Source organism: Demequina lignilytica, assembly GCF_030418305.1.
GTDB lineage: Bacteria > Actinomycetota > Actinomycetes > Actinomycetales > Demequinaceae > Demequina > Demequina lignilytica.
The window spans coordinates 111771-168609 of record NZ_JAUHPX010000004.1; the positions used below are offsets into that span (position 1 = coordinate 111771).

53 protein-coding genes and 2 tRNA genes (2 of these 55 only partly in view) are annotated in these 56839 nt (G+C 73.0%); 15 read left to right on the forward strand and 40 right to left on the reverse strand.

Features of this window, described 5'->3' with window-relative positions; all coding sequences use genetic code 11:
- Window positions 1-488, reverse strand: partial view of an HAD family hydrolase gene (locus QQX10_RS07770; RefSeq protein WP_301118818.1) — the 5' portion only. It extends 265 nt beyond the left edge of the window; only the first 488 of its 753 coding nucleotides appear in the window; its start codon is at window positions 486-488; its stop codon lies beyond the left edge, outside the window.
- Between the two features lie 162 nt (window positions 489-650).
- Between QQX10_RS07770 and QQX10_RS07775 the strand changes: the two genes are divergently transcribed.
- Complete coding sequence (locus QQX10_RS07775) at window positions 651-1271, forward strand: hypothetical protein (protein ID WP_301118817.1); 621 nt, start codon at window positions 651-653, stop codon at window positions 1269-1271.
- A 22-nt stretch (window positions 1272-1293) separates the two neighbouring features.
- Here QQX10_RS07775 and pth read toward each other — a convergent pair whose 3' ends face one another.
- Window positions 1294-1866, reverse strand: a complete 573-nt coding sequence (gene pth, locus QQX10_RS07780; protein WP_301118816.1) for an aminoacyl-tRNA hydrolase — start codon at window positions 1864-1866, stop codon at window positions 1294-1296.
- A gap of 88 nt (window positions 1867-1954) precedes the next feature.
- Window positions 1955-2563, reverse strand: a complete 609-nt coding sequence (locus QQX10_RS07785; RefSeq protein WP_301118815.1) for a 50S ribosomal protein L25/general stress protein Ctc — start codon at window positions 2561-2563, stop codon at window positions 1955-1957.
- 206 nt (window positions 2564-2769) lie between these two features.
- Between QQX10_RS07785 and QQX10_RS07790 the strand changes: the two genes are divergently transcribed.
- Together QQX10_RS07790 and QQX10_RS07795 are read left to right on the forward strand one after the other, a co-directional pair.
- Window positions 2770-3570: a DUF1206 domain-containing protein gene (locus tag QQX10_RS07790; protein ID WP_301118814.1), complete on the forward strand. Its 801-nt coding sequence runs from the start codon at window positions 2770-2772 to the stop codon at window positions 3568-3570.
- A complete protein-coding gene (locus tag QQX10_RS07795) occupies window positions 3567-4265 on the forward strand; it encodes a phosphatase PAP2 family protein (protein ID WP_301118813.1) in 699 nt (232 codons plus the stop codon). Before QQX10_RS07790 ends, QQX10_RS07795 begins: the two co-directional genes overlap by 4 nt.
- A gap of 71 nt (window positions 4266-4336) precedes the next feature.
- On the opposite strand, the gene QQX10_RS07800 is transcribed toward QQX10_RS07795, so the two are convergent.
- From QQX10_RS07800 to QQX10_RS07810, 3 genes are all read right to left on the reverse strand, one after another.
- Window positions 4337-5317, reverse strand: a complete 981-nt coding sequence (locus tag QQX10_RS07800) for a ribose-phosphate diphosphokinase (RefSeq protein ID WP_301118812.1) — start codon at window positions 5315-5317, stop codon at window positions 4337-4339.
- The gene (glmU, locus tag QQX10_RS07805) at window positions 5314-6888 is read right to left on the reverse strand and encodes a bifunctional UDP-N-acetylglucosamine diphosphorylase/glucosamine-1-phosphate N-acetyltransferase GlmU (protein WP_301118811.1); all 1575 of its coding nucleotides are present in this window, start codon (window positions 6886-6888) and stop codon (window positions 5314-5316) included. Before glmU ends, QQX10_RS07800 begins: the two co-directional genes overlap by 4 nt.
- Window positions 6889-6993: 105 nt before the next feature.
- A tRNA-Gln gene (locus QQX10_RS07810) sits at window positions 6994-7065 on the reverse strand.
- Window positions 7066-7161: 96 nt separating this feature from the next.
- On the opposite strand from QQX10_RS07810, the gene QQX10_RS07815 reads away from it, so the two are divergent.
- The gene (locus QQX10_RS07815) at window positions 7162-7758 is read left to right on the forward strand and encodes a TetR/AcrR family transcriptional regulator (protein WP_301118930.1); all 597 of its coding nucleotides are present in this window, start codon (window positions 7162-7164) and stop codon (window positions 7756-7758) included.
- 132 nt (window positions 7759-7890) lie between these two features.
- Window positions 7891-8289, forward strand: coding sequence for a large conductance mechanosensitive channel protein MscL (gene mscL, locus QQX10_RS07820; protein WP_436968567.1), 399 nt, complete (start codon window positions 7891-7893; stop codon window positions 8287-8289).
- Between the two features lie 42 nt (window positions 8290-8331).
- Here the strand turns inward: mscL and QQX10_RS07825 are convergent, their stop codons facing one another.
- The 7 genes from QQX10_RS07825 to rsmI form a co-directional block, all read right to left on the reverse strand.
- The gene (locus tag QQX10_RS07825; RefSeq protein WP_301118809.1) at window positions 8332-9264 is read right to left on the reverse strand and encodes a 4-(cytidine 5'-diphospho)-2-C-methyl-D-erythritol kinase; all 933 of its coding nucleotides are present in this window, start codon (window positions 9262-9264) and stop codon (window positions 8332-8334) included.
- A 26-nt stretch (window positions 9265-9290) separates the two neighbouring features.
- The gene (rsmA, locus tag QQX10_RS07830) at window positions 9291-10142 is read right to left on the reverse strand and encodes a 16S rRNA (adenine(1518)-N(6)/adenine(1519)-N(6))-dimethyltransferase RsmA (protein ID WP_301118808.1); all 852 of its coding nucleotides are present in this window, start codon (window positions 10140-10142) and stop codon (window positions 9291-9293) included.
- Between the two features lie 4 nt (window positions 10143-10146).
- A complete protein-coding gene (locus QQX10_RS07835; RefSeq protein WP_301118807.1) occupies window positions 10147-10953 on the reverse strand; it encodes a G5 domain-containing protein in 807 nt (268 codons plus the stop codon).
- Between the two features lie 132 nt (window positions 10954-11085).
- Window positions 11086-11934 (reverse strand): TatD family hydrolase, encoded by an 849-nt coding sequence (locus tag QQX10_RS07840; protein ID WP_301118806.1) that lies wholly within the window; start codon window positions 11932-11934, stop codon window positions 11086-11088.
- 3 nt (window positions 11935-11937) lie between these two features.
- The gene (gene metG / locus QQX10_RS07845) at window positions 11938-13728 is read right to left on the reverse strand and encodes a methionine--tRNA ligase (RefSeq protein ID WP_301118805.1); all 1791 of its coding nucleotides are present in this window, start codon (window positions 13726-13728) and stop codon (window positions 11938-11940) included.
- A 49-nt stretch (window positions 13729-13777) separates the two neighbouring features.
- Window positions 13778-14629, reverse strand: a complete 852-nt coding sequence (locus QQX10_RS07850; protein WP_301118804.1) for a M15 family metallopeptidase — start codon at window positions 14627-14629, stop codon at window positions 13778-13780.
- Window positions 14626-15465, reverse strand: a complete 840-nt coding sequence (rsmI, locus tag QQX10_RS07855; protein WP_301118803.1) for a 16S rRNA (cytidine(1402)-2'-O)-methyltransferase — start codon at window positions 15463-15465, stop codon at window positions 14626-14628. The genes QQX10_RS07850 and rsmI overlap by 4 nt, the downstream gene beginning before the upstream one ends.
- A gap of 65 nt (window positions 15466-15530) precedes the next feature.
- Here rsmI and QQX10_RS07860 point away from each other — a divergent pair, with 65 nt between their 5' ends.
- Window positions 15531-17048 (forward strand): dolichyl-phosphate-mannose--protein mannosyltransferase, encoded by a 1518-nt coding sequence (locus QQX10_RS07860; protein WP_301118802.1) that lies wholly within the window; start codon window positions 15531-15533, stop codon window positions 17046-17048.
- Between the two features lie 19 nt (window positions 17049-17067).
- On the opposite strand, the gene QQX10_RS07865 is transcribed toward QQX10_RS07860, so the two are convergent.
- Entirely contained in the window at window positions 17068-17505 is a 438-nt protein-coding gene (locus QQX10_RS07865) for an Lrp/AsnC family transcriptional regulator (RefSeq protein ID WP_301118801.1), read from the reverse strand.
- A 247-nt stretch (window positions 17506-17752) separates the two neighbouring features.
- Here QQX10_RS07865 and QQX10_RS07870 point away from each other — a divergent pair, with 247 nt between their 5' ends.
- Window positions 17753-18361 carry an HdeD family acid-resistance protein gene (locus QQX10_RS07870; RefSeq protein WP_301118800.1) on the forward strand — a complete coding sequence of 203 codons (609 nt, stop codon included), beginning with the start codon at window positions 17753-17755 and terminating at the stop codon, window positions 18359-18361.
- 11 nt (window positions 18362-18372) lie between these two features.
- A complete protein-coding gene (locus tag QQX10_RS07875) occupies window positions 18373-19563 on the forward strand; it encodes an AI-2E family transporter (RefSeq protein ID WP_301118799.1) in 1191 nt (396 codons plus the stop codon).
- Between the two features lie 117 nt (window positions 19564-19680).
- On the opposite strand, the gene QQX10_RS07880 is transcribed toward QQX10_RS07875, so the two are convergent.
- The 4 genes from QQX10_RS07880 to QQX10_RS07895 all read right to left on the reverse strand — a co-directional run bounded on the left by QQX10_RS07880 (window position 19681) and on the right by QQX10_RS07895 (window position 23077).
- Window positions 19681-20469, reverse strand: coding sequence for a transglutaminase-like domain-containing protein (locus QQX10_RS07880; protein WP_301118798.1), 789 nt, complete (start codon window positions 20467-20469; stop codon window positions 19681-19683).
- A gap of 90 nt (window positions 20470-20559) precedes the next feature.
- Window positions 20560-21495 (reverse strand): FKBP-type peptidyl-prolyl cis-trans isomerase, encoded by a 936-nt coding sequence (locus tag QQX10_RS07885; RefSeq protein WP_301118797.1) that lies wholly within the window; start codon window positions 21493-21495, stop codon window positions 20560-20562.
- A 181-nt stretch (window positions 21496-21676) separates the two neighbouring features.
- Window positions 21677-22411, reverse strand: a complete 735-nt coding sequence (locus tag QQX10_RS07890) for an SDR family NAD(P)-dependent oxidoreductase (protein WP_301118796.1) — start codon at window positions 22409-22411, stop codon at window positions 21677-21679.
- A 21-nt stretch (window positions 22412-22432) separates the two neighbouring features.
- Complete coding sequence (locus QQX10_RS07895) at window positions 22433-23077, reverse strand: TetR/AcrR family transcriptional regulator (RefSeq protein ID WP_301118795.1); 645 nt, start codon at window positions 23075-23077, stop codon at window positions 22433-22435.
- 73 nt (window positions 23078-23150) lie between these two features.
- Between QQX10_RS07895 and QQX10_RS07900 the strand changes: the two genes are divergently transcribed.
- Window positions 23151-24179: an agmatine deiminase family protein gene (locus QQX10_RS07900; RefSeq protein WP_301118794.1), complete on the forward strand. Its 1029-nt coding sequence runs from the start codon at window positions 23151-23153 to the stop codon at window positions 24177-24179.
- Window positions 24176-25888 (forward strand): amidase, encoded by a 1713-nt coding sequence (locus QQX10_RS07905; RefSeq protein WP_301118793.1) that lies wholly within the window; start codon window positions 24176-24178, stop codon window positions 25886-25888. The genes QQX10_RS07900 and QQX10_RS07905 overlap by 4 nt, the downstream gene beginning before the upstream one ends.
- A gap of 13 nt (window positions 25889-25901) precedes the next feature.
- Here QQX10_RS07905 and QQX10_RS07910 read toward each other — a convergent pair whose 3' ends face one another.
- The 4 genes from QQX10_RS07910 to QQX10_RS07925 form a co-directional block, all read right to left on the reverse strand.
- Window positions 25902-26228, reverse strand: coding sequence for a type II toxin-antitoxin system PemK/MazF family toxin (locus tag QQX10_RS07910; protein WP_301118792.1), 327 nt, complete (start codon window positions 26226-26228; stop codon window positions 25902-25904).
- Window positions 26221-26454 (reverse strand): YlcI/YnfO family protein, encoded by a 234-nt coding sequence (locus tag QQX10_RS07915; RefSeq protein ID WP_301118791.1) that lies wholly within the window; start codon window positions 26452-26454, stop codon window positions 26221-26223. The genes QQX10_RS07910 and QQX10_RS07915 overlap by 8 nt, the downstream gene beginning before the upstream one ends.
- Window positions 26455-26602: 148 nt before the next feature.
- Window positions 26603-26675, reverse strand: a tRNA-Ala gene (locus QQX10_RS07920).
- Between the two features lie 64 nt (window positions 26676-26739).
- Entirely contained in the window at window positions 26740-28200 is a 1461-nt protein-coding gene (locus QQX10_RS07925) for a glycoside hydrolase family 43 protein (RefSeq protein WP_301118790.1), read from the reverse strand.
- A gap of 268 nt (window positions 28201-28468) precedes the next feature.
- Here QQX10_RS07925 and QQX10_RS07930 point away from each other — a divergent pair, with 268 nt between their 5' ends.
- Both QQX10_RS07930 and QQX10_RS07935 read left to right on the forward strand, forming a co-directional pair.
- Complete coding sequence (locus QQX10_RS07930) at window positions 28469-30679, forward strand: glycoside hydrolase domain-containing protein (protein WP_301118789.1); 2211 nt, start codon at window positions 28469-28471, stop codon at window positions 30677-30679.
- A gap of 10 nt (window positions 30680-30689) precedes the next feature.
- A complete protein-coding gene (locus tag QQX10_RS07935; protein WP_301118788.1) occupies window positions 30690-32000 on the forward strand; it encodes a glycosyltransferase in 1311 nt (436 codons plus the stop codon).
- A 100-nt stretch (window positions 32001-32100) separates the two neighbouring features.
- Here the strand turns inward: QQX10_RS07935 and QQX10_RS07940 are convergent, their stop codons facing one another.
- The 3 genes from QQX10_RS07940 to QQX10_RS07950 are packed head-to-tail and all read right to left on the reverse strand — an operon-like array spanning window position 32101 to window position 34945.
- Window positions 32101-33081 (reverse strand): hypothetical protein, encoded by a 981-nt coding sequence (locus tag QQX10_RS07940; protein WP_301118787.1) that lies wholly within the window; start codon window positions 33079-33081, stop codon window positions 32101-32103.
- 51 nt (window positions 33082-33132) lie between these two features.
- Window positions 33133-33708, reverse strand: coding sequence for a GNAT family N-acetyltransferase (locus tag QQX10_RS07945; protein ID WP_301118786.1), 576 nt, complete (start codon window positions 33706-33708; stop codon window positions 33133-33135).
- Window position 33709: 1 nt separating this feature from the next.
- Complete coding sequence (locus QQX10_RS07950) at window positions 33710-34945, reverse strand: molybdopterin molybdotransferase MoeA (RefSeq protein ID WP_301118785.1); 1236 nt, start codon at window positions 34943-34945, stop codon at window positions 33710-33712.
- 93 nt (window positions 34946-35038) lie between these two features.
- Between QQX10_RS07950 and QQX10_RS07955 the strand changes: the two genes are divergently transcribed.
- Window positions 35039-35668: a 5-formyltetrahydrofolate cyclo-ligase gene (locus QQX10_RS07955; RefSeq protein ID WP_301118784.1), complete on the forward strand. Its 630-nt coding sequence runs from the start codon at window positions 35039-35041 to the stop codon at window positions 35666-35668.
- 9 nt (window positions 35669-35677) lie between these two features.
- Complete coding sequence (locus QQX10_RS07960) at window positions 35678-35884, forward strand: FmdB family zinc ribbon protein (RefSeq protein ID WP_301118783.1); 207 nt, start codon at window positions 35678-35680, stop codon at window positions 35882-35884.
- Between the two features lie 15 nt (window positions 35885-35899).
- On the opposite strand, the gene QQX10_RS07965 is transcribed toward QQX10_RS07960, so the two are convergent.
- The 12 genes from QQX10_RS07965 to QQX10_RS08020 form a co-directional block, all read right to left on the reverse strand.
- On the reverse strand, window positions 35900-40135 hold the full coding sequence (locus tag QQX10_RS07965; RefSeq protein ID WP_301118782.1) for a PDDEXK-like endonuclease domain-containing protein: 4236 nt from the start codon (window positions 40133-40135) through the stop codon (window positions 35900-35902).
- Between the two features lie 216 nt (window positions 40136-40351).
- Window positions 40352-41653, reverse strand: a complete 1302-nt coding sequence (locus QQX10_RS07970; protein WP_301118781.1) for an MFS transporter — start codon at window positions 41651-41653, stop codon at window positions 40352-40354.
- A 237-nt stretch (window positions 41654-41890) separates the two neighbouring features.
- Entirely contained in the window at window positions 41891-43177 is a 1287-nt protein-coding gene (locus QQX10_RS07975; RefSeq protein WP_301118780.1) for an MFS transporter, read from the reverse strand.
- Window positions 43178-43283: 106 nt separating this feature from the next.
- Complete coding sequence (locus QQX10_RS07980) at window positions 43284-45209, reverse strand: oxidoreductase (protein ID WP_301118779.1); 1926 nt, start codon at window positions 45207-45209, stop codon at window positions 43284-43286.
- A gap of 225 nt (window positions 45210-45434) precedes the next feature.
- The gene (locus QQX10_RS07985; protein WP_301118778.1) at window positions 45435-46448 is read right to left on the reverse strand and encodes an amidohydrolase family protein; all 1014 of its coding nucleotides are present in this window, start codon (window positions 46446-46448) and stop codon (window positions 45435-45437) included.
- Entirely contained in the window at window positions 46445-47353 is a 909-nt protein-coding gene (locus tag QQX10_RS07990) for an NAD(P)-dependent oxidoreductase (protein WP_301118777.1), read from the reverse strand. The genes QQX10_RS07985 and QQX10_RS07990 overlap by 4 nt, the downstream gene beginning before the upstream one ends.
- On the reverse strand, window positions 47350-48369 hold the full coding sequence (locus tag QQX10_RS07995) for a VOC family protein (RefSeq protein ID WP_301118776.1): 1020 nt from the start codon (window positions 48367-48369) through the stop codon (window positions 47350-47352). Before QQX10_RS07995 ends, QQX10_RS07990 begins: the two co-directional genes overlap by 4 nt.
- Window positions 48370-48414: 45 nt before the next feature.
- On the reverse strand, window positions 48415-49119 hold the full coding sequence (locus QQX10_RS08000) for a 4-carboxy-4-hydroxy-2-oxoadipate aldolase/oxaloacetate decarboxylase (RefSeq protein ID WP_301118775.1): 705 nt from the start codon (window positions 49117-49119) through the stop codon (window positions 48415-48417).
- Between the two features lies 1 nt (window position 49120).
- On the reverse strand, window positions 49121-49996 hold the full coding sequence (locus QQX10_RS08005; protein WP_436968568.1) for an ABC transporter ATP-binding protein: 876 nt from the start codon (window positions 49994-49996) through the stop codon (window positions 49121-49123).
- Window positions 49997-50776, reverse strand: a complete 780-nt coding sequence (locus QQX10_RS08010) for an ABC transporter permease (RefSeq protein WP_301118774.1) — start codon at window positions 50774-50776, stop codon at window positions 49997-49999.
- Entirely contained in the window at window positions 50773-51618 is an 846-nt protein-coding gene (locus tag QQX10_RS08015) for an ABC transporter permease (protein WP_301118773.1), read from the reverse strand. The genes QQX10_RS08010 and QQX10_RS08015 overlap by 4 nt, the downstream gene beginning before the upstream one ends.
- 74 nt (window positions 51619-51692) lie before the next feature.
- The gene (locus tag QQX10_RS08020; RefSeq protein ID WP_301118772.1) at window positions 51693-52712 is read right to left on the reverse strand and encodes an ABC transporter substrate-binding protein; all 1020 of its coding nucleotides are present in this window, start codon (window positions 52710-52712) and stop codon (window positions 51693-51695) included.
- Between the two features lie 237 nt (window positions 52713-52949).
- Here QQX10_RS08020 and QQX10_RS08025 point away from each other — a divergent pair, with 237 nt between their 5' ends.
- Complete coding sequence (locus QQX10_RS08025; RefSeq protein WP_301118771.1) at window positions 52950-53549, forward strand: hypothetical protein; 600 nt, start codon at window positions 52950-52952, stop codon at window positions 53547-53549.
- Here QQX10_RS08025 and QQX10_RS08030 read toward each other — a convergent pair.
- From QQX10_RS08030 to QQX10_RS08040, 3 genes are all read right to left on the reverse strand, one after another.
- Window positions 53536-54183: a GntR family transcriptional regulator gene (locus tag QQX10_RS08030; protein ID WP_301118770.1), complete on the reverse strand. Its 648-nt coding sequence runs from the start codon at window positions 54181-54183 to the stop codon at window positions 53536-53538. The genes QQX10_RS08025 and QQX10_RS08030 overlap by 14 nt on opposite strands.
- A gap of 142 nt (window positions 54184-54325) precedes the next feature.
- Window positions 54326-55621, reverse strand: coding sequence for an ROK family transcriptional regulator (locus tag QQX10_RS08035; RefSeq protein ID WP_301118769.1), 1296 nt, complete (start codon window positions 55619-55621; stop codon window positions 54326-54328).
- 5 nt (window positions 55622-55626) lie between these two features.
- A protein-coding gene (locus QQX10_RS08040) for a heavy metal translocating P-type ATPase (RefSeq protein WP_301118768.1) crosses the window boundary here: on the reverse strand, window positions 55627-56839 show its 3' portion. Its footprint extends 1082 nt past the window's final position; only the last 1213 of its 2295 coding nucleotides appear in the window; the start codon falls outside the window, past its right edge; the stop codon is at window positions 55627-55629.

Below are 56839 nucleotides of genomic sequence, written 5' to 3' on the forward strand. Positions count from 1 at the left end.
TCGAAGCGGTGCGCCAGCCCCGCGGCGGCCAGCACCGCCGGCGCGTTGCGGGAGCTCGACACCACGGCCATGGCGCAGCCGATCGACTCGAGGTGGTCGAGCAGCGCGACGGAGCCGGGGTACGGGTCCACGCCCTCCTCCTCGAGGATCCGCGAGAACTCCGCGTTCTTGGTGTTGCCGATGCCGCAGACCGTCTCGGTGCCAGGCGCGTCGTCCGGCGTGCCGTCGGGGAGCGTGACGCCGCGGGACGCGAGGCACGCCCGCACGCCGTCGTAGCGCGGCTTGCCGTCCACGTACCGGAAGTAGTCGTCGTCCGTGTAGGCCGGGGTGATGCCATGCGACTCGAAGTAGTCCGTGAACATCCGTCGCCACGCATCCATGTGGACGTCCGCGGTCGGGGTGAGCACCCCGTCGAGGTCGAACAGCGCCGCACCGAACGATGCGCCGGGGACCTGGGGCAGGGTCCACGGGGTGGGCAGGGACGTCACAGGGGTCTCCCTCCGAGCGGGTTCTCAATGGAACGCGCGCACCCCCAGTCGAATCGGCGGCGCGCGCGGCACGTCCCCTCGATACTAGCCAGCGCCACGGTGGGTGTGTCGAGGCCGGATGACGGTCGACCGCGGTCGCACCGCTGGTCCTATGGTGGGGACATGGACACCGCGCTGCTCGAGCCGATGGGGGCCGAGGACCTGAGGGACGAGGCGATCCTCGAGCGCCGCCACCTCGACGGCGCGATCATGGAGGACGTCGAGGCGCGCGACATGTCGCTCCACGAGTGCCTGATCTCCGACTGCACGGCGGGCACGGTGCGCCTCCCGGGGCTGCGGACCACCGGGACCCGCATGATCGGATCCTCCGCCACGGCGTTCGAGATCGGGGGATGCTCCGTCTTCTCCGGGCGATTCGAGGGGGTGCGGATCGGCGTGGTCCGGGCGGACGGCTCGGACATCTCGGTCTTCCGCATCGAGTCGTCGCGCATCGACGTCCTGTCGATCCGCGAGTCGCGGATCCGCCGCGTGGACATCGTCGACTCGCGGATCGGGCTGCTCGATCTCACGGGGACCCGCGTGCGCGAGGTGGTCGTCGAGGGCGGCTCGATCGACGAGCTGATCCCGTCCCGCGGTCGCATCGACGGCTTCGACCTGTCGCACACCCGGATCGGACGGGTCCTGGACCCGGTGGGCCTGGGCGGCGCCACTCTCACGCGCCAGCAGGCCCTGGAGCTGGGGCCGGACCTCGCGGAGCACCTGGGCGCCACGCTCGTCGACTAGCGACGACGGCGACGAAGGCGCCTCAGCCCTTGGTGTGGAACCTCATCTGCGCCGCCTCGAGCCCGGAGGCGAGGATCGCCTCCACGGCGTCCGCCGCATCGTCCACCAGGAACGGCAGCTCCTTGCGCTCGACCGAGGAGAACGGCTTGAGCACGAACGCGGCGGCCTCCATGCGACCCGGCGGGCGGCCGATCCCGACGCGCACCCGCACGTAGTCGGGGGTGCCGAGCGCCTTGGTGACGTCCTTGAGGCCGTTGTGGCCGCCGGAGCCGCCGCCGCGCTTGATCTTCACGGTGCCGAACGGGATGTCGAGCTCGTCGTGGACCACGACCACGTCGGTGGGGGCGACCGAGTGGTACTTCGCCAGCGACGAGGTGGGGCCGCCGGAGACGTTCATGTAGGACATCGGCACGCCGATCACGACCGCCTCGCCCGCGAGGCGGACCGTCGCGGTGCGGGTATGGGTCTTCTTCGACACGGAGAGGGACGATGCGCCGCGGCGCGCGAGCTCCTCGACCACCATCTGGCCGACGTTGTGGCGCGTCTCGGCGTACTCGGGCCCGGGGTTGCCCAGGCCGATCACCAGGCTGGTCACGTGCGCGTCCTCTCCATGGGTCGAGCGGTGAGACGACGACGCCCGGCCCGCCCACAGTCGGGCGAGCCGGGCGAACATCGGTGAGAACCTACTCCGCGTCGGCCTCGGCGGGAGCCTCGGCGGCGGCGGCCTCGGCCTCCTCCTCCTCGGCGCCGGCGCCACGGGGCACCGAGATGACGACGACGGCGGCGTCGGCGTCGGTCACGAGCTCCGAGCCCTTGGGGAGCTCGATGTCGCGGGCGTACACGCGGGCGCCCTCCTCGAGGCCCTCGATGGAGACCTCGAGCGACTCGGGCAGGTGGGTCGCCTCGGCGAGGATCTGCACGGTGGCGTGCTCGACCACGTGGATGGTGCCGGCGAAGGACTCGCCGACGACGTGCACGGGCACGTCCACGGTGATCTTCTCGCCCTTCTTCACGAGCAGCAGGTCGACGTGCTCGATGATGCGGCGGACCGGCTCGACCTGGACGTCCTTCGCGATCGCCGTCTCGGAGCTGCCGTCGAGCTCGATCGTGAGGAGGGCGTTCGAGTGCTTGAGCGCCATCATCGTGTCGTGGCCGGGGAGCAGGATGTGCACCGGGTCCGAGCCGTGGCCGTAGATCACGGCGGGGATCTTGTGGGCGGCGCGGGCGCGACGGGCGGCACCCTTGCCGAACTCGGTGCGCTTCTCGGCGGCGAGCGTGAGCTTGTCGGACATTGCGTACTCCTCTTGCGTCAGATGGGGGGCCAGGGCAAGGCAGGGCGACTCGCATCTGCCGCGTCGATCACGCCAAGACGTCGAAGTCCCAGCCTCGCCGAGGAACCGGACAACTATACCTGTCGCGCGGCCCCGAGCGCCACTCCGCCGGCACCGCGGCGAGGCGGCGCGGAATATCTTCCGGCGCGGCCGCAGTTGGATCTGGCATGGATACCGCATCGGCGAGCAGCGCCCGCGCCGGAACCTCGGGCGACATCTGGGAGACCGCGGCACGGGCAGGCTTCTTCGTGTCGGGGCTCCTCCACCTCATCCTCGGCTACGTGATCGTGCGCATCGGGCTCGGCTCGGGCGGCGAGGCCGACTCCTCCTCCGCGCTGTCGCGCCTCCGCGACGCGCCGGCGGGCCCCGTCATCCTCTGGGGCTCGGCCCTCGCGTTCGTCGCCCTCGCGCTCTGGCAGCTGTTCGACGCGCTCCGCGGCCACGACGAGGCGATGGACCGGGCGAAGGCCGGCGGCAAGTTCCTGCTCTACGCCTCCCTGGCCGTCTCCGCGGCGTCGATCGCGATGGGCGGCGGCGACTCGAACGGGGACCAGCAGGCGAGCGGCATCGCCGCCACGCTCATGGGCGCGCCGGGCGGCCCCGTCATCGTGGGCGCGATCGGCCTCGGCATCCTCGGCGGTGGCGTCTACCACGTGGTCAAGGGCGCGCGGAAGAAGTTCCTCGACGACCTCAAGCCGATGCCCGGCAAGGAGCTCGGCACGGGCGTGAAGACCGTCGGCACGGTCGGCTACATCGCCAAGGGCATCGCGCTCGGCGCGGTCGGCGTGCTGTTCGTGATCGCGGCCATGACGGCCGACCCCGACCAGGCCAAGGGGATCGACGGCGGCATCGAGGCGCTGCTCGGCATGCCGGGCGGCCCGGTGATCGTGATCCTCATCGGCGTCGGCTTCGCGGCGTACGGCCTGTACTCGTTCGCCCGTGCGCGCTACGCGAGGATGCACTCGTGATCGCCGGACCGCGGGCGACCGCGCCCGCGCCCTCCGAGGTCGGCGCGGCCGCCCTCCGGCGCGTCCTGCTGCCCGCCGCGATCCTCTGGGTCACGATCGTGGGCGTCGGCTTCCTGCTGGTCGACGTCGTGCAGATCGACGAGCACGCGATCAGCCAGGCCTTCGTCGAGCTCCGCACCCCCGCGCTCGACTCGATCTCCGCCGTGGTCTCGGAGATGGCGAACACCCAGGTCATCATGGCGACCACCGTGGTGGTGGTCGCGATCGTGTGGTGGCAGTCGCGACAGTGGTGGTTCGCGGTGGTCCCCGCCACCGCGCTCGGGGTCGAGGCGGCCGTGTTCCTCACGAGCTCGCTGGTCGTGGGGCGCGAGCGGCCCGACGTCGACCAGCTGGACCACGCCCCGCCCACCTCGAGCTTCCCGAGCGGCCACACCGGCGCGTCGACCGCCGTCTACGTGTCCTTCGCCCTGATGGCGACCCGGATCAGGATCGGCGCGGTGCGCGTCACCGTGATCGTCGTGTGCGCGCTGTTCCCCGTCGCCGTCGCGCTGTCGCGCGTGTACCGCGGCATGCACCACCCGACGGACGTGATCGCCGGCCTCGCGGTCGGCACCACGTGCGCCCTGATCGGCTGGACGTGGCTGCGGGACGATGCGCGCGTCGCCTCCCGCGAGGAGGTCGCGGCGACCGCCTAGGCATCGCACCGACGCGCCGGGGCCCCCGCATCGTGACGATGCGGGGGCCCCGGCGCGTGGTCGCGGAGGGCTCAGACGTTGCCGTCGAACAGCGACGTGACCGAGCCGTCGTCGAAGACCTCGCGGACCGCGCGGGCGATCAGCGGCGCGATCGAGAGCACGGTGAGCTTGGGGAACTGCTTGTCGTCCGAGATCGGCAGCGTGTCGGTGATGACCACCTCGGACACGCCCGAGCTCTGCAGCCGCTCGACTGCGGGGCCGGACAGGAGGCCGTGGGTCGAGGCCACGATCACGTCCTTGGCGCCGTTCTCGAACAGCGCCTCGGCGGCCTGGACGATCGTGCCGCCGGTGTCGATCATGTCGTCGACCAGCACACACGTGCGGCCCTCGACCTCACCGACCAGCTCGTGGACCTTGACCTGGTTCGGGACCGACGGGTCGCGGCGCTTGTGGATGATGGCGAGCGGCGCGCCCAGGTGGTCCGACCACTGGTCGGCGAGGCGCACGCGGCCCGCGTCGGGCGAGACGATGGTGAGGTTGCCGGGCGAGACGCGGCTCTTCACGTAGTCCGCGAGCATCGGCATGGCCCACAGGTGATCCACCGGCCCGTCGAAGAAACCCTGGATCTGCGCGGTGTGCAGGTCGACCGACATGACGCGGTCGGCGCCGGCGGTCTTGAACAGGTCCGCCATGAGGCGGGCCGAGATCGGCTCGCGGCCCTTGTGCTTCTTGTCCTGCCGCGCGTAGCCGTAGGACGGGATGATCACCGTGATGCGCTTCGCGGAGGCCCGCTTCATGGCGTCGACCATGATGAGGTGCTCCATGATCGCCTCGTTGATGGGCGCCGCGTGCGACTGCAGGACGAAGGCGTCCGCGCCGCGCACCGACTCGCCGAAGCGCACGTACAGCTCGCCGTTCGCGAACGTGTACGCGGTGGTGGGCAGCAGGTCGATCCCGAGGCTCTCCGCGACCTTCTCGGCGAGCTCCGGGTGAGCCCGGCCGCCCGCGAGGACCAGCCTGCGCTCGCCCGGGTTCGAGATGAACGCGTTCATGCTTCTCCCTTGTCCTGTGCGGTGATCTGCGCGTCCGCGGCGGCGCGCTCCTCCTGTGCCCCCGACGATAGTGCGCCGGGGGTGGCTCCGTCCTGCGCTGCCCGTGCGGCCGCGGCAGAGGGCGTGCCGGGGCGGCGGCGCTCGACCCAGCCCTCGACCACCTGCTGCGGCACCGAGTTGAGGGCGAGCGCGCCTGCGGGCACGTCGTGTCGGATGATCGCGCCCGCGCCGGTGTAGGCGCCGTCGCCGATGTGGACGGGGGCGATGAGGGTGTTGTCGGAGCCGATGCGCACGTGGTCGCCCACGTCGGAGCGGGACTTCGAGACGCCGTCGTAGTTGACGAAGATGGTGCCGGCGCCGACGTTCGAGTGCTCGCCCACGGTCGCGTCGCCCACGTAGGACAGGTGCGGGACCTTCGAGTGCGCGCCGATGGTGGCGTTCTTGGTCTCGACGTAGGCGCCGATCTTGCCCTTCTCCCCCAGCACGGTGCCCGGGCGGAGGAAGGTGAACGGGCCGACGGTCGCGCCGGCGCCGATGCGGGAGTCGGAGCCATGCGTCCGGGTGACGGTCGCACCCTCGCCGACCTCGACGTCGGTGAGGGTCGTGTCGGGTCCGACGGTCGCGCCGGCGCCGATGCGGGTGACGCCCTGGAGCTGGGTGCCGGGCAGGACGGTGGCGTCCTGGCTGAGCGACGCGTCCGCGTCGATCCACGTGGTCGCGGGGTCGACCACGGTCACCCCGGCGCGCATCCATCCCTCGACGATGCGCCGGTTGAGGCTCGCGCCCGCCGCGGCGAGCTGGACGCGGTCGTTGACACCCTCGACGGCGGCCGCGTCGGGGGCGACCATGGCACCGACCCGACCGCCGGCCTCGCGGGCGAGGGCAAGCACGTCGGTCAGGTAGAGCTCGCCCTGCGCGTTGTCGGCGGTGAGGCGGGCGAGCGCGTCGCGGAGGTGCGCGGCGTCGAAGACGTAGATGCCGGCGTTGATCTCGCGGATCGCGCGCTCCGCGTCGGTGGCGTCCTTGTGCTCGACGATCCGGAGCACCGCGCCGGAGGAGTCGCGGACGATCCGGCCGTAGCCCCCCGCGTCGGGCACCTCGGCGGTGAGGACCGTGACGGCGTTCCCGCCGTCGTGGTGCGCCTCGACAAGCGCGCCGAGCAGCGCGCCGTCCACGAGCGGCACGTCGCCGCTGGTGACCACGACCGGGCCGCTGACCTCGGTGTCGAGGTGGTGCTCCCCCGCACCGTCCGCGGCGACCGCGGCCGCGACGGCCGTCGCGTCGAGCACCGACAGGCCGCAGCGCACCGCGCTGCCGGTGCCCGGCACCTCGTCCTGATCCGCGATCAGGGCTCCCGGCGCGACCGCGCCGATGTGCGCCACCACCGCGTCGCGCTCGTGCCGCACCACGACGGCGATGCGACCCGGATCCAGCTCGGCCGCCGCGACGAGCGCGTGATGGAGCAGGGTGCGACCGGCGATGCGGTGAAGGACCTTGGGGGTGGTGGAACGCATGCGGGTCCCGGCACCTGCGGCCAGGATCATCACGGCTGCGGGTGGAGTCGGGCTCACCTGATCCCCTCACGAAGCGGCCCCGGTGGGGGCACGTGGCTGGTTTCGCCCCAGTCTAACGAAGCGCGGACGTCCCGCCGCGCGCGGAACGTCCCGGCGACGCGGCTCCGCCCAGAGGATTCGAACCTCTACCGCAGGGCTCCAAAGGCCCGCATGCTGCCATTACACCAGGGCGGAACGGGACCGCACGGCCCCGCGCGGCGTCCAGTCTGCCAGGATTCACGGCACACTGGTCCCGTGACCGCTGAGCCTCGCCGTGCGCCGCGCGCCCGGATGACCGCCAAGGAGCGCCGTGAGCAGCTCCTCACCGTCGGCCGCGCGCTGTTCGCGGAGAAGGGCTTCGAGGGCACCTCCGTCGAGGAGATCGCGACGCGGGCGGACGTGTCCAAGCCGGTGGTGTACGAGCACTTCGGCGGCAAGGAGGGCATGTACGCGGTGATCGTCGACCGCGAGGTGCAGGCCCTGCTCGGCGCGCTCACCGACGCGCTGTCCGTCCGCGCGCACCCGCGTCAGCTGGTGGAGCGCGCGGCGCTCGCGCTGCTCGGGTACATCGAGGACTCCCCCGACGGCTTCCGGATCCTGTCGCGCGACTCGCCGGTCGCGCAGACGGCCGGCACGTTCAGCAACCTGCTCGGCGACGTCTCGCAGCAGGTCGAGGGCCTCCTGGGTGCGCAGTTCCGCAAGCGCGGCCTCGACCCGTCGGTGGCACCGTTCTACTCGCAGATGCTCGTCGGCATGGTCGCGCTGGCAGGTCAGCACTGGGCGGAGGTTCGCGAGCCGTCGAAGCAGGTGGTGGCCGCGCACATGGTGAACCTCGCGTGGAACGGCCTGTCGACGCTCGAGCGCGACCCCGGCCTGCCCGGCGACTGAGGCACCGTCGCTGCGACGCCGCGTCGGGACTAGGAACCGGCGGGACGGCGTTGTAGGTTTCCACCGGGCGCCGCGCGGGCGCCCTCGGACCCAGGGGGGACAGTCGTGATCAAGGGCTTCAAAGAGTTCATCATGCGAGGCAACGTCGTCGATCTCGCGGTCGCCGTCGTCATCGGCGCCGCATTCGGCGCGGTGGTCACGTCGCTGGTCGACAACATCATCAACCCGCTGATCGCCGCGATCTTCGGCAAGCCCGACCTGTCGGGGATCCTGCTGTGGACCCTGAACGACGGCGGCACGCCCGGCGACCCGGCCGACGACGCGGTGCTCGCGATCGGCACGTTCCTCACGGCGATCCTCAACTTCCTCATCATCGCCGCCGCGATCTACTTCGCGATCGTGCTGCCGCTGAACAAGCTCGCCGAGCGGAAGGCGAAGGACGAGCCCGCGCCGGACGAGGCCGTGTCCCCGACCGAGATCGAGATCCTCACCGAGATCCGCGACGCCATCAAGGCGCAGTCCGACCGGTAGCGGCGGCCACGGCCCGGCGAACGGGACGATGCGGGGCCCGGGTCAGTCCTGGACCAGGACCGTGCCGGCGGTGGGGCCGGTCGCCGTCAGCACGGCATCCGCGACGCGCGCCGCCTTGAGGTGGGCCGCGATCGCGAGCGCGTGCTGGCGCGAGCGTGCGAGCGCGACCACGGTGGGACCGGATCCGGAGACCATCGCGGCGCAGGCCTCGGCCTCCTCGGCCACGTCGAGCACCTTCTCGAGCCGCGGCATGAGGGAGAGCGCCGGGCCCTCGAGGTCGTTGATGACGGCGCGTCCGAGCGCGACCGGGTCACCCGCCATCAGCGCGGTCATGACGGGGGCCTCCACGGCCAGGTCGTTCTGCACCTGCTCGCGTGCGGCGATGCGGCGGTCGTACTCCGCGTAGACGCGGGGCGTCGACAGCCCCTCCGCCTGGGTCGCGACCACCCAGTGGAACTGCCCGTGGCTCATCACCGGCGTCAGCTGGTCCCCGCGCCCGACACCCATGGCCGTGTGGCCGTGGAGGCTGAACGGCACGTCGGACCCCAGCCTCGCCGCTAGCCGCGCCAGCTCGCCGCGGGTCGCGCCCACGTCCCAGGCCTCGGCGCACGCGACCAGCGCCGCTGCGGCGTCGGCCGAGCCGCCTGCCATCCCGCCCGCGACCGGCACGCCCTTGACGATCCGGAGGTCGACCCCGTCCGCGATCCCGTACGACGACGCGACCAGCTCGGCCGCGCGCCACGCGAGGTTCGACTCGTCGACGGGCACCCCGGACGCGTCCACGGGCGAGCCCGCGGCGGCGTCGACGGTCAGCGTGATGCGACCGTCGGTGCGCGCCGTGGCCTCGACGGTCTCGAACAGGTCGACGGCCTGGAACACCGTCACCAGCGGGTGGAAGCCGTCCTCGGCGACCGGGCCCACGGTGAGCTGCAGGTTCACCTTGGCGGGCGCCTTCGCTCGGACGGTCCGGGTCATGGCCCTAGCCTGCCAGACAGTCCCGGTCAGGTGCGGGCGGCGGCGAGCGCCTCGGCGATGCGCACGAAGTCGTCGATGCCCAGCTGCTCGCCGCGGGTGAGCGGATCGATGCCGGCCGCCCGCAGGGCGTCCTCGGAGGCCGCCGGGGAGCCGGCGAGCGTCGCCAACGCGCCCCGCAGCGCCTTCCGCCGCTGCGCGAACGCGTGGTCGATCACCGCGAAGACGTCCTCGCGCGCGACGGCGGTCTCCGGAACGGCGCGCCGGTCCATGAGCACCAGCGCGCTGTCGACGCGCGGGACGGGCCAGAAGACCGCGCGCTTCACGTCGCCTGCGCGACGCGTCGCGCAGTACCACGCGGCCTTTGCCGACGGCACGCCGTACGTGCGGGAGCCGGGCGGCGCCGCGAGCCTGTCGGCGACCTCGGCCTGGACCATCACGAGCACCCGCTCGAGGGTGGGGAAGGTCTCGAGGAAGTGGAGGATCACCGGCACCGACACGTTGTAGGGCAGGTTCGCGACCAGCGCACGGGGCGGCGACGGAAGGGTCTCGACGCGCAGGGCGTCGGCATGGACCACGTCGAAGCGGTCGACGGCCTCGGGCGCGCGCTCGGCGACGGTCGCGGGCAGCGCGCCGGCCAGCACCGGGTCGATCTCGACGGCGGTGACCTCCGCGCCGGTGGCGAGCAGCGCGAGGGTGAGCGACCCGAGCCCGGGACCCACCTCGACCACGCGGTCGCCCTCGCCCACCTCGGACAGGCGCGCGATGCGCTGCACCGTGCCGGCGTCGACCACGAAGTTCTGGCCCCACTTCTTGTGGGGCGCCGTGTTCAGCGACTCGGCGAGTCCGCGGATGTCGGAGGGGCCCAGCAGCCGAGCCACCGGTTCAGTACCAGCCCTTGGTCTGCGAGTGGTTCCACGCCCCGCAGGGCGTGCCGTAGCGGCCGGCGATGTAGCCCAGGCCCCACCGGATCTGGGTGGCCGGGTTCGTCGCCCAGTCGGCGCCTGCGGTGGACATCTTCGAGCCCGGCAGCGCCTGCGGGATGCCGTACGCGCTCGAGTACGGGTTGTCCGCGTACTGGTTCCAGCCGGACTCCTTGGTGAACAGCGCCTCGAGGCAGTACCACTGGTCGCCCGTCCAGCCGTACATGTCGGCCGCCATCTGCTGGCCGAGCGCACGGTTGCCGGTCGGGTTCGCCGCGGCGGTGCTGCGCGGCACCGACGGCGCCTCCTTGGTGCCCACCGCGATGACCTCGTCCTGAGCCTCGCTCACCGTGACCGTCATCGACTGCACGCGGGAGACCTCGACGCCGCCGACGGTGGTGACGTCGTAGGTGGTGATCGTCTGGCCGGCGACACCCTCGGTGACGACCTTCTCGGTGCCCTTCGCGAGGTTCGGGTCCTCGGACTTCACCGTCTTCGGCTCGACGGTGCTCTCCTCGGTCTCCGTGGTGACCACGGCGCCGGCCTCGGCGTCGGACTGGATCTCCGGCAGGCTCGCGACGTCAGCCGACACGGTCAGCGGCGCGTCGGCGGTGAGGGCGGGAACGGCAGCCGCGGCGATCGAGCCGACGGCGAACGATGCGGTGGCGAGCCCGATGCCGACCTGCGTCAGCACACGGTTCCGCGTGCCGCGCCGGGCGCGGCGCTCACGGCGGCCTCCCGGCATCGGGGTGGTGCGGCGGTAGCTCACTGAGGTCCTCTCGGTTCGCGCCTCCGAGGGGGTGGAGGCGTGATGTCTGACGACTTTTATCTCATATTGATAACGGTCTGCGCCAACCGCACTTGAGCCCTTGGTCCTGTGAGATCGCCCACATGAGGCGGTCTACCAGGGACCGTACAGGTTCTCCGACGTCTCCGAGATCGTGGTGCAGACGGCCTCCGGATCGGCCTGAAGCACCTCCGCGACCGTCCTGAGGGTGAGCGGCACCAGGTACGGGGCGTTGGGCGCGCCCCGGTGCGGGTGGGGCGTGAGGTAGGGCGCGTCGGTCTCGACCAGGACGCGCCCGAGAGGCGTGACGGCGAGGGCGGCGCGCAGGCCCGCGGCGTTCTTGAACGTCACCGTCCCGGCGAAGCTCAGGAAGTACCCGCGGTCGACGCACAGGCGCGCCATGCCGGCGTCGCCGGAGAAGCAATGGAAGACCGTGCGCTCCGGCGCCCCGTCGCGCTCGAGCACCTCGAGCACCTCGGCGTGCGCGTCGCGGTCGTGGATCTGCAGCGGGAGGCTGAGCTCCTTCGCCAGCGCGATGTGGTCGCGGAAGGAGCGGATCTGCGCGTCGCGTCCGTCCTCCGAGGTCCGGAAGAAGTCGAGCCCGGTCTCGCCGATCACCCGGATCCGCGGATGCCGCGCGAGCGACGCGATCTCGGCGAGCGCATCCTCGTAGCCGACGCCCGACTCGTGGGTCCCGTCCGCGTGCAGCGGGGCCTCGTTGGGGTGCAGCGCGATACCGCCCACCATCGCGGGGTACCGGTCCAGGGCGTCGACCGTCCACCGCGCGGTCTCCAGCTCGCAGCCGATCTGGACCACCCGGTCGACGCCGACCGCGGCGGCGTCGGCCAGGCGCTGCTCGACGCTGCGACGGTCGTCGCCGGCGTGGTGGTCGAGGTGCGTGTGGTTGTCGACCACCGGCGCGGGCAGCGGCGCGGGCGCCGGCGGCCAGGCTCCGTCGCGCATCGGCTACTCGTCCGCCATCCGCTCGAGCTCGGCGGCGACGATCTCGTCGTCGAGCTTGGTGAACACGGGCGACGGCGCGGGCACCGGCGTGCCGGCGACCAGCGGGCGCCGGGCCCAGGTGCCCTTCACCGCGGTGTAGTCGCCGGTGATGATCGGGTACTCGCGGCCCTCGAGGTCGAGGTCCGCGACGTCGGTCATCTGAGGCATGGGGGCCAGCACGCCCTCGCCGCCGAGCGCCTCGTGGACCCGCTGCGAGGAGTGCGGCAGGAAGGGCGCCATCAGGGTGTTCGCGTCCGAGACCAGCTGCGCCGCGACGCCGAGGACCGTCCGCATGCGCTCCGGGTCCTCGTTCTTCAGCTTCCAGGGCGCCGTGTCCGCCAGGTACTTGTTCGCCTCGCCGACCACGCGCATCGTCTCCGTGATCGCCGCCCGCTGGCGGTGCGACCGGACCAGGTCGCCCACCGTCGCGAACGCGGCCTCGGAGGACGCGAGCGCGGCACGGTCGACGTCGGCGAGCTCCCCGAGCTCCGGGATCGACCCGACGTTCTTGTGCAGCAGGGACGCGGTGCGGTTGACCAGGTTGCCCCAGCCGGCCACCAGCTCGTCGTTGGTGCGGCGCTTGAACTCGGACCAGGTGAAGTCGGCGTCCGAGGTCTCGGGGCCGGCGACCGCGATGAAGTAGCGCAGCGCGTCGGGCTGGTAGCGCGAGAGCATGTCGCGCACGTAGATGACGTGGCCGCGCGACGACGAGAACTTGGCGGACTCCATGGTGAGGAACTCGCTCGAGACCACCTCGGTCGGCAGCTGCAGGTCCCCGAACGGGCTCAGCTCGCCCCCACGCGCGCCGCGGCCGTTGGCGGCGATGAGCTCGCCCGGCCAGATCTGCGAGTGGAAGGTGATGTTGTCCTTGCCCATGAAGTAGTAGGACAGGGCGGCCGGGTCGTTCCACCACTGGCGCCACGCGTCCGCGTCGCCGGTGCGGCGCGCCCACTCGATGGACGCGCTGAGGTAGCCGATGACGGCATCGAACCACACGTACAGGCGCTTCGACGGGTTCTCCTCCCAGCCCGCCAGCGGCACGGGGATGCCCCAGTCGATGTCGCGGGTCATCGCGCGCGGGCGCACGTCGACCAGCAGGTTCCTCGAGAAGTTGAGGACGTTGGGGCGCCAGCCGTGGCGCGACCCGAGCCAGTCGGTGAGCGGCTGCACCAGGGCCGGCAGGTCGAGGAAGAAGTGCTCGGTCTCGACGAATCTCGGCGTCTCGCCGTTGATGCGGCTCACCGGGTTCTTGAGGTCGATCGCGTCGAGCTGGTTGCCGCAGTTGTCGCACTGGTCCCCGCGCGCGCCGTCGTAGCCGCAGATCGGGCAGGTGCCCTCGATGTAGCGGTCGGGCAGGGTGCGACCGGTCGAGGGCGAGATCGCGCCGCGCGTGGTCTGCTCGATCATGTAGCCGTTCCTGTGCACGGCCTTGAACAGCGTCTGCGCCACCTGGTAGTGGTTGCCGGTCGTGGTCCGGGTGAAGAGGTCGTAGCTGAGGCCCAGCTGGGTGAGGTCCTCGACGATCACGCGGTTGTAGCGGTCCGCGAGCTCCTGCGGGGTGACGCCCTCCTGGTCGGCCTGCACCAGGATCGGCGTGCCGTGCTCGTCGGTGCCGGAGACCATCAGGACGTCGTGGCCGGCCATGCGCATGTAGCGGGAGAAGACGTCCGAGGGGACGCCGAAGCCGGCGACGTGACCGATGTGGCGGGGACCGTTGGCGTAGGGCCAGGCGACCGCGGACAGGATGCGAGACATGCGGACCATCCTAGTGACGCCGGAGGGGACCCACGGGGCGGGCAGCCGCTCAGGAGTAGTCGGGAGCGGCCGGCAGGCCGAAGAGCTCCTCGAGGGTGGTGACGTCCGACTCGTGGAGCGCGGTCGCGAGCTCCACGCCCACGTAGCGCAGGTGCCAGGGCTCGTAGATGTAGCCCGTCACCTCCTGCTTGCCCTCGGGATAGCGGATCACGAAGCCGTGCTCCCACGCGTGCTCGGCGACGTAGCGACCGGCGGCGGTGGTGCCGAAGCACGCCTTGAGGTCGCACACGCCGTTGTGGATGTCGGCGGCGAGCCCCGTCTGGTGCTCGGAGAAGCCGGGGCGGGCCGAGTACCGGTCCGCGCTCGCCTGACCCGAGCGGTTCACGTATCCGTAGTAGAGGGAGGACTGGGTCGCGTGGTCGCGGTAGGCGGTCGACACGGTGAACGGGGCCCCCGCCGCCACCGCCGCCTCGTGCAGGGCCGACATCGCCGCCGCGGCCTCCGCGCGCATCGTCGCCGCCGAGCTCATCCCCGCGATCCGGGTGAGGTCCTCCGGCGCGTACTCGGCCGGGTCGATCGGGTTGAGCTTGTTGACGATCACCCACGGCGAGTCCGGGTCGGTCAGCGAGTACGCGGTCAGGTCGAACGTGGGTGAGGGCGAGGGCGTCGGGCTGGCGGACGGCGACGATGCGGGGGTCGCGCTCGGCGTGGGGGTGGACGATGCCTCGGGCGTCTCCGTCGGCGTGGGCGACTTGGCCGGCGTCACGGCCGCCTCCGCCTCCGCTCGCGGCCAGACGAGGGCGCCCGTGCCGTAGCCCAGCCCCAGTCCGACGATCGCGACGAGCACGGCGAGCACCACGCGGCGCCGACGCCGGTAGACCGGCGCGTGGGAGACCCTCACCCGCCGCTCCGCGCGGCGAGCACCGCCGCGTACAGCTCGCGGCTCGGCACCCCCGCCGCCGCCGCGACATCGGCGACCGCCGCCTTCGCCCGCTCACCCGCCTCGACCCGCGCGAGCACCTCGGCGACCAGCGCCTGCGTCCCGAGCCGCTCGGCCGGCCGGCCGGCCACCGTGACCACGATCTCCCCGCGAGGCTCCCCTCCCGCGGCCCAGGCGTGCAGCTCCGCGAGGGTGCCCCGGCGCGTCTCCTCGTACGTCTTGGTGAGCTCGCGCGACACGGCCGCAGGCCGGTCCGCGCCGAACGCGCCCGCCATCGCCTCCAGCGTCGCCGCGAGGCGGTGGGGCGCCTCGAAGAACAGCATCGTCCGCTCCTCGAGCGCGAGCGACGCGAGCCGGCCGGCCCTCTCACCCGCCTTGCGCGGGAGGAACCCCTCGAAGCAGAACCGGTCGGTCGGCAGCCCCGACAGCGCGAGCGCGGTGAGGGCCGCGGATGGCCCCGGCAGCACCGTGACGTCGACGCCGGCGCGGGCAGCCGCCTCGACCACGCGGAAGCCCGGGTCCGAGACGGCGGGCATGCCGGCGTCGGACACGACGAGCACGGTGTCGCCCGCCGCCGCCCTCTCCACGAGCCCCGCGGCCGAGGCGGCCTCGTTGTGGTCGTGGTGGGCCACCACCTCGCCGACGGTCCGGATGCCGAGGCGCGCGGTCAGGTCACGAAGGCGACGGGTGTCCTCGGCCGCGATCACGTCCGCGGTGGCGAGCGCGTCCCTGAGGCGCTGCGACGAGTCGTCCACGTTGCCGATGGGGGTGGCGGCGAGCACGATCCGGCCGGTCATGCGCCCACTCTCCCACACGGGTTCGGCGCGGCCGGAGCCCCGCAGGCGCCCATTAGGCTTCGGCTGTGACTCTCGCGACCCTGTGGCGCTGGCGCGCCGCGCTGATGGCGACGGGCGTGGGCATGCTCGCCGCGCTCCTGCGGCTCGGCTCCCTGTCGCAGCCGCACGCGCTGGTGTTCGACGAGGTCTTCTACGCGCGCGGCGCGTACTCGCTCACGGTGCTCGGCTTCGAGGGCGACTGGACCGGCGACGACTCTGCCTTCGTCGACGGCGACTACTCGGGCCTCACCACCGAGGGTGACTTCGTGGTCCACCCCATGGTCGGCAAGCTGCTGATCGCGCTCGGCATCGAGCTGGTCGGCGTCACCCCGGTCGGCTGGCGCATCGTCGGCGCCGTGCTCGGCGTCGCGCTCGCGGTCATGGTCGCCCTGATCGCGCGCCGCCTGTTCCGCTCGACCGTGTGGGGCGCCGTCGCGGGCATCCTGATCGCCGTCGACGGCGAGGCGATCGTGCTCGCCCGCACCGCGCTGCTCGACGGCTTCCTCGCCTTCTTCGTGGTCGCCGGCTTCGGGCTGCTGGTGATCGACCGCGACCGGACGCGCGCCCTGCTCGAACGGGAGGCGGCGGCCGACCGCGCGGCGCTCGGCATGGGGCCCGAGGGCTTCCTGCCGGGAGGCGGGCCGCGGACGGGGATCCGCTGGTGGCGCCTCGCGGCGATCGTCGCGTTCGCGCTCGCCGCCTCCACCAAGTGGTCGGGGCTCTACTTCGCCGCGGCCTTCCTGGTGCTGTCCGTGGTCTGGGACGCGGTCGTTCGGCGCGAGCTCGGCTACGACCGGTGGCTCGCCGGCGCGTTCGTCCGCGCCGTGCCCGCAGCCGTCGCGACGGTCGTCACGACGCTGGTGGTCTACGTCGCCAGCTGGGCGAACTGGTTCCTCACGGACGGCTCGTACGCGCGCCGCTGGGCGGAGGAGCATCCGGGCGAGGGGGCGACCTGGCTGCCCGACGCGCTCAACTCGCTCCTGCACTACCACCAGCAGATGTGGACGTTCCACACCGGGCTCACCACCGAGCACAACTACATGTCGAACCCGTGGCTGTGGCTGATCCAATGGCGGCCCACGGCGTTCTACTTCGAGGACGTGCCCGACGCCGACTGCGGGGCGGAGCGGTGCGTGAGCGCGATCCATGCGCTGGGCAACCCGCTCATCTGGTGGCTCGCCACCGCCGCGCTGGTCTGGGCGCTGTGGCGCGTGCTCCGTCACCGCGACATGCTCGCGCTCACCGTGTCGATGGGAGTCCTGGCGGGCTGGGTCCCGTGGCTGCCCTACGCGTACCGCACCATCTTCACGTTCTACTCGGTCGCCTTCGCGCCGTTCATGGTGCTCACGCTCGTGTGGGCGCTGCGCAGGATCGCGCAGCCGGAGCGGCTCGCGGGCGGGTGGTCGCGCCGCGGCGTGCTGATCGTGGGCATCACGCTCGCGGCGATCCTGGTGGTCGCCGCGTTCTTCGTCCCGCTCTGGGTCGGGTCACCCGTGCCGTTCCGCTACTGGCAGCTGCACATGTGGCTGCCGACCTGGGTGTGAGACGCCGCGCGGACGCTGCTCAGGGCTCGCGGTGCTCGACCAGTCGGGTGAGCACGATCGCGCTGCGGGTCTTGTCGACCTGCGGCGCCAGCCGCACCTTCTCGAGAGCGATCTCCAGGTCCGGCATGGTCGCGGCGCGCAGGCGCACGATCGCGTCGGCCTGCCCGGTCACCGTGAACGCCTCGACCACGTTGGGGATGTCGGCCAGCAGCCGCCGGAGCTCCTCGGGCGCGACGGTGCCGCGGCAGAACAGCTCGACGTACGCCTCGGTCGCCGCGCCGTCGAGCTCCGGGTCGATGCGCACGCCGAACCCGCGGATCACGCGCTCGGCCACCATCCGGTCGACGCGACGCTTCACCGCCGAGGGCGACAGGCCGATCCGTTCCCCCATCTCCGCGTAGCTCGCGCGTCCGTCGATGCGGAGCTCGTCAAGAATCCGTCGGTCCAGGTCGTCCAACGACACATTCCACCCCCGTGCGTGCACGCAACCTGCGTGAACGAAGTTATTCTTGCATGTTTCGAGCGCCTCTTGGACACCTGTCGTCGCGAATCGCCTTCGACCGCGGCCACAGCAGCCGCATCGGAGGCGCGAGCGAGCCGCGGGGGGACACTCGGCGCGCACCCCGTGTCACCAGGCATGTCGCGCGGTAGTGTGCGGATCGGGGGCAACCCCGCATCGACATCCTCGACCAGGGAGCACCACCATGTCCACGCCCTCCGCAGGCTTCGACAGCCTCGGCATCGACCTCGACTCCGTCCCCGAGAAGCTCATCCGCGCCGTCCGGATCGGCCTGGGCCTCGCGAGCGCCGTGGCGCTCATCATCGGCGTCGCGCTGCTGGTCTGGCCCGGGCGCACGCTCATGGTCGGCGGTGCGCTGATCGGCATCAACCTGCTGATCACGGGCCTGGTCCGCACGGCGATCGGCGTCTTCGGCTCGGCCTACTCGGCCGGCATGAGGGTGCTGTCGATCGTGCTCGGCCTGCTGGTGATCCTCGGCGGCATCGTCCTGCTGCGCAACCTCGCGGCCGGCACCGCGATCCTGGTGCTGATCATGACGATCGTGGTCGGGATCGGATGGATCATCGACGGCGTGATGGCCCTCGTCGACTCCGACAAGGCGAGCTCCCGTGGGTGGGCCATCGCGCTGGGCATCATCTCGATCCTCGCCGGCATCGCCGTGGTCGCCGCACCGGCCTGGAGCGCGACCTTCTTCTTCACGTTCGTCGCGATCATCCTCATCGTGCTGGGCATCGTCGGGCTGGTGCGAGCCTTCCGCTTCGGTTCCGGCCGGTCCACGGTCATCGACGCATGAGCCTCGGTCCGATGTCGACGCCGCCCCCTCCCGCCAACCCGCCGAGCGACGTCCTCGCGGCCGCGCGCACCGATGCGGCGCGGCCCACGGGCCCCGAGCGGCCCGCCTGGGTCGACCGGTTCGTCTGGAGCGTGCTCGCCAAGGCTCTCGCCGCGGCCGCCTTCGCAGCCCTCGCGGTCTACTCCTTCAGCGCGCTGGGACACCTGCTCGGCGTCCTCGCGATCGCCCTGTTCTTCGCCCTGGCGATGATCCCGGGCGTCGAGGCGCTCGTGCGTCGCTTCCACATGCGGCGCGGCGCCGCCGTCGGCATCATCTACCTCGCGGCCCTGGTCGCGGTGGTGCTCATGATCGCGGTGCTGATCCCCGGCATCGTCCGCTTCGCGAACGCGGTCGCCGCCCAGGCGTCCGGCTGGTTCGACCATCTCGACTCGTGGGTCAACTCGACGTTCGGCACCTCCGCCTTCGACACCGGTGGCGCGGCCGATGGCACGAGCGCGGTGGCGCGCGTGCTGGGCGAGTGGGGGGACGACGTCCTCGGCTTCGTCACCTCGGGCGTCGGGATGGCGTTCGACCTGCTCACGATCGCGGCCTTCGCCTTCTACTTCGCCGCCGGCTTCCCCGGCCTCATGCGCGCCGTGATGCGCCGCATGCCTCCCGAGCGCCAGCGCGTCTTCAAGTGGATCGCGCTCACCTCGATCGAGCAGACGGGCGGGTACTTCTACTCGCGGCTGCTGATCATGGCGGTGAACGGCGGGCTCGCGTTCGTCGTGATGGCGGCCGTCGGGCTCGACCTGGTCTACGCCGCGCCGCTCGCCCTCTTCATGGGGTTCGTGTCGACCTTCATCCCGTTCATCGGCACCTACCTGGGCGCGATCGTGCCCATCCTCGTGGTGCTCGCGGTGGAGGGCCTCGCGCAGGCGATCATCCTGCTGGTGTGGGTGCTCGTCTACCAGCAGATCGAGAACTACGTGCTGAGCCCGCGGCTGTCCTCCAAGACCATGGAGCTCAACGGGGCCGTCGCGTTCGGCGGCGCGCTCGCCGGCGGCGCACTGGCCGGACCGATGGGCGCGTTCATGGCGCTGCCCGTCGCCGCCCTCATCACCGCGATCGTCAAGAACACGGGCCACACCTACGCGCTCATCGACGAGGAGACGGCGGAAGACGCGGAGCCGGCCGAGGCCGGCGAGACCACCGAGGAGTAGCCCCGCCGCGCCCCGGGCCGGACCTGAGCGTCACGAACGTCGAGCGCTCGCGCACCCATGTCCGGCCACGGTACGGGGGGCGGGCGCGGTCTCCGGGAGCCGGGGCCGGGGCCGGGGTCAGGACAGCTGAAGCGGGCCCTCGGCGGCGGGCGGCGCGCCGTCCACCTGGGCGTCGACCCGCATCGCGGTCAGCTCGACCGCGTCGCCGATCGTGGTGAGGAACGCGGTGTCGGCGGCGTCCCGGCCGGTCGCGATGCGCACCATGGTCTCGCGCGGCGCGAGCCCGGTCGCGTCCACCACCCACCAGCGCCCGTCGACCAGCGCCTCGACGACCGCGTGGAAGTCCATGGGCTCGAGACCGGGCGCGTAGACGGCGACCACCCGCGCGGGCACGTCGCTCGCGCGCAGCGCCGCGACCACCAGGTGCGCGAAGTCGCGGCACACCCCCTGGCGGGACAGGATCGTGGCGGTCGCGCCGTCGGTGGGCTGGCTCGAGCCCGGCGTGTACGCGACGTGGTCGTGCACCCAGGCGCGCACGGCCTCGACCAGCGCGTGCCCCTCGAGGCCCCCGAACTGGTCGGCCACGGTGGGCGCGATCACGTCGGACTCGGCGTACCGGCTCGGGCGCAGGTAGCGCACCGGGTCGGCTCCCGCGACGGCGGGCTCCTCCACCGCTCCGCGCACCGTGGCGCGGTACCGCACGGTCGCCGGTCCCTCCTCGAAGTCGACGGCGTGGAGGCGGGTGCCGTGGTCATCCTCGACCTCGGTCGCGGCGAGGGCGCGGCCGCCCTGCTCGACGACGAGCTCCTCGTCGACGGCGGCGCCGCGTGCGACCGTGACGGCGAGGATGGCGCGGGCGGGGCCGGAGGCGTCGAGGTCGAGCTCGGCGAGCACGGTGCGGATCACAGGAGGAATGCTCTCATCCCGGCACCTGCCCGGGAGACGCCGACGGCGCCGACCCCGCGAGGAGATCGGCGCCGTCGGACGGTGCGAGCGCTAGGACGCCGCGAGGATGTCGACCACGAACACCAGGGTCGACCCGGCCGGGATCGAGCCCGAGTCCGTGTCGCCGTAGCCGAGGTCCGGCGGGATCACCAGCAGCACCTGGCTGCCGACGGTCTGGCCCGCGAGGCCCTGGGTCCAGCCCGCGATCACGCTGGCGAGGCTGAACGTCGACGGCGCGCCACGGTCCCACGACGAGTCGAACTGCTCGCCGTCCCACAGCCAGCCGGTGTAGTGGACGGTGACCTGCGACTCGGAGGACACGGTCGCGCCGTCGCCCTCGATGAGCGGCTGGACCACCAGCTCGGTCGGCATCTCGCCGGCGGAGGAGAAGTCGATCGACGGCATGCCGTCCTCGGCGAGGGTGACCGTCGGAAGCCCGTCCGCGGGCTCGACGGTGGTGCCGGTGGCCCGGTCGAGCGGCATGCTCGCGTCCGAGGCGGTGACCGCCATGATCACCGAGCTGCCGTCGGTGGACGTGGTGTCGGGGTACGCGTAGATGAGGGTGGTGCCCACGCCGTTGCCGACCAGGGCGTCGTACAGGTCCTGCAGGACCTGGCCCTCGGTCATCGACACGACCTCGGGGGTGCCCTCGTCGTAGGTCGAGTACATGACCTCCGCGTCGGCGCCGGAGTACACCACGTAGTCGAGCGACACGTTCATGCCGTCCTCGATCGCGTCGCCGTCGCCGTCCGCGATCGGACGCAGCGCGGACGCGCCCACCGACAGCGGCGCCTCGAACTCGAGCAGCGGGACGCCGTCGGCGTCGGTCCAGGTGATGGACTCGAGCGCGGCGAGGTCGGCGGCCGAGGTGTCGACCGCGGCGCTGGCCGAGGGCGAGGGGCTCGCGTCCCCGGCGGAGGTGCAGGCCGTCAGGCCCATCAGCGCGACGGCGCCGATCACGGCGGCCGTGAGCACGTTCTTCTTCATGGATCTCCCTGGAGTGGTCCCGCGGTCGTCGCGGCAAGGCTCGGCCGCGGGGCTTGTCCCCCCACCAACCGACGGACGTCCGCGAAGGTTCCCGATCGGGACGCATTCCCAGCGAACTGTGAGCATTGCGCGCGGATGTGCCCCCAGGGTACCTCTCCGCCCACGGGCGCCGACGCGGCCGTCAGGGCTCCCGGTGCACCACCGAGGCGCCGGCCTGCGACCGCGGCATGATCATCATCGTGTCGATGTTCACGTGGGCAGGGAGGCTCGCGACCCACCGGATCGCCTCGGCGACGTCCTCGGCCGACAGCGGCGTGATGCCCTCGTAGACCTTGGCCGCGCGCTCGGCGTCGCCCGCGAAGCGCACCAGCGAGAACTCGGTCTCGACCATGCCCGGGTCGATCTCGCACACGCGCAGCGGCTGCTCGAGCAGCTCGAGGCGGAGCACGCGGGTGAGGGCCGCCTCGGCATGCTTGGCGGCGTTGTATCCGGCGCCGCCCTTGTAGGGCTCGCGGGCGGCGATCGAGCCGATGGTGACGACCAGCCCGTCACCCGACGCGACCAGCTTCGGCAGGAGCGCCTTGGTGACCCGCACCGTGCCGAGCACGTTGACGTCGTACATCCACCGCCACTCGTCGAGGTCGGCCTCGGCCAGCGGCGTGGTCCCGACGGCTCCGCCGGCGTTGTTCACCAGCAGGTCGCAGCGCTCGACCGCGGCGGCGAAGGCGTCCACCGACGCATCGTCCGTCACGTCGAGCGCGAGGGCGGTGCCGCCGATCTCCGCCGCGAGCGTCTCGAGGCGGTCGAGCCGCCGGGCGCCGACCACCACATGCCAGCCGTCGGCGGCGAGGGCGCGGGCTGCCGCGGCTCCGATCCCGCTGCTGGCTCCGGTGACGACGGCGACACGCTGGGTCATGGCTCCTCCGATGGGGAGGGGCTACGGTGTCTCCCCTGCGTCGACAGTAGCGCGCTCCGGAGCCGCCACCGCACCGCGGGGAAGCCCGACCATCGCCTCGACGGCACGCGCCGCGAGCGCGACCCGCGCATCGTCCTGGCGCCAGCGCACCAGCGCCTGGGCGTTGAGGCCGTCGATCATGCCCAGGACGTGCCAGGCGACCGCATCGGGGTCGGCCACCGTCAGGGAGCCGTCGGCCGCGCCCCGGGCGAGGAGCTCCACGAGCGCGACGTGCCACGCGTCCATCTGGTCGCGCACGGCCGCCGCGAGCTCGGCGTTGCGCCGACCGAGCGCCCACGCCTCGACCCACACGGCGGTGACGTCCTCGCGACCGCCGCCCAAAAGGGTCCGGAGCAGCGCGTCCAGCGCGTCGGGTGCGTCCCCGCCCGCGAGGTACCGCACCTCGTCGAGCTCGGCGGCGACGATGCCGGCGAAGGTCTCGGCGACCAGCGCCTCCATGCTCGGGCTGTAGTGGGCGACCAGCGCGGGCGCGACGGCGGCCTCCGCGGCCACGCCGCGCAACGTGACCGCGGCGAGCCCGTCGCGCAGGGCCACGGCACGCGCCGCCCCGGCGATCTGGGCGCGGCGCTCGGCGGCGGGGAGTCGGCGACGATCCGTTGACGGCATGGAGGCGATTCTGTACCGTCGAGCGCTAGTTGATCAAGCGATCAACTATTGACCGACCCGCGATCGGAGCGCCATGGCCTGGACGATGCCCCCCGAGACCGCGCCGCACGCGCGGACGTGGATGGCGTTCCCCCGCGAGGGGCTGACGCTCGGCGCGACCGCGATGGAGCGCGACGCCGGATACGCGGCCTGGACGGCGGTCGCGCTCGCCGTGGCCGAGCTCGAGCCGGTGACCATGGTGGTCGACCCCTCGGAGATGTCGCGCGCGCGCCGCATGCTCGGCGGGGCGATCGACCTGCTCGAGGCACCGCTCGACGAGTTCTGGATGCGCGACGTGGGCCCCACGTTCGTGCTGGACGACGCGCGGCCCGGGGTCCTCGGCGCCGTCGACTGGGTCTTCAACGGCTGGGGCGCGCCCGCGTGGGCGGAGTGGGAGAAGTCGGCGCGGCTCGGGAGGGTGGTCGCCGAGGCGGCGGGCGCCGAGCTGGTGCCGTCCGCGCTGGTCAACGAGGGCGGCGGGATCCACGTCGACGGTGACGGGCTGGTGCTCCTGACGGAGACGGTGCAGCTCGACCCCCGCCGCAACCCCGGGCTGGATCGCGCGGCGGTCGAGGCGGAGATGGCGCGGGCGATCGGCGCGACCCGCGCCGTGTGGCTGCCGCGCGGCCTCACCCGCGACTACGACGACCTGGGCACCAACGGCCACGTGGACATCGTCGCCGCGCCGGTCGGCGGAGGCCGCGTGCTCCTGCATGCCCAGGCCGACCCGGAGCACCCCGACTACGAGGTGAGCGCCGCGCTGCGCGACCTGCTGAAGGCCGAGGTCGACGCCGCCGGGCGTCCGCTGGAGGTGATCGACCTGCCCGCGCCGCGCACGCTGCGGGACGGCCACGGCCCGGTCGACTGGAGCTACGTCAACCACTACGCGGTCAACGGCGGCGTGATCGCCTGCGGCTTCGGGGAGGACGATGCGGACGCCGCCGCCCGCGAGGTGCTCGCCGAGGCGTACCCGGGCCGCACGGTGGTGACGGTCGACGCCCGCGAGATCTTCGCCCGCGGGGGCGGCATCCACTGCATCACCCAGCAGGAGCCGGCGCGATGACCGTCGACGTGGTCGAGGCTTCGATCGCCTCGCTCGCCGCCTCCCTCTCGTCGGGTGAGACGACCGCGGTCGCGCTGGTCGAGGCGTACCTCGCACGCATCGCGGCCTACGACGGCCCCGATACCCCGACCGCGCTCAACGCGGTCCCGGTGCTGGACCCGACCGCGCTCGACCAGGCGCGCGAGTCCGACGCGCGCCGCGCCCGCGGCGAGGCGCGCGGCCCCCTCGACGGCATCCCCTACACGGCCAAGGACTCGTACCTGGTGCGGGGGCTCCCGTGCGCCGCCGGCAGCCCCGCGTTCGCCGACCTGATCGCGCAGGACGATGCGTTCACCATCGCGCGCCTGCGCGCGGCCGGCGCCATCTGCCTCGGGCTCACCACGATGCCGCCGATGGCGAACGGCGGCATGCAGCGCGGCCTCCACGGCCGAGCCGAGAGCCCGTATCGCGCCGACTTCCTCACCGCCCCCTTCGCGTCGGGCTCCTCGAACGGGTCCGGCACGGCGACCGCCGCATCGTTCGGCGCCTTCGGCCTGGGCGAGGAGACCTGGTCGAGCGGCCGGGGGCCCGCCTCGAACAACGCGCTGTGCGCGTACACGCCGTCGCGGGGCGTGATCTCCGTGCGCGGCAACTGGCCGCTGGTGCCGACCATGGACGTCGTGGTGCCGCAGACGCGCACCATGGCGGACCTGCTCGCGGTGCTCGACACGATCGTCGCGCCCGACCCCGAGGTCGACGGCGACCTGTGGCGCGCCCAGCCCTGGGTGGACCTGCCCGCCGTCGCGCGGGTGCGGCCTGAGTCGTTCCCCGCCCTGGCCGACGGCGCGCGCGAGTCGCTCGCGGGCCTGCGGATCGGAGCCCCGCGCCTCTACCTCGGCACGGATGCCGAGGCCGGGACCAACCCCCAGGGCGGCGTCGGCGGCCCGACCGGCACCCGCATCGTCCCTCGCCCGTCCTCGCTCGAGCTGTGGGAGGCGGCGCGCGCCGACCTCGAGGCCGCCGGCGCGACCGTGGTCGACGTCGACCTGCCGATGATCAGCAACTACGAGGGCGACCGGCCCGGCGCGCCCACCATCGCAACTCGCGGGCTGGTGCCGGCGGAGTTCCTGCACACCGAGGTGCGGGGGCTGTCGGCCTGGGCGTGGGACACCTTCCTGCGCCTCAACGGCGACCCCGGCCTGTCGCGTCTCGACGAGGTCGACGGCACGCGCATCTTCCCCCACCCCGCAGGCGCGCTACCGGACCGGTACACCGGCTTCGAGGACGACATCGCCGAGTACCCGGCGCTGGCGCGCGCGGGGCTGCCCGCGACGCTGGACGGCTTCCCCGCCATGGAGGCCGGGCTGCGTGGGCTCGAGGAGACGCGGCGTCTGGACCTCGAGGAGTGGATGGACTCCCGGGGTCTCGACGCGATCGCCTTCCCCGCCGTCGCCGACGTGGGCCCCGCGGACATGGACGTGAACCCGGACTCCGCGGACCTCGGCTGGCGCAACGGCGTGTGGGTCGCGAACGGCAACCTCGCGATCCGCCACCTGGGCGTGCCGACGGTGACGGTCCCGATGGGGACGATGCGCGACATCGGCATGCCCGTCGGCCTCACCTTCGCGGGGCGCGCGTACTCCGACGCGGCGCTGCTGAGGATCGGTGCGGGCTTCGAGGCGCTGGGCCGGCGCCGCACGGAGCCGCCGCGGACGCCGCGGCTCGGATGACGCGCACCGCCCGTCAGGACATCAGCGGCACGTCGAGGTCGTAGGCGAGGACCACTGCGCGCGCCAGCGCGCGCTCCTGGGCTGTCGTGAGGAAGCCGACGGTCCGGCCGAGCGCGCTCGCCGGCACCGTGAGGACGTTGTCGAGGGAGACCGCCGACTCGTGGTCCAGGCCGTTGGCACGCCCGACCGGCAGCTCGCTCGACAGACCTGTGACGGTGCTCGTGATCGGAGCGACGGTCACCTTGGTCATGGCACCCCGCGCCGCCTCGCGCGTCAGGATCAGCGCCGGGCGGGTCTTGTCGAGCCGCACGAGCCTGATCTCACGCGGCCGCTCAGTCATCGATCCCGGCGTGCTCGACCGTCCACGCCACCACGGGGTCGAGGTCGTCGCCCGGCCCCGCGTCGCGCAGGATCACTGCATCGCGCTGGGCGAGCGTGCGCCTCATCTCCCGCTCGAGCGCGGACGCCACCAGCGCGGCCCGGCTGGGCGCCTCCCCGGCCGCGACCGCCTCGTCGAGGAAGGCGACCATCTCGTCCGGAAGCCGGACCGCGATCTGGGTGCTCATGGTCGCCATCGTACGCCGCTGCATCCCACAATGGGATGCAGTTCGCGCGCGTGTGGACAGGCGGGCCGACGGCACCCACGCGCGCACGGGATCCCACCAGCGGACATGACGAAAGGGGCCCGCCGGACGGCGGGCCCCTTCTCACTCGTGGAGCTGAGGGGATTCGAACCCCTGACCTTCTCATTGCGAACGAGACGCGCTACCAACTGCGCCACAGCCCCAAGTGCTGGAATAGATTAGCACCTCCGCGCGGGGCGACGCGACCACCGTGCGGCTCGTCGACGGTCAGTCGCGCGGGTCCTCCGCGTACGCCATCCGCCGCACGGTGGCCGCGCCGCCGAGGGCCTCGATCGCGAGCATCCGGCCCGTGAAGCCGCCTGCGACCTCCGTCGACACGTAGCGTCCGTCGACCGAGCCGAGCGCCACGAACGCCCCGTCGCGGACGATCCCAGGCTCGAGCAGATCGGGGCCCAGGCGGCCGTAGAGCTCGCGCGACGGCGACGAGCGGACCGCGAGCAGGTCGCCGTCGCGCAGGTCCAGCTCCGACAGGGCCTGGTCGAACGGCCCGGACACGGCGCGCCCGCGGACCCGGTCGCCCACGCGCTCGACTCCGACCCAGCTGCGCGCGTCCATGCGCACGCTCAGGCACGCGTCGCCCGCCGCGACCTCGGCCGTCGCCAGGAACCCGATCGCGGGGATGCGGGCGCACAGCAGGTCGAGCTGCTCCCCCGCGTCCGCGTCGCGACCGACGGAGAGCTCCAGGCCAGCGGCGGTCACCGTCGCGATCTGCGCCGGCGCCTTGCCGGGAGCGAGCCAGCGCGCGTCGAGCGTGTGGCTGACGAACGGCTCGTCCCACGAGCCGTCGCGGTCGGGCACGTCGAATCGGCCCTCGTCGACAACGGGCCAGCCGTCGATCCAGTCGACGCCCGCGATGAACGTCTCGCGGCCGTTCACATGGAAGCCGGGGTAGGCGCCGGTCGGGCGCATGCCGAGGTACACCATCGCCCAGGAGCCGTCGGACAGCTCGACCAGGTCGGGGTGCCCGGTCGCCTGCACCGGATGCGGCAGGCTGCGGTGGGTCAGGATCGGGTTCGCGGGGTTCGACTCGAACGGCCCGTGGGGGCTGCGCGACCGCGCGATCGACGCGCCGTGGCCCACGTGGGTGCCACCCTCGGCGACCGAGAGGTACCACCAGCCGTCCCGCTCGAACAGGTGGGGGCCCTCGGTGTCCTTCATCTCGGTGCCTCGCCACAGCTCGATGCGGTCGGTGAGCCGCTCGCCGGTGCGCGGGTCGACCTCGACCTGGTAGATCGCGGGAGGGTTGTGGCCGCACCAGGTGAGCAGGCACGTGCCGTCCTCGAGCCAGGCGAGGTCGGGATCGATCCCGTCGGTGCCCTCGACGTACACGGGTGCCGACCATGGCCCCGAAGGGTCCTCCGCGTGCACGATCAGCTGCCCGCGGCCCGCGTCGCGGATCGAGGTGGTGATCATCCAGAACAGGCCGTCGTGGTGGCGCAGGGTGGGGGCGAAGATCCCGGAGCTCGCCGCGTCGTGGCCCTCGCCGCCGTTGATGGCGGCGGGATCGGTGAGCGCGTGGCCCACGAGCTCCCAGTCCACCAGGTTCCGGGACCGGTGGATCGGCACCCCGGGCACGTACTCGAAGGTCGAGCTCGCGAGGTAGCACCACTCGCCCACCCGGCAGATCGAGGGGTCCGGGTAGAAGCCGGCGAGGATCGGCATCGTCATTGTTGTCTCTCCAAACTTAATGGCGGGATCACTCTATACGCTCCATCGGGCCGCCACACGCCCCCGTTCCACCGCCGCATGCCTCGCGGCCGCCGGACGTGCACCCCGCCCACGCGACGGCCGGACAGAAAGTTAAAGAGTTCGTCACATGACGGCAACGGACCAGACACGGCCCCCGCCTACCGTCATGCCAAGGACGCCCGAGGATGCGCGTCCCCTCGTTTCGCACCGGAGCCACTCAGCGCGACCCCGGGAAGGAGGTGCCGCCGTGTACGACGACGTCGACCCGTTCATCGGGACGGAGGCCACCGTCCTGCCCGAGCCCTCCGGGATCGCGGCCACCTGGTGGTGGCCCAAGCCCCAGGTGGGCAACACGCACCCGGGTGCCTGCTACCCGCTCGGCATGGTCTCGGCCTGCGCCTACTCGGGCGGCTACCCCACGGGCTACGGCCTCTACGACCTCAGCACCGAGGGCGTCCCCACACGCCTGCACGACCGCGCCGTCACCTCCGGCTTCACGCACTTCCAGCAGTCCGGCACCGGCGCGATCCGCAAGTACTACAACTACTTCCGCGTCACGCCCATGATCGAGCCGCTGGACGAGCTCGACCGCACCTGGGACCTCGTCTCGGAGGAGGCCGCGCCCGGCTGGTACGCGGCCACGCTCGACAACGGCATCGAGGCGGAGATCACGGTCGGCCCGAAGTCCGCCGTCCACCGCTACCGCTTCCCGGAGCACCCGTCCGCCCGCGTGGTGGTCGACTTCTCGGTCGGCGGTCTGGAGATCCCTTACGGCGCGACGCTCCCGCTGCGGGCGCGGCTCGAGGCGGTCGAGCCCGGCGTGGTGCAGGGCGAGATCGTGGTCGAGGGCGTGCCGCTGTCCGTGTACATCGAGTGCGACGCCGACGACTGGCGCCAGATGCTCTGGTACGACCGCCGGCTCATGCCCGCCGGTCAGCGCCTCGACCTCGACTCGATCCGCCCGTCGACGCTGCGCCCGTTCGGCCTCATGTGGATGGGCACCGCGTCGCAGGGCCAGTCGGTCGAGGTGCGCATGGGCTTCTCGCTGCGCGGCGTCGACCAGGCACGCCGCAACCTGCACAAGGACCTGGGCGAGCTCGGCTCCTTCTCGACCCGCCTGGCGGGGACCCGGGAGACCTGGCGCGGCCTGCTCGACGCGATCACGGTCGACACCGAGGACGACGTCCGGCGCGAGGTGTTCGCGACCGCCGTGTACCACTCGCTCCTGAAGCCCTGCTTCGCGGCGGATGAGAGCCCGTTCTGGTCCCACAAGGGGCCGTTCGTGTTCGACGTCTCGACCATGTGGGACATCTACCGCACCCAGCTGCCGCTGCTGACGGCGCTGATGCCGCACCGCGTGGTCGAGTTCGCCAACGCGATGCTCACCATCGCCGAGGAGGAGGGCAACCTCCCGATCGGCTACCGCATGGCGCGCGGCTCCGACCGTTTCAGCCGCCAGGGCAGCGCGCTCGTGCACACGCTGCTGGCGGACCTCGCGCACCTCGGGCTGCACGGCATCGACTGGGACTGGGCGATGGTGCACATGCAGACCGACCTGCGACGCAGCTACGGCGAGGAGTTCCTGCTGCAGGGCTACGCCCAGCCCATGAGCCACACGCTGGACCTGGCGTACGGCTACTGGTGCGCCGGCGTGATCGCGCAGCTGCTCGGCGACACCGCCCAGCTCCGGGAGAACGTCGAGATGGCCGCTCGCTGGCGCAACGCCTTCGACGAGGAGACGGGCCTGCTGCGCGACTCGACCTACTACGAGGGCACCAAGTTCAACTACTCCTTCCGGATCCTCCACGACATGGCTGCCCGCATCGAGCTCGCCGGCGGGGACGAGGCGTTCGTCGCGCTGCTCGACGCCTTCTTCGGGTTCGGCGCGGAGCCGGTGGTCCAGCCGGGCGAGCGACCGGGTTTGGAGGAGATGCGCGCGGGCTACGCGCTCGGCCGCTTCGAGGGCCTCAACAACGAGCCCGACATGGAGGCCCCCTGGGCCTACCACTACGCCGGCCGGCCGGACCGGACCGCCGAGGTGGTCCACGGCATCGTCCACCAGATGTTCGGCCCCGGCCGCGGCGGGCTGCCGGGCAACGACGACTCCGGCGGCCTCTCGTCCTGGTTCGTGTGGGCCTGCCTGGGACTGTTCCCGGTCGCCGGCCAGAACCTGTTCCTGCTCCACCCGCCCGCCTTCGCCTCCGCGCGGATGCGCATGGCGCGCGGGGAGCTCACGATCGTGGCGGACGGCTTCATCGAGCCCACGCCCGGCGGACCGGTGCAGTACATCCGGTCCGTCACCCTCGACGGGGCCCCCGTCGAGTCCTCCTGGATCGCCGGCTCCGAGCTCCATCAGGGCGGAGAGCTGCGCTTCACGCTGGCGGACACCCCAGGCGACTGGGGCCGCACGCATCGTCCCCCCTCAACCCCACGCCCCACCCAGGGGCTGCTTCCGTGAAGGAGGTGTCATGAACACCGAGGTCAACCGCAGGCTCGTCATCATCGTCCGGGCCGACCCCGTCATCTGCGGCCACTCCGGCGAGGCCCGCAACCTCGCCGAGGTCGCGCTCACCCGTGGCTTCGACGACGTCCGGATCGTCACCTGGCCCCTCGATCGGCTCGAGGAGACCGGCCTGCCCCTCAAGCCCATGGACACCGTCCTGCCCTACTCCCCCGGCATCACCGTCGAACGCCCGGGGCCCGTGGGCGGCTACAAGATCCCCGACGGCCGCTACCTCGCCGGCATGGTCGGGCGCCTGGTGGAGCTCTTCACGGACGGCGTCCCGACCGTCGCGATGAGCCTGTACCTCCACCCGCACACCACCGCCGTCGCGGAGGCGCTGCGCATCGCGCGGTCGACCGGCCTGCCGGTCAACGTCACCACCATCGCGGAGGCGGTCGGCTCCGACATCACGGACGTGGTGCGGTCGGCCGTCGACCACGGCGAGTTCGGAGCGGCCGCCGCGGTGCTGTCGAACTACCTGTCCCAGGACCTGTGCGTCGCGGTCTCCGAGTACACCAAGCAGGTGATCGTGGAGTCCGCGGCGGAGCTCGACGCCGTGTACGGCACGGCGTTCGCCCCGCAGTGCGACGCCCGGGTGAAGATCTCGTACCCCGCGATCGACACCTCGGCGTACCTCGCCCTGGACGAGGAGGAGACGGCGCGGGTGCTCGCGGACCGCGGCCTCGAGCGCGGACGCTACGTGCTGTACCTGTCCCGCCTCCAGAAGGCCAAGGGCGTGGACGACCTGATCCGCGGGTTCGCCGCCTCCGAGGCCTGCGAGACGCAGACCCTGGTGATCGCGGGACGCGGGCCGGACCTGGGGTACTTCCAGGAGGTCGCCGCGCGCACCACCGCCGCGTCACGCATCATCTTCCTGCAGGACGTGGGCGACGAGGAGAAGCCGCATCTGATGGCGGCGTGCTCCGCGTACGCGCTCCCGTCGAAGCCCGCGCCGGAGTTCACCGAGACGTTCGGCATCGCGCTGGTCGAGAAGATGCTCGCCGGCGGCGGACCCGTCATCACCTGCGACACCGGCGGCATCCTCGAGGCGGTGGGCGACACCGCGGTGGTGGTGCCGTCCGGCGACCCGTCGGCGCTGACCGTGGCGCTCAACGTGTGCGCCGGCGGGATCGACGACGCCGAGGCGGAGTGGTGGCAGCACCGCGCCCGTGAGCACGCGATGCAGTTCGACCGCGTCAACGTGTTCGACCGCCTGTTCGGCTACCTGCACACCGAGCCGTCCCTGGTGGCCAGCCCCAGCCGCGTCCGGATCTGACACCGACGACGATGCCCGCCGCGTCCGCGCGGCGGGCATCGTGGCGTCCGGGGGCGCACAGCCGTCGGGACGATGCGACGGTCGGGCGAGGAGCCCGCGCTCAGGCCGAGCGGGAGGTGCGGCGCGCGAGGATCTGCTCGAGCGACGTCGTGGTGGTCGCCGCCGGCTCGTCCGTCGCGGACGCGGCGGGCGCCTCGGCGGGGCGGTACGACGCCGCGGCGATGTCCTCGTCCGCCAGCGGTCGCGCCTGGGCCTGACGCACCTCGGGCTTGAGCGTGTAGCTCGGCGCGGGCATCTCGCGCGGGCTCCAGGCGGCAGACTCCTCCGCCGCGGGGGCCGACGAGGCGGCAGGCGCCTGCACGGCGGCGGGCGCCGGCACCGAGAGCGGCTTGAGGTCGGCCGACGTGACCACACGGATCGCCTGCGTCTCGACATCCGACGGCTGGGCGTCGCGACCGGCCGCACGCTCGCGCGTCACCTTGCGCAGGGCCTGGGTGGCGGTGGCGGCCGCGGAGACCTCACGGGCGACCATCGCGATCCGCGCGTCGGCGCGACGCTGCGCGGAGGCGGCGCGTGCGCCCTGCACCATCACGCCCGCGAGCAGCGCCGTCGCTCCCGCACCGACGGCGACATGAGCGGCGCCCAGGGCGACCAGGACCCACGCGGTCAGCGTGAGCGCGGTGACGCCCAGCGCGACGCGGGCGCGGCGGCGGGCGCGTGCCTTGCGCTCGGCGACGACCGCGGCACGGTCCTTGCGCATCGCGACCAGCTGGCGCTGGGCGGCGGTCGCGGCGCGGTCGATCGGGCCCGACGGACGGGACATCTGGTCCGCGCCGAGCTTCGCGATCGAGGCGCGCGCGGCACCCGTGACGAGCAGCGGGACCTCGCCCGAGTCGGAGCTGGGACGGTCGGCAGGGCGCTCGACGCGCTCGGCGGCGGTCTTCACCACGCGCATCTCCGCGGAGAAGCGGTCCTCCGTGCGCACGAGCGCGTAGTCGGAGCGCTCCTTGATCCGCTGGGGGATCACATAGGCGAGCACCATGCCGAGGGCGATGATCGCGAGCAGTCCAGCGGGAGGCATGTGACGACGCTACGGCGGACGCCACCGCAACCGCGGGAGGCGCGCGGCGTGTCAGCCCTCAGGCTCCCAATATCGGCCGGTGCGCGGCTGATCTTGAGTTCGCGAGTAGACGATGTGGTCGCGCCACCCGCCGTCGATGTAGAGGAACGAGCGGCGCGGCCCGTCCAGGGTGAACCCGAGCTTCTCCGCCACCCGGCGGCTCGCCTGGTTCTCGGGACGCATCGCGACCTCGACCCGGTGCAGCCCCTGCGCGAAGGCGTGCTCGACCAGCATCGCGGCCGCCGTGGGCACGATCCCGAGGCCAGCATGCTCCCGGTCGAGCCAGTAGCCGAGCGAGCCCGAGCGCTGCGCACCCCACTCGACACCGGCCACCACCACGCGGCCCACCAGCGCGCCGTCGAGCTCGATCGCCATCGGCCATCCGGTCCCGAGCCTCCGCGCGCGGCGCTCGGAACGGATGAACTGCCGGAAGGAGACCGCCGGGATGGGCGCCTCGGGCGGCGCGGTCGCCTCCCAGGGCCGGAGCCAGTCGCGGTTGGCGCTGCGCAGCGCCGCCCACTCGTCCGCGTCGCGGACCCTCAGGGGTCGCACCCTGAGCGTGCCGCGGACCAGCTCCGGCTCCCCCACGTCAGTCGTCCCAGACGGTGCAGCGCACGAGGTCGCCGGGGTGGACCTCCGTGGTGCGGGCGTCGATCCACGCGATGCCGTCGGCCGCACCGAGCGACGCGAGCGTCGCCGCGCCGCCCTGCCCGGCGGGCGTCGCCGTCACGGAGCCCTGCCCGTCGACCCCCAGGCGCACCGGCACGGCATGCGCCGCAGCGTCCGGCGAGGCGAAGCCGGCGGTGAGACGGGCTCGCACGCCGGGACGCAGATACTCGGCGAAGCCGCACATGCGCCGGAGCGCGGGCCTCACATAGGCCTCGAAAGCGAGCGCGGCGGCGGCGGGCGCACCCGGCAGCGCGATCACCGGCACATGCCGGCCCAGGTCCTCGCCCACGACCGCGAGCGCGTGCCGCGAGCCCGGTCGGAAGGCCAGGTCCACGTCCTCGACCCGGCCGAGCTGACGGAGGACGGCGACCACCGCATCGTCCCGGCCGTCGCTGAGGCCGCCGGTGGTGATCACCAGGTCGGCGCGCACCAGCTGATCCTCGATCGCGGTGCGCAGCGTCCGGCGATCGTCGTCGACGGCGGGGATCCGCACCGCGTGGGTGCCGGCGGACCTCGCGGCGACGGCGACCAGGCGCCCCGTCGCCTCCGGCACGCCGAGGAGACCGCCCGCGGTCTCGACCAGCTCGCCTCCCGTCGGGATCACCACCACGCGCGGCACCGGCCGGACCGCGAGCCGCGACAACCCGAGCGACGCCGCGAGCGCGAGCTCGCGCCCACCCAGGCGGCGTCCCGCGGGCACCAGCACGGTCCCCGCCCGGGCGTCGGACCCGACCTCGCGGACCCCGGAGCCCGCGCGCACCCGCTCCCGGATCTCAACGCGGGCCGCTCCCCCGTCGGTCGACGCGAGCGGGACCACCGCATCGGCCCCGCTCGGCAGCAGCATCCCGGACGACACGCGCGCCGCCGTCCCCGGCAGAAGCCGGCGCGGGCCGCGGTCGGAGAACGCGACGTCGTGCGACAGGGGCAGCGAGACGGGCGCCGCCTCGACGTCCTGCGCGAGCACCGCGAAGCCGTCGTGGGCGGCGCGCGGCGCGTCGGGAAGCGGGTGGTCCGCCACGAGCGGCTCGAGGAGCGTGGCCCCCGCGGCGTCGCCGACGAGGACCGTCAGCGGCTCGATGGGGGCGAGCGCGGCGGCGACCGCCGCGCGGTGCTCGTCGAGGCTGCGGCTGACCCGGCCGTCCATGCCGGTCAGCATGCGCGGTGCTCCTGGCGGGATTCCATGCGACGAGCCTAGGGACATGCCCCGAAGTGGAACAAAGATTTACCGAACTTTGGCACAATGGCTCCCATGACGCCGATGTCCGAAGGCCACCTGCGTGCCCCCGAGCCGGACGAGGCGAAGGCGCACCTGCGAGCCGTGATCCGACGCGAGAGGCTCCAGCGGAGCGAGCGCCGCCGCCATGAGGCGGCGGCGGCCTTCCGCGACCACGTGCTCGCCCTGCCGGCGGTGCAGGCGGCCTCCTGCGTGTCCGTCTACGCGTCGCGGCCCCACGAGCCCAGCACCGGGCCCCTGATCGAGGCGCTGCATGTGCGCGGGGTCAGGGTGCTGATCCCGCTGCTCGGCGACGGCCTCCAGCGAGGCTGGGGCGTCTATCGCGGCGTGGACGACCTGGTCGAGCGTGCCCCGGGACGCCCTCCGGAGCCGTCCGGGGACTTCCTCGGCTCGGTGACCCTCGCGGAGGCCGACGTGATCGTGGTCCCGGCGCTCGCGGTCGACACGTCGGGCACCCGCCTCGGCCAGGGCGGAGGGTGGTACGACCGCGCCCTGGTCGACGCGAAGCCGGACGCGCCGGTGGTGGCGCTGACGTTCTCGGGCGAGGTGCGCGACGCCGCGACGGACCCGCTGCCGAGGGAGCCGCACGACCTGGGCGTGGACATGGTCATCACACCCGAGGGGGCATTCGAGCTCGGGGCGTAGAATACGCCCATGCCTACCTACTCCTACGCGTGCACCGCGTGCTCACACGCGTTCGACGCGGTGCAGTCGATCCACGACTCAGCCCTGACCGAGTGCCCCGAGTGCACCGGTCCCGTCCGGAAGCAGTTCGGCTCGGTCGGCGTGACCTTCAAGGGCTCGGGCTTCTACCGCACGGACTCCCGCTCCGAGTCGAAGACCGCGTCCAGCTCCTCCTGATCGCGGCGTCCCCGCTCACCAGTGCGGGGGACGCTCCCGCTTGATCTCGTCGTCGCGGCTCGAGCCGCCGGAGCCGCCCCACCCCTCGTCGATGTCCTCGCGCGCCCGCGTCGGGATGAGCGGACGGTCCGTGCCGCGCCACGCCGGGCGGATCGGCGGCGGGGAGGGCAGCGCGTCCTCGGCCTCGCCCTCGTCCTCCGGCTCCTCGGTCTCCTCCTCGGGGGCCGATGCGGGGGTCGAGTCGTCGTCGGATGAGGACTCAGCGTCCCGGGGCGGTGTCACAGGGGCCTCCTCGGAGGACTGAGCGTCCCGAGCGGGCTCGGGCTCGGGCTCGGGGGACGGTTCCGGTTCGGGGTCGGGCTCCGGCTCGGGCTCGGGCTCGGGGAGGTCGAGCGCGGGCTGGGTCTCCTGCGCGCGCGTGTGCCGGTCCACCAGCAGGTGCTCGGCGAGCATCACCGAGATCCCCAGGGTGACGTCGGGCGCCTCGACCACGGGCTCGGGCTCCGGGTCGGGCTCCGGCTCGGCGGCGACCAGGTGCTCGTCGCGCAGCGCGGGGATCGCCCCGGTGACGTCCTCGAGCGCGGCGACGTCGAACACCTCCTGCGCGGGCACGCGGATCGCCGAGGTCTCGACGCCGAGGTCGAGCGTCGGCTGCTCCCACACCAGCGGTCCGCGCCGGCCCTCGACGGCGTCGACGATCGCCGCTACGGCGGCGTCGGGGTCCATGAAGACGTCGAGCGTCCACAGCGAGACGACCGTCCAGCCGAGCGCCTCCAGCCCGCCGTACTGGTGCCGCATCCGGTCCCGCACGCTCGCGGCGCCGGCCTGCCCCGCATCGTCCGTCACCACGGCGACCGTGTAGCCCCGGTCATGGCGCCCGCCCACGACGAGCGGGATCGCGTCGGCGCCCGCCCCGTAGCGCACGTGGACGGCGTAGCCCTGGGCGCGCAGCCGCGACGCGATGTCGGCCAGCAACCAGTCGCCGGGCGCGGGCTCGGGACGTTCGGCGGGCACGGGCGCGCCGTCGGCGGCGAGCAGGAGCTCGCGCAGCCCGTCGACCGCCTCCGACTCGGGGCCCTCGGCGATCGCGGCGAGCTGCTCCGCGTCGAGGGCCGTCACCACGGTGAGGCTCTCGTGAGTCGCGGCCAGCGCCTGGACCAGCGCCGGGACCCCGTGCGGCTCCGAGAGCGCGCCCAGGCGAGCCGGCAGCGTCCCCTCGGCGTCGCGCGCATAGCCGAGACTGAGGATGACCTCGTCCACGTCGAGGCCCGCCGCGTTCGCGAGGGACACCACGGGCACCGTGTCGGCGAGCCGTGCGCCGCGCTCCTCGAGCGCGTCGCGCAGCCGCATCGCGTGCAGCTCGTTGCCCGCGACCACGGCGAGGCTGCGGCGCGGCATCTCGTGGACCAGCCGGTCGGCGCGCTCGATCACCGCCGCGACCTCGGCCCGGGTCGACTCGACGGTGCGGGAGCCGGCGACGGCGTGACCCACGGCGTCGACGTGCTGCACCCGGAGCCGGTCGGCCTCGCCCGCGGCCGGCAGGGAGCTGAGCGCGCGGCCGTAGGCCAGCGAGCCCAGCAGGGACGTGACGCGCGGGTCGCGCGGCTGCGGCGCGGCGTGCAGCGCGACGCGCGGCAGGAGGTCGGCGAACGTGGCCACCGCGGAACGGGTCGCCGACTCGGCGTCGGCGACCACGACCACCTGGCGGGCGCGCGCGAGCGTCGGCACGGTCTCCGCGAGCGCCAGCGACTCCGAGGCGAACACCACCGCGAGGTCGACGCAGCGGGTCGGCGGGGCGAGCCGCGACACCTGCTCGGCGGTCGCGAGGGTGACGGGTCGCAGCGCGGTCACGAGCGGGCCGTGGTCTCGCCACAGCTCTCGGTACGGCGCGTCGGCACCCTCGACGAGGGTCGCGAACAGGTCGCGCGCGAGGTCGGGGTGCTTGGCGATCGCGATGCGGCGGCGCTCCGCCACCGCTCGCATGAGCGGGCCCACCCGCGCAGCCGCGAAGTCATGGTCGCGGCGCAGGAACTCCTCGACCACGCGGCCGACGGCGCCCTCCTCGGTCAGGCGGGGGTCCGCCGAGACGATCGCGTCGAACGCCGCCGCCCACCACGCGAACTCGAGGTCGCGGCGCACCTGCTCGGGCGTGGCCTCGCGGGCGCGGAGGTCCTCGAGCAGCGGCCCGAGCCCGGCCTGCACCAGGTCGCGATCGACGGGGATCTCCTCGACGGCCTCGAGGGTGCCGGGCACCCCCTCCGCGAGGTGCTCGAGCACCTCGCGCACGCGCTCCCAGGGCTGATCCATGAGGTCGGTCTCGCCGGACACCTGGGCGACGGGCTGCGCGATGCGCTCCCAGAGCCGCTGCGCGCTCTCGACGCGATCGGCGAACAGGTCGAAGTCGGCGGGCACGAGCGGCCAGCCGCCGGCGCTGCAGTGCGCACGCCACCGCAGCGCCTGGGCGTGCGCGGCGACCAGGTGCTCGTGGATCTCGTCCTTGCTGCGCCCGGGCCGCAGCAGCTCCACCGCGCGACGGCGCAGCGCGCGCCGGTCGCGACGCGCCAGCTCCCCCGACTGCGCGGTGCCGGCGGGCGCGGTCGCGGCCACCAGGTCGTGCAGCGAACGGTGGAACACGGCCGGGGAGAAGATCTCGAGGGTGTCGCGCACGTCGGTGAACAGCGTGACCTGATCCGCCCAGGCCGCGACCGTCGGCGCCTCGTCCATGCCGGTCTCGTGCGCGGCCAGGCGGGCCTCGGCACGCATCTTCGGCAGGTGACGGACCACCAGGGTGGCCAGCGCCTCGTCGAGCCGCGCGCCCTCCGCGGGGTCCGACGTCACCTCCGACCACCACGGGACCAGGGTGATCTCCGGCGTCTCCGGCGCCTCCTGCGCCTCCGGCTCGGGCTCGGGCGGCGCGATCGCCTCGACCAGCGCGTGCGTGACCGAGGCGAAGCCGTGCTCCGCGACCAGCGCCGCGGCGTCCGCCCCCAGGCGGATCGGGGTCGCGGGCGCGGGTGCCGTCGAGATGAGCCGCACGACCGCCTGGACCGCCTCGTAGGCGCTCACGTCCCACGGGCGGTACGAGCGGTGCAGGGCGTCCATCCGCCCCTGCAGCTCGTGACGCGCCGCGAGGAGGCGCTCGCCGGCCTCGCGGATCGAGTCGTCCTCGACCTCGTCCACCCCCATGGTCATCGAGGTGAGCAGCCGGCGGCGGGCCACCTGGTTCCACGACGCCATCGCCCCCGAGACGTACGTGTCACCCACGCCGAGCCGGTCGAGCCGCCTCGCGACCGCGCGGACGGCCTGCTCGCCACCGCCGACGGCCATGACGGCGCGGCCCGAGGCCGCCGCATCGGCGACGATCGCGGCGACCGCCCCGAGCGGGTCGGCGCCCGGCGGCGCCTGCACCAGCACCGACCGGCCGGTGGCGATCAGGTCGAGCGCGGCGAAGCCCGCATCGTCGAGGTCGCCCACGCCGCGCTCCGCGAAGGGGTCGCGGTCGCCCAGCGGGAACGCGGGAAGCGGCTGCGCGAGGACCGCGCGGGCGTCGCCGTCGCCGGCGCTCGCCGCGAGCACGTCGGAGGCGCCGATCACGGCGTCCATGTCGTCGAGGTCGTCGAGCAGGCGCTGCTCCGGGTCGTCGAACGCGCCGACGAACAGCCGGTCGCCCACCTCGATGTCGGGGAACGCGTCGCCCAGCTCGCTGACGTGGCTCCACAGCGGCCGCGGGTCGAACTCCACGCCCGGCCCGGCCGACGGGTGCAGGCCGGCGAGCCCCTCGCCTGCGCCGCGGGCCCGCGCCTCGGTGAGGAACACCGGGTTCACCACCACCTGGTCGAGCATGGTGAGCAGGACGTCGCCCTGGCGCGCCGGCTCGAAGTGCACCGGCCGCATGACGAGCGGCATCTCGCGGCGGCGGCCGTCCTCGGTCCACGACACCGTGCCGATCACCATCGCCGCGGTCCACACTCCGGTCGCCGCCTTGACCCGGTCGGCGTCCTCGCGGATCAGCCGGACGCGGTGCAGGGCCTGCGCGTAGACGTCGGGATCGCGCAGCAGGGACTGGAGGGACGTGGGCCGCCCGGCGAACAGGGGCGCGAGGCCGCCCGGATGCGAGCCGCGCAGGTCGACCACCGTCGACTCGCTCAGCGCGAGGTCCCGCAGCGGCGAGACGGTCGCGAGCTCCTGCAGCTGCTCCCGCCACTCCTCGAGGGCCTCCGCCACGAGGGCGCGCCCGATATAGTCCACCACCGTCCTACGGTAACCGCCGGGAACCGGGCCTCTCGCGCACCACGCCGCCTCCCGATCCGGGACCCTGCCCCGCATCGTCGCGACGCGCACCAACACCCCGGGGAACGGCAGACAGTGCGCGCCGACTTGTACAGACGACGCGCACTGTTGAAGGGATTGTGCGGCCCCGGGTACCGCCGCGTCAATTCCGTGCGCGGGGCCTCGGATGCGCGCGCGTCAGCGGCGTCGGTACCGCTGGATGACGTCCCTGATCGGGGGCACGTGGACGCCCTCCGCGGCCATGTCCAGGCGTGCGAGGCGCCGGTTCCGGAGGACCCCGGCGACGCCCATGACCCACGGGATCAGCAGGGTCGCGAACGCGATGCGGTACTCGCCCAGCGTGTAGGCCGTCGCCCCCTCCGGCGACACGGCCTGGAGGGTCACGCCGACCAGCACGATCCCCAGGATGGTGGAGGCGAATCCGCCCACGTTCACGAACCCGGTGGCGGTGCCCATCGCCTCCTCGGGACCGAACGTGCGGGCGTAGTCGAGCGCGATCAGCGAGACCGGTCCGCCCGCGCCGATCACGGCCATCAGCACGCCGAGCTCCCACACCGGACGGGGCGTGTCCGGCACGAGGATCGCGACCCAGGCCACGGCGGTCGCCACGGCGGAGCCGAGCACCAGCCAGCTCCGGCGCAGCGGATGGCGGGCGGTGAACGCCCCTGCGAGCGGGCCGGCGGCCATCTTGGTCAGCGTGATCACCATCAGCAGCGCGCTCGCCTCGGGCAGCGTGAGGCCCTGCGTGGTGACGAAGAACGGCACGCCCCACAGCAGCGCGACGGTGTTCGCCGAGCACAGCGACAGGAAGTGGGTCCAGAACCCGAGCCGGGTGCCGGCAGGGCGCGAGGCGAGGCGGATCGAGGCGCGGAGGGACGATGCGGGGGCCCGGGGCGCCGCGCGCTCGCCGGTCGTCGCGGGCACCCGGATGCCGCGGGACGCGAGGGCCGCCGTGGCGAGCGTGACCGCCGCCAGGACCGCGAACGTGGCGCTCCAGCCGTGGCCCTTGAGCATCCATGCGACGGGGATAGAGGTGGCGAGCTGGCCGGCCTGGCCCACGAGCCCGGTCACCTGCACCAGCACCGGCACGCGGCGGGCCGGGAACCACAGCGGGATGAGGCGGCACGCGGAGATGAAGATGGGAGCGTCGCCGGCGCCGATCAGGACGCGCGCGAGGATCGCCAGCGGGAGGCTGGTGGTGAACGCGAGAAGCACGGTGCCGGCGGTCATCAGCAGCGCGCCGCCGATCATCAGCCGGCGTGCGCCCCAGCGGTCGAGGAGGGCGCCGGCCGGCAGCTGCAGCGCCGCGTAGGTGGCGACCTGGGCGATCGCGAGGATCGACAGCCAGGCCGCCTCGATGCCGAACCGGTCGAGCGCCTCGACCCCGGCGACGCCGAGCGCGGTGCGGTTGACGATCGCGACGAAGTACAGCGCCATGCCCGAGACGAGCATCAGCCACGCGGCGCGCGGGGCGCGCACGTGCGGGGTCGGCGTCGCGGTCAGGGTCCCTCCCGGGTTCGCCTCACCGTACGGGAGCGCCGCCGGGGATTCCTCGGACCTCGGACCCAGGCCGGTCCCTCACCCCCCTCCCCGGACGCTCCGCACGGATCTGGGCCCGACACGCCGTGCTGGACACGTTCACACGCGGTTCCGGACGGCGTGTCGCGCGTGAAACCGTGCGGAGCAATCTGGGGGGAGGGGGTGCCAGCGGGCGCGTCAGCGGGTGCGGGGCGGCCGCCGCGACGGGATCTCGACGCCCGCCGCGGCCAGGTCGGCGCGCGCCCGCCTCCGCGAGGCGAGCACGCCGATCACCCCCGCGATCCACGGCACGATCAGCACCGCGAAGGCGAGACGGTACTCGTCGAGCGTGTAGACCGTCGCGCCGGGCTCGGACGTGAGCTGCAGCACCGCGCCCACCGCGAGCACGCCGATGATGGTCGCCGCGAACCCTCCGACGTTGACGAAGCCGCTCGCGGTCCCGAGCCGGTGCCGCTCGGAGAACGTGCGCGCGAGGTCGAGGCCGACCACCGAGGTGGGCCCGCCGATCCCGACGGCGATCACGAACACCACCAGCTGCCACATGGGCCGCGGCGTGTCGAACGCCAGCAGCGCGGCGAAGGCCGCCAGCGTGAGGACCGCCGAGCCGAGCACGAGCCAGCTCCGGCGGAACGGGTGACGGCCCGAGTACCACCCGATCAGCGGGCCGGAGGCGATCGCGGACAGCGTCAGGCAGGTGAGCAGGAGGCTCGCCTGCGCGGGCGACTTCTCCTGCGCGGTCACGAAGAAGGGCACGCCCCACAGCAGTGTCAGCACGTTGGCGCCGAACGGGGTGACGAAGTGCGACCAGAATCCGAGCCGCGTGCCCGCGACCCGGGTGGTGGCGCGCAGCGCGGGCCACATGCGCTCGGCGACCACCACCGCCGACTCGTCGGTGGGCGCCCGCAGGCCGAACCCGGCGACCAGGCCCACGGCCACGGTGACCGCGCCGAGCGTCGCGAACGCCACGCTCCACCCGGCGGCGTGCAGGAGCGCGGCGACGGGGATCGCCGACGCGAGCTGGCCGGTCTGACCGATGAGGCCGGTGACCTGGATCATCATGGGCGCCCGCCGCGGCGGGAACCACAGCCCGACCACCCGCGTCGCGCCGATGAAGATCGGGGCGTCGCCCGCGCCGATCAGGACGCGCGCGAGCAGCACCAGCGCCGGCTCGTGGACGAACGCCAGCATCGTCTGCCCGAGCGCCATCACCGCGAGACCCGCGGTCATCACGGTGCGCGCCCCGAACCGGTCCATCAGCCGCCCGCCGGGGATCTGCAGCGCCGCGTAGGCGGCGATCTGCGCGACCGAGAGCATCGCGAGCCCCGTGGCCTCGAGCCCGAAGCGCTCGGAGGCCTGCACCCCGGCGACGCCGAGCGCGGTGCGGTTGACCACCGCCATGAAGTAGGCGGACGCGGCCGCGATGTAGATCACCCACGCGGCGCGCGGGGTTCGCTGGTCGAGCACGCGGCTCCTGTTCAGTTCGAGCGGGGAGGTTGCCTTCCCCAGTATCTCCCCGCGCGGGAGGGACGATGCGCGGGAGCCATCGCGCGCATCGTCCCTCCCCCGGTTCCTAGAGGGCGAGCGCCGCCTCGAAGCCCGCGTTGATCGCGTCGCCCACCTTGGCGGGACGCACGCAGTCGCCGACCGCCACCACCGAGTCGCGGTCAGCGAGCGCCTCGACCAGCGCCGTCGCGGGCCGCACGCCGAAGGCGCTCACCACCGTGTCGGCGGCGATGTGCACCGGACCGTCGGGGCCCTCGACCTTGACGCCGGTCGCGTCGACCTCGGTGACGCGGCGGCCCGTGATGAGGGTCACGCCCGCCTCCGCGAGGTCACGCAGCAGGGTGATGCGGTTGATCATCAGGAGGTCCTCCGCGATGCCCTCCTTCATCTCGATCATGGTGACGTCGTGGCCCTCGAGGGCCTTCTCGAGCGCGAAGTCCGCGCCCGAGAGGCCGCCGCCGCAGACCACGAGGCGCTTGCCGAGGTCGGCGCCCAGGTGCGCGTCGATGACCTCGACCACCGACGGGCCGTCGAGGCCCGGGATCGGCGGGGTGAGGGGGGTCGACCCGGTCGCGAGGATCACCGCGTCGGCCGCGGCGAGCTCGGGCGAGTCGGCGCTCATCTCCGTGCCGAGGTGGACCGTGACGGGCAGCGTGGCGAGCTGGCGCTCCCACCAGAAGATCATCGAGCGCAGCTCGCGCTTGAACTCCGGGGTCGCGGCGGGCCAGAGCACGCCGCCCAGCTGGGTGCCCTTCTCGTACACGTCGACGGTGTGGCCGCGCAGGGCGGCGACGCGGGCGGCCTCGAGGCCGGCCGGGCCGGCGCCGACGATCGCGACGCGCTTCGGGGTCGCGGCGGGGGTCAGCTCGCGGCGCTCGAGCTCGAGCCCGACCACGGGGTTGACGGCGCAGCCGAGCGGCTTGCCCACGAACGCGTTGCCGACGCACAGCTGGTTGCAGCGGATGCAGGGGCGGATGTCGTCGCGGCGGCCCTCGGCGAGCTTGAGCGCCCACTCCGGGTCCGCGATGAGCGCCCGGCCGATCCCGGCGAAGTCCATCTCGCCGCTCGCGATCGCGGCCTCGGCGCGCTCGGGCGTCAGGTTGCCGCACCCGAGCACCGGGATGGTGAGCGCGTCCTTGAACATCTGGACGGAGCCCATCATGCAGTTGTCGCCCAGGTAGTAGGGCGGGAACACGTAGTCCATCGCCTCGTAGGAGCCCTCGTCGATCATCAGCAGGTCCAGCCCGGCGGCCTCGAGCTGCTGGGCGATCTCGATGGACTCGGCCGGCGTGCGCCCGCCCTCGAAGTGGTGGTCGACGGAGAGGCGGAAGCTCACGGGGAGCCCGGGGGCGCCCTCCTTCACGGCGGCGATGATCTCGGCGGCGAAGCGGCAGCGGTTCTCGACGGAGCCGCCGTACTCGTCGGTGCGACGGTTCCACACGGGCGACAGGAACTGGTCGATCACGTAGCCGGTGTGGCCGTGGATGTCGATCGCGTCGATGCCCGCCTTCGCGCAGCGCTCGGCCGCCTCCTTGAAGCGCTGGACGATCACCTTGATCTCGTGAGTCTCGAGCGGGCGGCACCGCACGCTCGGGTCGAGCCAGTGGCTGTTGTCCGAGGCGGAGATGGGCAGGCGGTCCGGGTCGATGTTGTTGATGTTGCGGCCCAGTCCCGCGGTGAGCTGCACGGAGACGGCGCCGCCGCGGGCGTGGAAGGCCTCGGCGAGCTTGGTGAGGCCGGGGATCGCGGCGTCCGTGTCGACGCGGCCGAGGCCCTCGTTGATCACCTCGTAGTCGTCGGTGACGGCGTTGATGCCGGTGCAGACCAGGCCGGCGCCCGCGGCACGCTCGGCGTAGTAGGCGACCTCGCGGTCGGTGAGGTGACCGTCGTGGTCACCCATCTCGGTGCCCATCGGCACCATCACGACGCGGTTGCGCAGCTTCAGGCCCGCGAGCTCGACGGGCTCGAGGACGTGGGAGTACAGGGTGGACACGGGGGCCTCCTAGAACGGTCAGGATCGTCGACTACGACGCTATTGACCATATGTTCAGTAGAGGCGGGTTCCGAGGGACCAAGGTCACCGGCTGCCGCTGGCGTCCCACGCACCCGGACGGTCCGCACGGAGCTCGTCCCGGGTCTGCGGCGTGTCGCGGCGAGATCCGTGCGGACTGTCCAGGGGGTGGGGGGCGGTGGTCGCGGTGGAGGGCGGCGGGACCGCTCAGGCGCTCAGGCCCACCGCCGCCGCGAGCCGCGGGTACACCCGCATCGCGTTGCCCGCGAAGATCGCCTCCCGCTGCTCGTCGCTGATCGCGGCGGCGTCGACGTAGCGCTTCGTGTCGTCGAAGTACTGGCCCGTCTCCGGGTCGATGCCGCGCACCGCGCCCACCATCTCCGAGCCGAACAGGATGTTCTCCGTCGGGATCACCGCGGTGAGCAGGTCGATGCCCGGCTGGTGGTAGACGCAGGTGTCGAAGAACACGTTGTTCATCAGGTGCGAGGACACCGGCGGCTGGCCGAGCATGTCCGCGAGACCGCGGTACCGTCCCCAGTGGTACGGCACCGCTCCGCCGCCGTGCGGGATCACCAGGCGCAGTGTCGGGAAGTCGCGAAACAGGTCGCCCTGGAGCAGCTGCATGAAGGCCGTCGTGTCGGCGTTCATGTAGTGCGCGCCGGTCGCGTGGAACGCCGGGTTGGCCGAGGCGGAGACGTGGACCATGCCCGGCACGTCGTGCTCGACCATCCGCTCCCACAGCGGGTACCAGTAGCGGTCCGTCAGCGGCGGCGACGTCCAGTGGCCGCCCGACGGGTCGGGGTTGACGTTGCAGCCGATGAAGCCCATCGCGACGCAGCGGTCGAGCTCCGCGATGGACGCCTCGAGGCCCTCGCCCGGGGACTGCGGCAGCTGGCACACGGGCGCGAACACCCCGGGGAACAGGTCCGCGACGCGCGCGATCAGGTTGTTGCAGGCCTCGGACCACGCGATCGACGTCGACAGGTCGCCCTGGTGGTGGCCCATGACGGACGCGCGCGGCGAGAAGATCGTCACGTCGGCGCCGCGCTCGCGGATCAGCCGGAGCTGGTTCTTCTCGATGGTCTCGCGGATCTCGTCGTCGGAGATCTCCGGGTACTCCGGTGCCGGCTCGCCCGCCGCGAAGGCCGCCAGCTGCGCCGCGCGCCAGTCGCTGTGGGCCGCGGGGGCGGTGGTGTAGTGGCCGTGGCAGTCGATGATCATGCCTGCTCCTTGGGGTCGAGGCCGGCGGCCGCGCGCACGGCGTCCACCAGCGAGATCGTGTCCTCCTGCCCCAGCGCGTCGCGCCACTGCGCGGCCCATCGCTGACGCTCGACCGTGGCGGACGCCATCCACGGCGTCACCCCGGCCTCGGCGACCGTCGCGGCCGCCTCCTCCATCTCCTCCGCCCGGCGCACGCCGTGCTGGAGCGAGCGCGACATGAAGTACCCCGCGATCGCGTCCCAGTCCGCCTCGGGCAGGATGTTCGACAGCGAGTCGAGCACCTCCCTCTCGACCCCGTAGTGCCGCGCGGACAGCAGCGACTCCGACAGCAGCGCCTCGAGGCCCTTCACCACGACGGACCGGCACAGCTTGGTCGCCGCGGCGACGCCCACCGTGTCCGCCCCGACCCGGGCGGCGCCCAGGCCCAGGCCGTCGGCGGCCTCCGCGCGGAACGCCGCCGCGTGGGGTCCGCCGAGCAGGAACGGGGAGGTCAGCCGGCGCGGCTCGATGGGTGACATCAGCGCCGCCTCGACGTAGCGCCCCCCGGCGGCGTCCACAAGCGCCGCGGACTCCCGCTTGTGCCCCGGCGAGCTCGAGTTGAGGTCGAAGAACCAGGCACCGGGGTCGATCGCCGTCGCGGCGGACGATGCCGCGGGCACCGAGTTCATCGCGGTCACCGCGCTCAGCACGAAGGTCGCGCCCGTCACGGCCTCGGCCGCCGACGAGGAGGGCGCGAGCCCGAGCTCCGCGGCGTTGACGCTCGCGCGCGAGCCCGGGTCCGCGAACGCGGTGTCCCACGCCCGGATCCGCGTGACGCCGAGCGCACGCAGGTCCTCGGCGAACACGCGTCCGACCTCGCCGAGGCCGATCAGCGCGACCGTCGCGTCCGCAGCCTCCCCGGTCACTTGCGCGCGTCCCCGCTCGGCCGCTTCCCGAGCATGCCGGTGGGCCGGTACACCCGGGTGTCCTGGCCCTCGGTGGGCGGTGTGCCGTGGGTGTGGAACGTCTCGATGGTGCCGAGCCCCCAGGCCTGGCCGCGGAGCCGCTCGGTCTGGGTCCAGGTGACCACCGGCCAGTCCGGCGCCATCACCAGGCGCGTCAGCGGGTTGCAGATCTCGATGCGGTTGCCGCCCGGCTCGAACAGGTAGAGGAAGAACGTCTGCTGGATCGCGTGCTTGTGCGGCCCGGTCTCGATGTGGACACCCATGTCGAGGCAGAGGTCCGCCGCCCGCAGGATGTCCTCGCGCGTGTCGGAGGCGAAGGCGAGGTGGTGGAGGCGGCCGCTCGACCCGGTCCAGTCGTGCGTGTAGACCACGTCGTACGACTTCTGACCGAACGTGACCCACTTCGCGGCGATGGTGCCGTCGTCGAGGCGGATCTGCTCGGTCGCCCGTCCGCCGAGCACGTCGACGTGCCACGCGGCGGCCTGGTCGGGGTGGGCTGCGAGGAAGTTGATGTGGTCGAAGCGGCGCACCCCGATCCCGCGGTTGGGCTTGGCCTGCGCCTGGTTCTTGAGCCCCGCCGCGAGGTTCTCCGGCGCCTCGTACCAGACCGTGTCGTAGTACAGGGCGATCTCGTGCCCGTCCGGATCGGTGGTGACGAACGTGCGGCCGCGGCCCGCGATGCCGTCCTCCCAGCGCCCCTCGCGCCCCGCGTCCTGGATGGCGACCGCCCGCTCCTCGAGGTCGCGCTCGGACGCCGCGCGCAGCGCCGTGCGACGGATGCCCGACGTGGGCGCCTGGCACGCGATGATCGAGCACTCCTCGTAGTCGTCGTACGCCCGCAGGAACGACATGCCGTCGACGCGACGCGTCTCCGTCATGCCGAGGATCTGCTCGAAGAACCACACGGTGGCGTCGAGGTCGGGCGTGTCGAGCATGGCGTATCCGAGGTGGGACACGTAGCCCTGAGGGGCGGTCATGAGGTCTCCTAGATCAGAGGTGGTCGGGCGGGACGATGCGGGGGCTCAGGACTCCTCGGCGGCCGCCAGGGGGTGGCGCCGGTAGGTGACGCCGAGCCGCTCGAGGACCGGCCGCATGCCGTAGCGGTCGAGGCCGAGCTCGCCACCGAGGAAGGACTGCCGGGTCGCCTCCTCCTTGGCGAGGCGGGCGCGGGAGGCGGCCAGGGCATCGTCCGCCCCCTCCCGGGGCACCACGACCAGGCCGTCGTCGTCGGCGACGATGATGTCGCCCGCGTCGATCACCTGGCCGCCGACCACGATCGGCACGTTGATCGCGCCCGGCGTGTTCTTCACGGTGCCCATGACGTTGACGTGTCGCGCCCACACCGGGAAGCCCATGTCGCGCAGCTCCTGGGTGTCGCGCACGCCGCCGTCGATGATCGCGCCCACCACGCCGCGCTGCTGAAGCCCGGTGGCGAACAGCTCGCCGAACATGCCGTGCTCGGACGGGGACCGGGTGGTGACCACCAGGATGTCGCCCGGTCCGCACTGCTCGATCGCGGCGTGGATCATGAGGTTGTCGCCCGGCCAGCTCATCACGGTGACCGCGGTGCCCGCGACGCGGACCCCCTGCTGGATCGGACGGAGGTCGGAGCCGCAGGAGCCCGTGCGGCCCATCGCCTCGCCGACCGTGGCGACGCCGATGGTCGAGAAGGCCTCGACGGTCGCGCGCGCCGGACGTGGCGGGTCGGTGAGGATCACGGTCTCCATGTCAGAACCCCGCCCCCTCGGGCTGGGGGGCGTCCGGACGGTCGCCGCGCTTGGCGCGCTGGATCAGCTCGTAGACGTGGCCACGGAGCTCGCCGAAGCGGCGGTCCGAGCGGGTGGTGAGCTGGTCGCGCTCGGCGGGAAGGTCGACCTTGACGTCCTCCATGAGGACGGTGGGCCGGTTCGACAGCACGATCACGCGCTCGCCCAGGTAGACGGCCTCGTCGATGTCGTGGGTGACGAACAGCACGGTCACGCCCAGGTGCTTCCACAGCGAGCGGACCAGGTCTTCGAGCTCGGCGCGGGTCTGCGCGTCGACGGCGGCGAACGGCTCGTCCATGAGCAGGACCGACGGCTCGAAGGCGATCGCGCGGGCGATCGCGACGCGCTGCTGCATGCCTCCCGAGAGCTGCCACGGGTGCTGCTCGGCCGCCTCGGTGAGGCTGACCTCCTTGAGGGCGCGGTCGATCTTCTCCTGCCGCTCCGCCTTGGGGATGCCCTTCTCCTTGAGCGGGAGCTCGATGTTCTGGCGGACGGTCATCCAGGGGAACAGCGAGCGGCCGTACTCCTGGAACACGACCGCCATGCCCTCGGGCGGCCCGGTGACGGCCTTGCCGTCGAGGACCACCTCGCCGGCGGTGACGTCGAGCAGGCCCGCGATCGAGCGGAGCAGGGTGGTCTTGCCGGCGCCCGAGGGCCCCACGACGCAGACCAGCTCTCCGCGACGGATCTGGAAGTCGAGGTGGCGGATCGCCTCCACCTCGGGACGGCCGGGGGTGTCGTAGGTCTTCTGGACGCCGCGCAGGTCGAGCGCGATGTCGGTCGCCGGGGCGGCCGGCGTCTGCGCCGCGCGGCCCGAGAGCATGGTGGTGATGGACATCTAGACTCCTCGTTCGATCTGACGCTGCCCGACGTACCACGCGAGCATCCGGTTCTCGACCACCTTGAAGATGGCCGCCAGCAGCACGCCGATGAGGCCGAGCAGGATGATGCCCGTCCACATCTGCGGGATGGCGAAGCTCCTCTGGAACTGGACGATCGCGGCGCCGAGGCCGCGGTTGGCCCCGAACAGCTCCGAGATGACCATGAGGATCACGCCGATGGACAGCGCCTGGCGGGCGCCGGTGAAGATGCGAGGGCTCGCCCCGGGAAGGACCACGAACAGCAGGCGTCGCCAGCGGCTCAGCTGATAGCTCTTCGCGGTGTCGCCGAGCACAGGCTCGAGGCCGCGGACGCCCTCGACGGTGTTGAGCAGGATGGGCCACAGGCAGCCCAGCGCGATGGTGACGATCTTGCCGAGCCAGCCGGTGTAGCCCGCGAACAGCGCGATGATCGGCACCAGCACCGGGGGCGGGACGGCGCGGAAGAACTCGAGCACGGGCTCCGCGAGCGCCCGCAGGGTGGGCGACAGACCGATCGCCGTGCCAGCCACGATGCCGACGAGCACGGCGAGCGCGAAGCCGATGCCGAGCCGGGCGAGCGACGGGAAGACGTCTCCGACGATCCTGTCCATGGTCCAGGTGGTGGGGAACGCCTCGAGGATGGTGCTGAGCGGCGGCCAGAACGGGCTGGTCGAGCCCGCGGAGGCGAACCACCACGCGGCGACCAGGATGATCGGCAGGCCCAGCAGCATGAAGGCCCTCTTGAGAAGAGTGGTCATGAGTGCTCCCCCCTCACGGACGAGTGCCACCAGAGCGCCTTGCGCTCCACGAACCGCGCCATCAGGTTGACCGCGACGCCGATGAGGCCGACCACGATCACGAGCGCGTAGGTCTCCGGCACGTTCGCCGAGCTCTGGGCGATGCCGATCTGCTTGCCCAGCCCCGGCACGCCGATGACGAGCTCGGCGGTGATCTCCAGGATCAGTGCGACCGCGGCGGCGAGGCGGAACGCGGTCATGATGTACGGCAGGGCCGTCGGGTAGATCACGGAACGCGCGATCCGCAGGGGCCCGAACTGGTAGGACCGCGCCGTGTCGCGAGCCACCGGGTCGACGTCCGCGACGCCGTACAGGACCTGCACGAGCACGGGCCAGAACGCCGCGTAGAGCACCAGCAGGAAGGCCGAGGCCGGCTTGGTGCCGAACAGCAGCACCACCAGCGGGATGAGCGCGACGGAGGGGATCGGGCGCAGGAACTCGATGGTCGAGTTGGTGAAGGCCCGCAGGAACGGCACCGAGCCGATGATGAAGCCGACGACGATGCCGAGCGCCATGGCGGCCGCGAGGCCGATGGCCCAGCCGCGGACGGTCAGCCAGAGGTTCTCCCAGAACCATCCCTCGCCGAGCATCTGGAACAGCGAGGCGTACATCTCGGTGACGGGCGGGAGGAAGGCGGGATTGACGATGCCGGTGCGGGACAGGATCTCCGCTCCGACCAGGACGATGAGCACGCCCAGGATGCCGAGCCAGACGTCGCGGCTGCGGCGGGCTCTCCTGGATCGCGTGCGGGGCCGGGTCCCGCCCGAGGCGGGCGGCGCCAGCGTGGCTGGGCTCGAGCTCACGGCTGCTCTCCGATGCGATGAGGGGGTGGGGCCCGGGGCCGCGGCGGGGTGGTGGTCGCCGCGGCCCCGGACGGCTACTTGAGGACCGAGAGGTCCGGGACCTCGGTGAGGAAGCCGTCGGTGACGGCCAGCTCGGCGAGCAGGTCCACCGTGGCGGTGTCGATCTCCGTCGGCCACGCGGGGAGCGTGACGGCCTGGGTGGTCGCCTCGTCCATCGAGGTGTAGGTCAGCAGGATCGCGCGGACCGCGTCGGGGTTGTCCGAGGCGTACTCGAAGGACTTGGTGATGGCCGACTCGAAGCGCTCGACGATGTCCGGGTTGTCGGCCGCGTACTGGCTCGCGGTGAAGTACTGCGCGACCATGAACGTCGGGCTCATCGCCGCGTAGTTCGAGCCGACGTTGACCAGGTCCTGGCCCTTGCCGACGGTGAGGAACGGCTCGACGACCTGGCCCGCGTCGACGTCGCCCGAGACGACGGCAGGGACGATGTCCGGGAAGGCGAGCTCGACGTAGGTGATGGTCGACGGGTCGCCGCCGGCATCGCGGACCATCTTGTTGATGGTGGACGTGTTGACGTTGTTGAGGGTGTTGACCGCCACCTTCTTGCCCTCGAGGTCCGCGGGGCCGGTGATGCCCGAGTCGGCCGTGGTGAGCACGCCGCCCATGTCGGTCTCGAGATCGCCCGTGGTCGACGTGCCGGGGGCGACCGCCTCGATGCCGAGGTCGTTGGAGACGGCGAGGATCAGCGACGTGGTGTTGCTGAAGCCGAACTGGAACTGGCCGCTCACGACGCCGGGGACGATCGCGGCGCCACCCTGGGCGAGCTCCATGGTCAGGTTGAGGCCCTCCTCCTCGAAGAAGCCCTGGTCGACTCCGAGGTAGATGGGCGCGACGTCCAGGATCGGGATGACGCCGACGGTGATGTCGACCGTCTCCATGACGTCCTCCGTCATGGTGTCGCTCGGCTCGGGTGCCGCCGAGGTCTCGGCCGGCTCGGATCCGCCCGAGCTGCAGGCGGCGAGGGTGAGCGCGCTGACCGCGGTCAGCGCGCCGAGGGCGACCCGCATCCGGGTCGACGGGGACGTGAACTTCATGGGCTCCTCCTTGAGACCCGCGCACTCGTCATTGAGAGCGTGGCAGGACCACCGTATCAGGATTGTCGACAATGTTGTAGCCGATTTTGGTAACGAACTGATCGCGATCGCCCATGTGAGCCTCGTCACAATGCGACCTGCGTCACAGCGTCCGATTCGTGGCCGATGCGACATTCGAGGAGAACGCCCGCCTGACGCCGCGCGGGCACGATTCCCTCACCCCCCTCGGGAGACCCCATGCCTCGTCGCGCCCAGACCTCCGCACTGCTCGTCGCAGCTGCAGCCGCCGCGCTCATCCTCGGCCCCGCCGCCCAGGCCGCCGCGCCGGTCGGCGGCTCCCCCGCGCGCGCCGTGGCGGCCGCGTCGTTGCGCTCGGTGCTCATCCCCGCGATCGAGGCGTCCGCCGAGGCGGAGTTCGAGGTCGCCGCCGTCGACATCGACGTCACCCCCGCCCCCGTCGCGGCGTCCGCACCCGCCGCGGGAGCCGCCTCGACGGGCGGGACCGGCGCATCGTCCGGCTCGGACTACTCGTTCGGCGTCCACCAGGCCGGCCACCAGGCCGCCCTGGACCGCTGCACCGGCTGGGTCTGGGAGGACTTCGGCGGGTACGGACGCGTGGTCTCCGCCCACAACCACTGCGGCGGCGCGGTCGTGCTCGGGCTGCAGGTGGGCGACACCGTGCACCTGACCGGCTACGGCGCCGGCGACTACGTGGTCACGCGGCTCAAGACGGTGCCGAAGGGGGCACCCGCGACCGTGCTCGAGGGTCGGCTGTGGATGCAGACGTGCACGTGGGACAACGTGACCATGCGCATCGCGGAGCTCACCCGCGTCTGACGTCCGCCTCGGCGATGGTGCGGAGCGCCTCGATCACCGAGGCGATGTGCGCGCGCATCGCGGACTCGGCGGCGTCGGGGTCGCGCGCGGCGATCGCGTCGATGATCGCCTCGTGCTGGACCACCGAGACGCTCGACCGGCCCGGGAGCCGCGACATCGCGAACTGGTGGCGGATCATCTGACCGTGCAGCCGCGCGATGATGCCGGTCGCCTTGGCGTGCGACGCGATCTCCCGAACCGTCTGGTGCAGCCGGACGTTGAGGTCGCCGTACGCGCCGACGTCCCCCGACGCGACCGCCACGCGCATCGCGGCGCCGATCTCGCGCAGCGTGGCGGCCTGTGCGTCGGTGACGCGCTCGGCGGCACGGCGCGCGACCAGGCCCTCGACCACCATGCGCACCTCGGTGATCTCGACGGCCTCCTCGAGGGAGATCTCGCGGATCCGGGCCCCGCGGTTGCGCTGGCGCTCGACCAGGCCGTCCGCCTCGAGCGACTGGAGCGCCGCTCGCACGGCGAACCGGCTCGCCTCGAACTCCTCGCACAGCTCGGCCTCGACCAGCCGCTGGCGCGGCGAGTAGTCACCCCGCAGGATGTTGGCCTTCAGCTCCTCGTAGACGCGGGCGTCGGCGACCATGACGAGCCTCCCTCCCGGTTCGACCTCGCTGTCGCACCGGCTCCATGCACGACAATATTGTCGACAATCTAGTTGCTGCGTCACGGATCGGCAATCCGCCGCGCCGCGATCGTGCTCGGGGAAGGGATCCGCGGGCGCCTGCTCAGCCCAGCAGCCGCGCCGGAGCGTCCTCGAGGACGGGCACCACCGTCGGGTCGTCGAACAGCACCTCGAGGCCGTACCGCGCGGCGCCGACCAGGCCCGCGCGCGAGCCGAGTCGCGCGGTGGTGATCCGCACGGGAGCGAGGCGCTCGGTGCGGGTCGCGAGCTGCATCTGGACGCCCGGCTCGAGCCAGCGGCGCATCCACGCGAGGTGGCCGCCGAGCACGAGCGCGGCGGGGTTCACCACGTCGTAGACCGACCGCATCGCGGCGCCCAGGATGTCTCCGGCCCGGATCGCGACGTCGACCGCCCGGCGCTCGCCGCGGTCGAGCCGCTCCTGGAGCTCGAGCATCGCGGCGACGGTCCCGCGCATCTGCACGTGGTCGATCAGCCGCGCGGAGGTCAGCAGGGCCTCGGCGCCGATGTACGCGTTGAGGCAGCCGATCGACCCGCACTCGCACGACCGTCCCCGCCAGTCCACCGTCACGTGGCCCAGCGCACCGCCGAATCCGTGCGCCCCGACCAGCACCCGCCCGTCCTGCACCACGCCGCCGCCGATCATCCGGTCGCCGTTGAGGAACAGCATCACCGACGGTCGGGGCGACGGGAGCTCCCAGTACTCGGCGAGTCCCGCGACATCGCCCTCGTTGACCACCTCGACCCTGACGGAGTCGGGGGTCCCGGCCTCCCGCAGGCGCGCCTCGAGGCCGACGTGCCCCCAGCCGAACTCGACAGAGTCCGCGAGCGTGTTGTCCTTGCCGACGGGGCCGGGCATGGCGACCACGACGGCCATCAGCAGCCCGCCGCGGTCGGCCGCCGTGGCAAGGGCGCGCGCCACCAGGTCGGCGACGGCGGCGACCGCCGCGTCGGGGTTGCCCCACTTGAAGGCGACGGCGCGCGAGGCGGAGTCGAGCAGCACCCCGGTGCTGGAGTGCAGCTCGCTCGTGATGCGCTCGCGCGTCACCCGGACCGCGAGCGCGAGGCACCGGTCGCCGACCGCCTCGACCATCACGCGCGGGCGGCCGCGCCCGCGGACCTCTCCCGCCGCGCCGTGCCGCACCTCGCGGACCAGCCCGCGCGACTCGAGGTCGCCGAGCAGGTTGAGCACCGAGGCCGGCACCATGCCGGAGGCCTGCTCGATGTCCTTGCGGGAGACGGTGCCATGCTCGCGCAGGAGCCGCATCACGATCCCGAGGTTGTGGGCCCTCAGCGTCGAGGCGTCCGCGGCGCGGTCGGGCGGGGAGGGCAGGGCGTGCGCGAGCCGCACGTCACCCCTGGCCCCAGCCGCGTCGCCCATGCCGCCTAGGGTACGCGCGCCGGCGCGAGGCTGAACGCACCCTCGTCCTCCTGCGCGTTGTGCAGCTTGAGCACGGCGTAGAGCCCGTAGAGCAGCCGGCGCAGCTCCACGACGTCCTCGGGCGCGGGCACAGGGTCGAGCCCGTCCACCAGCCGCCGGAGCCGCGCGACCTGCCGCTCGATCTCGGCGTGGGTGCGGCTCAGCGCCGCCACCGCCTCGTGCGAGCCCAGCGCCCGCGCGACCAACGGCACCAGCAGCTCCTCGTCGGCGCGCTCGTGCGGCAGCAGGTCGGTCTCGAGAGCGTCGCGCAGGGCGAGGACCGGCGCCAGGTCGGGCGCCTGGGTGCTGAGCCCGTCCGCGACCGCCGCGACGCGCTCGACCAGGGGCGCGAGGCCGTCGTGCTCGACCCGCAGCGCCGCCAGGGTGCGGAGGTCCTCCTCGGGGATCGCGACCGTGTGCAGCCTGCCCGGCAGCACGGCCCGCAGCGCGATGAGGATCGCCAGGAGGTCGATCACCTCCTGCAGCGCCGCTCCGAGCGTCGGCGGGAGCAGTCCCGCGGCGGCCGCGCCCATCGCGACCAGCGACAGCCCCATCCCCACGGCCACCGCCTGGAGCGCGATGCGGCGGGACCGGCGGGCGACCAGGATCGCGTCGGCGAGCGCGTCGATCCGGTCGACCGTGAGCACCACGTCGGCGGCCTCGGACGATGCGGTGGCGCCGCGCGCGGCGAGCGCGACGCCCACGTCGGCGGCCGCGAGCGCGGGGGCGTCGTTGATCCCGTCGCCCACCATCAGCGTCGGGCCGCGCTCCCCCTCGCGCCGGAGCGCGGTCAGCTTGTCCACGGGCTCGCACTCGGCGAGCACGGCGTCGACGCCGACGATCCGTCCGACCATGTGCGCGACGTCGGCACGGTCCCCGGTGGCGAGGACGATGCGGTCCATCCCCGCGGCCCGCAGCGCGCGCACCATGCGTGGGGCGTCGGGACGGATGGGGTCGCGCAGCAGCAGGGCCGCGGCCGGCTCGCCGTCGATCTCGACCATCACGCTCATCGAGCCGTCGAGGTCGGCGCGGCGACGGACCTGGCGGGCCCACGGCGCGGGATCCGGACCGGCGATCCAGCTCGGCCGCCCGACGCGGACGCGGCGGCCCCCGACGGTGCCGCGCACCCCGTGGCCATGGACCTCCTCCGCCTGGTCCGGCATGGTCAGGGCGAGGCCG

Bases quoted from the DNA above. Each gene is read 5' to 3' on its own strand.
- QQX10_RS08035 (WP_301118769.1), bottom strand. From the start codon at position 55,621: ATGGGCGACGCGGCTGGGGCCAGGGGTGACGTGCGGCTCGCGCACGCC.
- QQX10_RS07950 (WP_301118785.1), bottom strand. From the start codon at position 34,945: ATGCTGACCGGCATGGACGGCCGGGTCAGCCGCAGCCTCGACGAGCAC.
- QQX10_RS08030 (WP_301118770.1), bottom strand. From the start codon at position 54,183: ATGGTCGCCGACGCCCGCGTCTACGAGGAGCTGAAGGCCAACATCCTG.
- QQX10_RS07890 (WP_301118796.1), bottom strand. From the start codon at position 22,411: ATGACCCAGCGTGTCGCCGTCGTCACCGGAGCCAGCAGCGGGATCGGA.
- QQX10_RS07935 (WP_301118788.1), top strand. From the start codon at position 30,690: ATGAACACCGAGGTCAACCGCAGGCTCGTCATCATCGTCCGGGCCGAC.
- QQX10_RS08020 (WP_301118772.1), bottom strand. From the start codon at position 52,712: ATGAAGTTCACGTCCCCGTCGACCCGGATGCGGGTCGCCCTCGGCGCG.
- QQX10_RS07775 (WP_301118817.1), top strand. From the start codon at position 651: ATGGACACCGCGCTGCTCGAGCCGATGGGGGCCGAGGACCTGAGGGAC.
- QQX10_RS07960 (WP_301118783.1), top strand. From the start codon at position 35,678: ATGCCTACCTACTCCTACGCGTGCACCGCGTGCTCACACGCGTTCGAC.
- QQX10_RS07875 (WP_301118799.1), top strand. From the start codon at position 18,373: ATGTCGACGCCGCCCCCTCCCGCCAACCCGCCGAGCGACGTCCTCGCG.
- QQX10_RS07900 (WP_301118794.1), top strand. From the start codon at position 23,151: ATGGCCTGGACGATGCCCCCCGAGACCGCGCCGCACGCGCGGACGTGG.
- QQX10_RS07985 (WP_301118778.1), bottom strand. From the start codon at position 46,448: ATGATCATCGACTGCCACGGCCACTACACCACCGCCCCCGCGGCCCAC.
- QQX10_RS07870 (WP_301118800.1), top strand. From the start codon at position 17,753: ATGTCCACGCCCTCCGCAGGCTTCGACAGCCTCGGCATCGACCTCGAC.
- QQX10_RS07940 (WP_301118787.1), bottom strand. From the start codon at position 33,081: ATGCCTCCCGCTGGACTGCTCGCGATCATCGCCCTCGGCATGGTGCTC.
- metG (WP_301118805.1), bottom strand. From the start codon at position 13,728: ATGTCTCGCATCCTGTCCGCGGTCGCCTGGCCCTACGCCAACGGTCCC.
- rsmI (WP_301118803.1), bottom strand. From the start codon at position 15,465: ATGACCGGCCGGATCGTGCTCGCCGCCACCCCCATCGGCAACGTGGAC.
- QQX10_RS07925 (WP_301118790.1), bottom strand. From the start codon at position 28,200: ATGACGATGCCGATCCTCGCCGGCTTCTACCCGGACCCCTCGATCTGC.
- QQX10_RS07915 (WP_301118791.1), bottom strand. From the start codon at position 26,454: ATGAGCACCCAGATCGCGGTCCGGCTTCCGGACGAGATGGTCGCCTTC.
- mscL (WP_436968567.1), top strand. From the start codon at position 7,891: ATGCGAGGCAACGTCGTCGATCTCGCGGTCGCCGTCGTCATCGGCGCC.
- QQX10_RS07995 (WP_301118776.1), bottom strand. From the start codon at position 48,369: ATGACCGCCCCTCAGGGCTACGTGTCCCACCTCGGATACGCCATGCTC.
- QQX10_RS07910 (WP_301118792.1), bottom strand. From the start codon at position 26,228: ATGACTGAGCGGCCGCGTGAGATCAGGCTCGTGCGGCTCGACAAGACC.
- QQX10_RS07825 (WP_301118809.1), bottom strand. From the start codon at position 9,264: ATGACCCGGACCGTCCGAGCGAAGGCGCCCGCCAAGGTGAACCTGCAG.
- QQX10_RS08010 (WP_301118774.1), bottom strand. From the start codon at position 50,776: ATGACCACTCTTCTCAAGAGGGCCTTCATGCTGCTGGGCCTGCCGATC.
- QQX10_RS07840 (WP_301118806.1), bottom strand. From the start codon at position 11,934: ATGCGCGACGGAGCCTGGCCGCCGGCGCCCGCGCCGCTGCCCGCGCCG.
- QQX10_RS08025 (WP_301118771.1), top strand. From the start codon at position 52,950: ATGCCTCGTCGCGCCCAGACCTCCGCACTGCTCGTCGCAGCTGCAGCC.
- QQX10_RS07885 (WP_301118797.1), bottom strand. From the start codon at position 21,495: ATGAAGAAGAACGTGCTCACGGCCGCCGTGATCGGCGCCGTCGCGCTG.
- QQX10_RS08000 (WP_301118775.1), bottom strand. From the start codon at position 49,119: ATGGAGACCGTGATCCTCACCGACCCGCCACGTCCGGCGCGCGCGACC.
- QQX10_RS07785 (WP_301118815.1), bottom strand. From the start codon at position 2,563: ATGTCCGACAAGCTCACGCTCGCCGCCGAGAAGCGCACCGAGTTCGGC.
- QQX10_RS07800 (WP_301118812.1), bottom strand. From the start codon at position 5,317: ATGAACGCGTTCATCTCGAACCCGGGCGAGCGCAGGCTGGTCCTCGCG.
- QQX10_RS08005 (WP_436968568.1), bottom strand. From the start codon at position 49,996: ATGTCCATCACCACCATGCTCTCGGGCCGCGCGGCGCAGACGCCGGCC.
- QQX10_RS07955 (WP_301118784.1), top strand. From the start codon at position 35,039: ATGACGCCGATGTCCGAAGGCCACCTGCGTGCCCCCGAGCCGGACGAG.
- QQX10_RS07790 (WP_301118814.1), top strand. From the start codon at position 2,770: ATGGATACCGCATCGGCGAGCAGCGCCCGCGCCGGAACCTCGGGCGAC.
- QQX10_RS07905 (WP_301118793.1), top strand. From the start codon at position 24,176: ATGACCGTCGACGTGGTCGAGGCTTCGATCGCCTCGCTCGCCGCCTCC.
- QQX10_RS07815 (WP_301118930.1), top strand. From the start codon at position 7,162: ATGACCGCCAAGGAGCGCCGTGAGCAGCTCCTCACCGTCGGCCGCGCG.
- QQX10_RS07895 (WP_301118795.1), bottom strand. From the start codon at position 23,077: ATGCCGTCAACGGATCGTCGCCGACTCCCCGCCGCCGAGCGCCGCGCC.